The organism is Actinomycetospora atypica (assembly GCF_042653685.1).
In the GTDB taxonomy this organism is placed as follows: domain Bacteria; phylum Actinomycetota; class Actinomycetes; order Mycobacteriales; family Pseudonocardiaceae; genus Actinomycetospora; species Actinomycetospora atypica.
The window spans coordinates 113,160-169,436 of sequence record NZ_JBHSIV010000008.1 but is presented as its reverse complement, the minus strand read 5'-3'; the positions used below and the strand labels follow the sequence as shown (position 1 = coordinate 169,436).

At 75.1% G+C, this 56,277-nt stretch carries 53 protein-coding genes and 1 pseudogene (2 of these 54 running past the window's edge); 28 read left to right on the top strand and 26 right to left on the bottom strand.

From position 1 onward, the window contains the following. Window positions 1-116 carry the 5' portion of a DUF6131 family protein gene (locus ACFPBZ_RS10255; RefSeq protein WP_378035939.1) on the bottom strand. The gene continues 40 nt to the left of window position 1, outside the view, so 116 of the gene's 156 nt are visible here — the first part of the coding sequence; the start codon lies at window positions 114-116; its stop codon lies beyond the left edge, outside the window. A 137-nt stretch (window positions 117-253) separates the two neighbouring features. Between ACFPBZ_RS10255 and ACFPBZ_RS10250 the strand changes: the two genes are divergently transcribed. Beyond that, window positions 254-856 (top strand): NUDIX hydrolase, encoded by a 603-nt coding sequence (locus ACFPBZ_RS10250; RefSeq protein WP_378035938.1) that lies wholly within the window; start codon window positions 254-256, stop codon window positions 854-856. 77 nt (window positions 857-933) lie between these two features. Further along, complete coding sequence (icmF, locus tag ACFPBZ_RS10245; RefSeq protein WP_378035937.1) at window positions 934-4,170, top strand: fused isobutyryl-CoA mutase/GTPase IcmF; 3,237 nt, start codon at window positions 934-936, stop codon at window positions 4,168-4,170. Window positions 4,171-4,223: 53 nt separating this feature from the next. Here icmF and ACFPBZ_RS10240 read toward each other — a convergent pair whose 3' ends face one another. Beyond that, the gene (locus tag ACFPBZ_RS10240; RefSeq protein WP_378035936.1) at window positions 4,224-4,859 is read right to left on the bottom strand and encodes an FMN-dependent NADH-azoreductase; all 636 of its coding nucleotides are present in this window, start codon (window positions 4,857-4,859) and stop codon (window positions 4,224-4,226) included. 90 nt (window positions 4,860-4,949) lie between these two features. Between ACFPBZ_RS10240 and ACFPBZ_RS10235 the strand changes: the two genes are divergently transcribed. After that, window positions 4,950-5,441, top strand: a complete 492-nt coding sequence (locus tag ACFPBZ_RS10235; protein WP_378035935.1) for a MarR family winged helix-turn-helix transcriptional regulator — start codon at window positions 4,950-4,952, stop codon at window positions 5,439-5,441. On the opposite strand, the pseudogene ACFPBZ_RS10230 reads toward ACFPBZ_RS10235, so the two are convergent. Further along, window positions 5,438-6,389, bottom strand: a pseudogene (locus ACFPBZ_RS10230) (zinc-binding dehydrogenase). The gene ACFPBZ_RS10235 and the pseudogene ACFPBZ_RS10230 overlap by 4 nt on opposite strands. A 50-nt stretch (window positions 6,390-6,439) precedes the next feature. Here ACFPBZ_RS10230 and ACFPBZ_RS10225 point away from each other — a divergent pair. Together ACFPBZ_RS10225 and ACFPBZ_RS10220 are read left to right on the top strand one after the other, a co-directional pair. After that, a complete protein-coding gene (locus ACFPBZ_RS10225; RefSeq protein ID WP_378035934.1) occupies window positions 6,440-7,027 on the top strand; it encodes a TetR/AcrR family transcriptional regulator in 588 nt (195 codons plus the stop codon). Window positions 7,028-7,138: 111 nt separating this feature from the next. Next, window positions 7,139-8,068 carry a DUF389 domain-containing protein gene (locus ACFPBZ_RS10220; RefSeq protein ID WP_378035933.1) on the top strand — a complete coding sequence of 310 codons (930 nt, stop codon included), beginning with the start codon at window positions 7,139-7,141 and terminating at the stop codon, window positions 8,066-8,068. Between the two features lie 82 nt (window positions 8,069-8,150). On the opposite strand, the gene ACFPBZ_RS10215 is transcribed toward ACFPBZ_RS10220, so the two are convergent. Then, on the bottom strand, window positions 8,151-9,509 hold the full coding sequence (locus tag ACFPBZ_RS10215; protein ID WP_378035932.1) for a wax ester/triacylglycerol synthase domain-containing protein: 1,359 nt from the start codon (window positions 9,507-9,509) through the stop codon (window positions 8,151-8,153). A gap of 82 nt (window positions 9,510-9,591) precedes the next feature. Here ACFPBZ_RS10215 and ACFPBZ_RS10210 point away from each other — a divergent pair, with 82 nt between their 5' ends. Beyond that, on the top strand, window positions 9,592-10,389 hold the full coding sequence (locus tag ACFPBZ_RS10210; protein WP_378035931.1) for a helical backbone metal receptor: 798 nt from the start codon (window positions 9,592-9,594) through the stop codon (window positions 10,387-10,389). A 60-nt stretch (window positions 10,390-10,449) separates the two neighbouring features. Here the strand turns inward: ACFPBZ_RS10210 and ACFPBZ_RS10205 are convergent, their stop codons facing one another. Continuing rightward, the gene (locus ACFPBZ_RS10205) at window positions 10,450-11,211 is read right to left on the bottom strand and encodes an SDR family NAD(P)-dependent oxidoreductase (protein WP_378035930.1); all 762 of its coding nucleotides are present in this window, start codon (window positions 11,209-11,211) and stop codon (window positions 10,450-10,452) included. Window positions 11,212-11,235: 24 nt separating this feature from the next. Next, a complete protein-coding gene (glsA, locus tag ACFPBZ_RS10200; RefSeq protein WP_378035929.1) occupies window positions 11,236-12,345 on the bottom strand; it encodes a glutaminase A in 1,110 nt (369 codons plus the stop codon). A 47-nt stretch (window positions 12,346-12,392) separates the two neighbouring features. Here glsA and ACFPBZ_RS10195 point away from each other — a divergent pair, with 47 nt between their 5' ends. Together ACFPBZ_RS10195 and ACFPBZ_RS10190 are read left to right on the top strand one after the other, a co-directional pair. Then, a complete protein-coding gene (locus ACFPBZ_RS10195; RefSeq protein ID WP_378035928.1) occupies window positions 12,393-13,220 on the top strand; it encodes an LLM class F420-dependent oxidoreductase in 828 nt (275 codons plus the stop codon). A 5-nt stretch (window positions 13,221-13,225) separates the two neighbouring features. Beyond that, on the top strand, window positions 13,226-13,636 hold the full coding sequence (locus ACFPBZ_RS10190) for a TIGR03668 family PPOX class F420-dependent oxidoreductase (protein ID WP_378035927.1): 411 nt from the start codon (window positions 13,226-13,228) through the stop codon (window positions 13,634-13,636). Between the two features lie 183 nt (window positions 13,637-13,819). Here the strand turns inward: ACFPBZ_RS10190 and ACFPBZ_RS10185 are convergent, their stop codons facing one another. Then, window positions 13,820-15,037 carry an MFS transporter gene (locus ACFPBZ_RS10185; protein WP_378035926.1) on the bottom strand — a complete coding sequence of 406 codons (1,218 nt, stop codon included), beginning with the start codon at window positions 15,035-15,037 and terminating at the stop codon, window positions 13,820-13,822. 120 nt (window positions 15,038-15,157) lie between these two features. On the opposite strand from ACFPBZ_RS10185, the gene ACFPBZ_RS10180 reads away from it, so the two are divergent. After that, entirely contained in the window at window positions 15,158-16,063 is a 906-nt protein-coding gene (locus ACFPBZ_RS10180; protein ID WP_378035925.1) for a LysR family transcriptional regulator, read from the top strand. Here the strand turns inward: ACFPBZ_RS10180 and ACFPBZ_RS10175 are convergent. Together ACFPBZ_RS10175 and ACFPBZ_RS10170 are read right to left on the bottom strand one after the other, a co-directional pair. Continuing rightward, window positions 16,029-16,769 (bottom strand): type 1 glutamine amidotransferase, encoded by a 741-nt coding sequence (locus ACFPBZ_RS10175; RefSeq protein ID WP_378035924.1) that lies wholly within the window; start codon window positions 16,767-16,769, stop codon window positions 16,029-16,031. The two genes, ACFPBZ_RS10180 and ACFPBZ_RS10175, sit on opposite strands and share 35 nt — an antisense overlap. Further along, on the bottom strand, window positions 16,766-18,013 hold the full coding sequence (locus ACFPBZ_RS10170; RefSeq protein ID WP_378035923.1) for a MurT ligase domain-containing protein: 1,248 nt from the start codon (window positions 18,011-18,013) through the stop codon (window positions 16,766-16,768). Before ACFPBZ_RS10170 ends, ACFPBZ_RS10175 begins: the two co-directional genes overlap by 4 nt. Window positions 18,014-18,081: 68 nt before the next feature. On the opposite strand from ACFPBZ_RS10170, the gene ACFPBZ_RS10165 reads away from it, so the two are divergent. The 4 genes from ACFPBZ_RS10165 to ACFPBZ_RS10150 all read left to right on the top strand — a co-directional run bounded on the left by ACFPBZ_RS10165 (window position 18,082) and on the right by ACFPBZ_RS10150 (window position 22,452). Then, window positions 18,082-18,744: a response regulator transcription factor gene (locus tag ACFPBZ_RS10165; RefSeq protein WP_378035922.1), complete on the top strand. Its 663-nt coding sequence runs from the start codon at window positions 18,082-18,084 to the stop codon at window positions 18,742-18,744. Continuing rightward, window positions 18,745-20,001, top strand: coding sequence for an ATP-binding protein (locus ACFPBZ_RS10160; RefSeq protein WP_378035921.1), 1,257 nt, complete (start codon window positions 18,745-18,747; stop codon window positions 19,999-20,001). Between the two features lie 54 nt (window positions 20,002-20,055). After that, window positions 20,056-20,844 carry an SDR family NAD(P)-dependent oxidoreductase gene (locus tag ACFPBZ_RS10155; protein WP_378035920.1) on the top strand — a complete coding sequence of 263 codons (789 nt, stop codon included), beginning with the start codon at window positions 20,056-20,058 and terminating at the stop codon, window positions 20,842-20,844. Between the two features lie 558 nt (window positions 20,845-21,402). After that, on the top strand, window positions 21,403-22,452 hold the full coding sequence (locus ACFPBZ_RS10150; protein WP_378035919.1) for a phenylacetaldoxime dehydratase family protein: 1,050 nt from the start codon (window positions 21,403-21,405) through the stop codon (window positions 22,450-22,452). A gap of 4 nt (window positions 22,453-22,456) precedes the next feature. Here ACFPBZ_RS10150 and ACFPBZ_RS10145 read toward each other — a convergent pair whose 3' ends face one another. Next, window positions 22,457-23,266 (bottom strand): NAD(P)H-binding protein, encoded by an 810-nt coding sequence (locus tag ACFPBZ_RS10145; protein WP_378035918.1) that lies wholly within the window; start codon window positions 23,264-23,266, stop codon window positions 22,457-22,459. Beyond that, on the bottom strand, window positions 23,263-24,630 hold the full coding sequence (locus ACFPBZ_RS10140) for an MFS transporter (protein ID WP_378035917.1): 1,368 nt from the start codon (window positions 24,628-24,630) through the stop codon (window positions 23,263-23,265). The genes ACFPBZ_RS10145 and ACFPBZ_RS10140 overlap by 4 nt, the downstream gene beginning before the upstream one ends. Before the next feature lie 83 nt (window positions 24,631-24,713). Here ACFPBZ_RS10140 and ACFPBZ_RS10135 point away from each other — a divergent pair, with 83 nt between their 5' ends. Further along, entirely contained in the window at window positions 24,714-25,388 is a 675-nt protein-coding gene (locus ACFPBZ_RS10135; protein WP_378035916.1) for a TetR/AcrR family transcriptional regulator, read from the top strand. Between the two features lie 3 nt (window positions 25,389-25,391). Here ACFPBZ_RS10135 and ACFPBZ_RS10130 read toward each other — a convergent pair whose 3' ends face one another. The 4 genes from ACFPBZ_RS10130 to ACFPBZ_RS10115 all read right to left on the bottom strand — a co-directional run bounded on the left by ACFPBZ_RS10130 (window position 25,392) and on the right by ACFPBZ_RS10115 (window position 29,272). After that, window positions 25,392-26,393, bottom strand: coding sequence for an endonuclease/exonuclease/phosphatase family protein (locus ACFPBZ_RS10130; protein WP_378035915.1), 1,002 nt, complete (start codon window positions 26,391-26,393; stop codon window positions 25,392-25,394). Between the two features lie 24 nt (window positions 26,394-26,417). After that, complete coding sequence (locus ACFPBZ_RS10125; protein WP_378035914.1) at window positions 26,418-27,155, bottom strand: methyltransferase domain-containing protein; 738 nt, start codon at window positions 27,153-27,155, stop codon at window positions 26,418-26,420. 84 nt (window positions 27,156-27,239) lie between these two features. Then, on the bottom strand, window positions 27,240-28,406 hold the full coding sequence (locus ACFPBZ_RS10120; protein ID WP_378035913.1) for an alpha/beta hydrolase: 1,167 nt from the start codon (window positions 28,404-28,406) through the stop codon (window positions 27,240-27,242). A 77-nt stretch (window positions 28,407-28,483) separates the two neighbouring features. After that, window positions 28,484-29,272 (bottom strand): hypothetical protein, encoded by a 789-nt coding sequence (locus ACFPBZ_RS10115; protein ID WP_378035912.1) that lies wholly within the window; start codon window positions 29,270-29,272, stop codon window positions 28,484-28,486. Between the two features lie 61 nt (window positions 29,273-29,333). On the opposite strand from ACFPBZ_RS10115, the gene ACFPBZ_RS10110 reads away from it, so the two are divergent. After that, on the top strand, window positions 29,334-30,158 hold the full coding sequence (locus ACFPBZ_RS10110; RefSeq protein WP_378035911.1) for a VldE C-terminal domain-containing protein: 825 nt from the start codon (window positions 29,334-29,336) through the stop codon (window positions 30,156-30,158). 10 nt (window positions 30,159-30,168) lie between these two features. Continuing rightward, window positions 30,169-32,430 (top strand): molybdopterin-dependent oxidoreductase, encoded by a 2,262-nt coding sequence (locus tag ACFPBZ_RS10105; RefSeq protein WP_378035910.1) that lies wholly within the window; start codon window positions 30,169-30,171, stop codon window positions 32,428-32,430. Here ACFPBZ_RS10105 and ACFPBZ_RS10100 read toward each other — a convergent pair. From ACFPBZ_RS10100 to ACFPBZ_RS10085, 4 genes are read right to left on the bottom strand one after another with little or no spacing between them, the layout of a single operon-like run. Then, window positions 32,419-34,524, bottom strand: coding sequence for a TIGR04283 family arsenosugar biosynthesis glycosyltransferase (locus ACFPBZ_RS10100; RefSeq protein WP_378035909.1), 2,106 nt, complete (start codon window positions 34,522-34,524; stop codon window positions 32,419-32,421). The genes ACFPBZ_RS10105 and ACFPBZ_RS10100 overlap by 12 nt on opposite strands. Further along, the gene (locus ACFPBZ_RS10095) at window positions 34,521-36,203 is read right to left on the bottom strand and encodes a radical SAM protein (protein ID WP_378035908.1); all 1,683 of its coding nucleotides are present in this window, start codon (window positions 36,201-36,203) and stop codon (window positions 34,521-34,523) included. The genes ACFPBZ_RS10100 and ACFPBZ_RS10095 overlap by 4 nt, the downstream gene beginning before the upstream one ends. Continuing rightward, window positions 36,200-36,574, bottom strand: coding sequence for an AhpC/TSA family protein (locus tag ACFPBZ_RS10090; RefSeq protein ID WP_378035907.1), 375 nt, complete (start codon window positions 36,572-36,574; stop codon window positions 36,200-36,202). Before ACFPBZ_RS10090 ends, ACFPBZ_RS10095 begins: the two co-directional genes overlap by 4 nt. A 27-nt stretch (window positions 36,575-36,601) precedes the next feature. Then, entirely contained in the window at window positions 36,602-36,739 is a 138-nt protein-coding gene (locus tag ACFPBZ_RS10085) for a hypothetical protein (RefSeq protein ID WP_378035906.1), read from the bottom strand. A gap of 29 nt (window positions 36,740-36,768) precedes the next feature. Here ACFPBZ_RS10085 and ACFPBZ_RS10080 point away from each other — a divergent pair, with 29 nt between their 5' ends. Further along, complete coding sequence (locus tag ACFPBZ_RS10080; protein ID WP_378035905.1) at window positions 36,769-38,184, top strand: dihydrolipoyl dehydrogenase family protein; 1,416 nt, start codon at window positions 36,769-36,771, stop codon at window positions 38,182-38,184. A 4-nt stretch (window positions 38,185-38,188) separates the two neighbouring features. On the opposite strand, the gene ACFPBZ_RS10075 is transcribed toward ACFPBZ_RS10080, so the two are convergent. Together ACFPBZ_RS10075 and ACFPBZ_RS10070 are read right to left on the bottom strand one after the other, a co-directional pair. After that, window positions 38,189-39,334 (bottom strand): NAD(P)/FAD-dependent oxidoreductase, encoded by a 1,146-nt coding sequence (locus ACFPBZ_RS10075; protein ID WP_378035904.1) that lies wholly within the window; start codon window positions 39,332-39,334, stop codon window positions 38,189-38,191. Between the two features lie 34 nt (window positions 39,335-39,368). Next, window positions 39,369-41,036 carry an L-lactate permease gene (locus ACFPBZ_RS10070; protein WP_378035903.1) on the bottom strand — a complete coding sequence of 556 codons (1,668 nt, stop codon included), beginning with the start codon at window positions 41,034-41,036 and terminating at the stop codon, window positions 39,369-39,371. A 125-nt stretch (window positions 41,037-41,161) separates the two neighbouring features. On the opposite strand from ACFPBZ_RS10070, the gene ACFPBZ_RS10065 reads away from it, so the two are divergent. After that, entirely contained in the window at window positions 41,162-42,694 is a 1,533-nt protein-coding gene (locus ACFPBZ_RS10065; protein ID WP_378035902.1) for a peptide MFS transporter, read from the top strand. A 43-nt stretch (window positions 42,695-42,737) separates the two neighbouring features. Here ACFPBZ_RS10065 and ypfJ read toward each other — a convergent pair whose 3' ends face one another. The 3 genes from ypfJ to ACFPBZ_RS10050 all read right to left on the bottom strand — a co-directional run bounded on the left by ypfJ (window position 42,738) and on the right by ACFPBZ_RS10050 (window position 45,583). Then, a complete protein-coding gene (gene ypfJ / locus ACFPBZ_RS10060; protein ID WP_378035901.1) occupies window positions 42,738-43,748 on the bottom strand; it encodes a KPN_02809 family neutral zinc metallopeptidase in 1,011 nt (336 codons plus the stop codon). 68 nt (window positions 43,749-43,816) lie between these two features. Beyond that, window positions 43,817-43,954, bottom strand: a complete 138-nt coding sequence (locus tag ACFPBZ_RS10055) for a hypothetical protein (protein WP_378035900.1) — start codon at window positions 43,952-43,954, stop codon at window positions 43,817-43,819. A gap of 177 nt (window positions 43,955-44,131) precedes the next feature. Further along, window positions 44,132-45,583 (bottom strand): DUF4185 domain-containing protein, encoded by a 1,452-nt coding sequence (locus ACFPBZ_RS10050; protein WP_378035899.1) that lies wholly within the window; start codon window positions 45,581-45,583, stop codon window positions 44,132-44,134. Between the two features lie 147 nt (window positions 45,584-45,730). Here ACFPBZ_RS10050 and ACFPBZ_RS10045 point away from each other — a divergent pair, with 147 nt between their 5' ends. Together ACFPBZ_RS10045 and ACFPBZ_RS10040 are read left to right on the top strand one after the other, a co-directional pair. Beyond that, window positions 45,731-46,912, top strand: coding sequence for an acetyl-CoA hydrolase/transferase C-terminal domain-containing protein (locus tag ACFPBZ_RS10045; protein ID WP_378035898.1), 1,182 nt, complete (start codon window positions 45,731-45,733; stop codon window positions 46,910-46,912). Between the two features lie 66 nt (window positions 46,913-46,978). After that, window positions 46,979-47,314 (top strand): hypothetical protein, encoded by a 336-nt coding sequence (locus tag ACFPBZ_RS10040; RefSeq protein ID WP_378035897.1) that lies wholly within the window; start codon window positions 46,979-46,981, stop codon window positions 47,312-47,314. 60 nt (window positions 47,315-47,374) lie between these two features. On the opposite strand, the gene ACFPBZ_RS10035 is transcribed toward ACFPBZ_RS10040, so the two are convergent. Next, window positions 47,375-48,388: a manganese catalase family protein gene (locus tag ACFPBZ_RS10035; RefSeq protein ID WP_378035896.1), complete on the bottom strand. Its 1,014-nt coding sequence runs from the start codon at window positions 48,386-48,388 to the stop codon at window positions 47,375-47,377. Window positions 48,389-48,493: 105 nt separating this feature from the next. Next, window positions 48,494-48,799 carry a metal-sensitive transcriptional regulator gene (locus ACFPBZ_RS10030; RefSeq protein WP_378035895.1) on the bottom strand — a complete coding sequence of 102 codons (306 nt, stop codon included), beginning with the start codon at window positions 48,797-48,799 and terminating at the stop codon, window positions 48,494-48,496. Between the two features lie 62 nt (window positions 48,800-48,861). On the opposite strand from ACFPBZ_RS10030, the gene ACFPBZ_RS10025 reads away from it, so the two are divergent. The 8 genes in view from ACFPBZ_RS10025 to ACFPBZ_RS09990 are tightly spaced (at most 11 nt apart) and all read left to right on the top strand, a layout consistent with a single transcriptional unit that may run on beyond the window. Further along, a complete protein-coding gene (locus ACFPBZ_RS10025) occupies window positions 48,862-51,060 on the top strand; it encodes a heavy metal translocating P-type ATPase (protein ID WP_378035894.1) in 2,199 nt (732 codons plus the stop codon). Then, the gene (locus ACFPBZ_RS10020; RefSeq protein WP_378035893.1) at window positions 51,057-51,413 is read left to right on the top strand and encodes an NADH-quinone oxidoreductase subunit A; all 357 of its coding nucleotides are present in this window, start codon (window positions 51,057-51,059) and stop codon (window positions 51,411-51,413) included. The genes ACFPBZ_RS10025 and ACFPBZ_RS10020 overlap by 4 nt, the downstream gene beginning before the upstream one ends. Continuing rightward, complete coding sequence (locus ACFPBZ_RS10015) at window positions 51,404-52,396, top strand: hypothetical protein (RefSeq protein WP_378035892.1); 993 nt, start codon at window positions 51,404-51,406, stop codon at window positions 52,394-52,396. Before ACFPBZ_RS10020 ends, ACFPBZ_RS10015 begins: the two co-directional genes overlap by 10 nt. 7 nt (window positions 52,397-52,403) lie before the next feature. Then, window positions 52,404-53,273 (top strand): NADH-quinone oxidoreductase subunit H, encoded by an 870-nt coding sequence (locus tag ACFPBZ_RS10010; protein ID WP_378035891.1) that lies wholly within the window; start codon window positions 52,404-52,406, stop codon window positions 53,271-53,273. Then, a complete protein-coding gene (locus tag ACFPBZ_RS10005; RefSeq protein WP_378035890.1) occupies window positions 53,270-53,770 on the top strand; it encodes an NADH-quinone oxidoreductase subunit J in 501 nt (166 codons plus the stop codon). The genes ACFPBZ_RS10010 and ACFPBZ_RS10005 overlap by 4 nt, the downstream gene beginning before the upstream one ends. Then, on the top strand, window positions 53,767-54,078 hold the full coding sequence (locus ACFPBZ_RS10000) for an NADH-quinone oxidoreductase subunit NuoK (RefSeq protein WP_378035889.1): 312 nt from the start codon (window positions 53,767-53,769) through the stop codon (window positions 54,076-54,078). The genes ACFPBZ_RS10005 and ACFPBZ_RS10000 overlap by 4 nt, the downstream gene beginning before the upstream one ends. Further along, entirely contained in the window at window positions 54,075-55,934 is a 1,860-nt protein-coding gene (locus ACFPBZ_RS09995) for a proton-conducting transporter transmembrane domain-containing protein (RefSeq protein WP_378035888.1), read from the top strand. The genes ACFPBZ_RS10000 and ACFPBZ_RS09995 overlap by 4 nt, the downstream gene beginning before the upstream one ends. Before the next feature lie 11 nt (window positions 55,935-55,945). After that, window positions 55,946-56,277: the start of a complex I subunit 4 family protein gene (locus ACFPBZ_RS09990; RefSeq protein WP_378035993.1), read on the top strand. It continues 1,204 nt past the right edge of the window; the window shows 332 of its 1,536 coding nt (coding positions 1-332); its start codon is at window positions 55,946-55,948; its stop codon lies off the right edge, out of view.

Sequence of the window (56,277 nt, the reverse complement as noted above, 5' to 3'; positions counted from 1 at the left end):
GCGCCCAGGATCGTCAGGATCAGGCCGATGACGGCGAGAATGATCCCGATGTACGTGACGATCTGAATGCCCAGCAGTGAGCCGACGATGATCAGGATGACGCCGAGGACGATCATGACTCTCCCTGTGTAGACCCGGCCGGACGGCCGGGAACTGCCATGTACCCCTGCGTCACGTGGATCACACACACTGCACCGCAATCACCGGACCGGGTGACGGCTCCGGTCACGAACCGCTGCGAGATGAGACAGAAGTGACGGACGTGACTCCGGCCGACGCCTGGACCACCCATGACGTGACGACGGTGTGGAGCGCACCGATCGCCGTCACGACCGACGACGACGACGCCTCGGTGCGCGTCGACCTGCACGAGGTCACGGCCCCCGAGGGCGACCGGTTCGACTACCCGGTGATCCACCTGCCGAGCGTCGCGGTGGCGCTCGTCGTGAAGGACGAACAGGTCCTCATGCTGCGCACCTACCGCTACCCGGTGGGGCGCTACGGCTGGGAGCTCCCCGGCGGCGGGGTCGACGAGGGCGAGGACCCCGCCCTGGCGGCGGCCCGGGAGGCCGCCGAGGAGACCGGGTGGCGGCCGGTCGGCGAGAGCCGCGAGGTGATCACGTTCGAGCCCCTGCCCGGGGGCGTGGCGACCCGGGTGCACGTGCACCTGTGGACCGACGCCGAGGAGAGCGACGAGCCGCTCGACCGGCACGAGCCCGGCGTCGCGCGCTGGCTGCCGCTGGCCGACGTGCCGGCCCTCGCCGCGGCCGGCGAGCTGCTCGGGGCGGGGACGCTGGTCGCGGTCCTCATGTACCTGGCGGCCCGCGGGCAGACGGGAACTGCTCACAGGCCGTAGGAAATACTAGGACGTCCTACTATCGTGGGCCGGGTATCCCAGCCCGGGACTTACCGACGACCGAGGGCGATCCGAACATGGCCGACTCAGAGCTGCACGTGCCGACGAACCCGATCCGCGTGGTCACCGCGGCGAGCCTGTTCGACGGGCACGACGCCGCGATCAACATCATGCGGCGGATCCTGCAGCGCCAGGGCGCCGAGGTGATCCACCTCGGGCACGACCGCTCGGTCGACGACGTGGTCTCGGCCGCGGTCGAGGAGGACGCGCAGGCGGTCGCCATCAGCTCCTACCAGGGCGGGCACGTCGAGTACTTCTCCTACCTGGTCGACCTGCTGCGCGAGCGCGGCGCCGGGCACGTCCGCGTCTACGGCGGGGGCGGCGGCGTCATCGTCCAGCGCGAGATCGACCAGCTCCACGCGCACGGCGTGGCCCGGATCTTCTCGCCGCAGGACGGCCAGCAGCTCGGGCTGCCCGGCATGATCAACACGATCATCCGGGAGTGCGACGAGGACCTGTCCGCGCGGGCGCCGTCGTCGTGGGACGGCCTGTTCACCGGCGAGCGCGCCGTGGTGGCGCGGGCGGTGACGATGGCCGAGGCGGGGGCGCTGCCCGCCGACGTCCGCGAGCGGGTCGACGCCGCGAACGCCGAGCGCACCGTGCCGGTCCTCGGGATCACCGGCACCGGCGGCTCCGGCAAGTCCTCGCTCACCGACGAGCTGGTCCGCCGCGCCCGGATGGACCGCGAGGACAAGCTCAAGGTGGCCGTCCTCGCGGTCGACCCGACGCGTCGTCGTGGGGGCGGCGCCCTGCTCGGCGACCGCATCCGCATGAACTCCCTCGGCGGGCCGGTGGCCTTCCGGTCGATGGCCAACCGCGGGTCGGGCACCGCGCTGCCCGAGCGACTCGGGGACGTCCTCGCGGTGCTGCGCGCCTCGGGGGCCGACCTGGTGATCGTCGAGACCCCGGGCATCGGCCAGGGCGACGCGGGCATCGTCGAGTTCGCCGACGTCTCGCTGTACGTGATGACGCCCGAGTTCGGCGCCGCGTCGCAGCTCGAGAAGATCGACATGCTCGACTTCGCCGACGTCGTCGCGATCAACAAGTTCGAGCGCCGGGGCGGCGACGACGCCCGCCGCGACGTGGCCCGCCAGATCCTGCGCAACCGCGACGAGTGGGGCGCGAGCTGGGAGGACATGCCCGTCTACGGGACCTCCGCGGCCACCTTCCACGACGAGGGCGTCACCGCGCTCTACGGCAAGCTCGTCTCGCTGCTCGGCGACAAGGGCCTGCCCGAGGGCGCCGGACACCTCGAGATCCCCGACACGACGGTCTCCACGTTCGCCGGGTCGGCCATCCCCGCCGACCGCGAGCGCTACCTCGCCGACATCGCCGCCACCGTCCGCGGCTACCACGCGCAGACCGAGGAGATGGTGGCCGCGGCCGGCCGCCGGGCCGCGCTGCGCCAGGCCAGGGAGGTCCTCGGCGACCGCGACGCGGGCGAGCTGCCCGTGGTCCTCGAGGAGGCCGAGCGCGCGCTGCCGCTCGAGGCGGCCGAGCTGATCGACGGCTGGGCGCGGACGAAGGAGGACTACGCCGGCGACGAGCTCGTCGTGCGCGTCCGCGACAAGGAGCTGCGCACCCGGCTCACCCGGGAGACGCTCTCGGGCTCGAAGGTCAACCGGGTCGCGCTCCCGCCGTTCACCTCCGACGCCGAGGTGCTGCGGTTCCTGCGCCGCGAGAACCTGCCCGGGCACTTCCCCTTCACCGCGGGCGTCTTCGCGTTCAAGCGCGAGGGCGAGGACCCGGCCCGCATGTTCGCGGGCGAGGGCGACGCGTTCCGCACCAACCGCCGCTTCCACTACCTCTCCGAGGACTCCGACGCCAAGCGGCTCTCCACCGCCTTCGACTCGGTCACCCTCTACGGCCGCGACCCCGCCACTCCCCCGGACGTCTACGGCAAGGTCGGCACCTCCGGGGTGTCGATCGCGACGCTCGACGACATGAAGGTGCTCTACTCCGGGTTCGACCTCACCTCGCCGACCACGTCGGTGTCGATGACGATCAACGGCCCGGCGCCGACACTGCTGGCCTACTTCATGAACACCGCGATCGACCAGGTCGTCGACACCTTCGTCGAGCGCGAGGGCCGCGACCCCTCGGAGGAGGAGCGCGCCGACCTCGTCGCGCACGCCGTGTCCGAGGTCCGCGGCACGGTGCAGGCCGACATCCTCAAGGAGGACCAGGGCCAGAACACCTGCATCTTCTCCACCGAGTTCTCGCTGCGGATGATGGCCGACATCCAGGAGTGGTTCATCGCGCACAAGGTGCGCAACTTCTACTCGGTGTCGATCTCCGGTTACCACATCGCCGAGGCCGGGGCGAACCCCATCTCGCAGCTGGCGTTCACGCTGTCGAACGGCTTCACCTACGTCGAGTCCTACCTCGCGCGCGGGATGTCCATCGACGACTTCGCCCCGAACCTGTCGTTCTTCTTCTCCAACGGCATGGACGCCGAGTACTCGGTGATCGGCCGGGTCGCCCGCCGCATCTGGGCCGTCGCGATGCGCGAGCGCTACGGCGCCAACGAGCGCTCGCAGAAGCTCAAGTACCACGTGCAGACCTCGGGCCGGTCCCTGCACGCGCAGGAGATGCAGTTCAACGACATCCGCACCACGCTGCAGGCGCTCTGCGCGCTCTACGACAACGCGAACTCGCTGCACACCAACGCCTACGACGAGGCCGTCACCACGCCCTCGCAGGAGTCGGTGCGCCGGGCGCTGGCCATCCAGATGATCATCAACAAGGAATGGGGCCTGTCGCTCAACGAGAACCCGCTGCAGGGCTCGTTCGTCATCGACGAGCTCACCGACCTCGTCGAGGAGGCCGTGCTCGTCGAGTTCGACCGCATCGCCGAGCGCGGCGGCGTGCTGGGCGCCATGGAGACCGGCTACCAGCGCGGCAAGATCCAGGACGAGTCGATGCTCTACGAGGGCCGCAAGCACGACGGGACCCTGCCGATCATCGGCGTCAACACGTTCCTGCCGCCGCCGGACGCCGAGGGCGAGGGGCCCAAGGAGATCGCCCTCTCCCGCGCCAGCGAGGACGAGAAGACCTCGCAGCTCCGGCGGCTCGACGACTTCCAGGCCCGGCACGCCCAGGAGTCGACCGAGGCGATCCGGCGCCTGCAGGCGGCCGCCACGGCCGGCGAGAACGTGTTCGCCGAGCTGATGTCGGCCGCCCGCGTGTGCTCCCTCGGCCAGCTCACCGACGCGTTCTTCGAGGTGGGCGGGCAGTACCGGCGTTCCATGTGAGTACTCGTGAGCACTTTCCGGGGCTATGGCCCCGGAAAGTGCTCACGAGGCCGCTAGGCCACCAACGCGGCCCCCAGCTTCTCGGCCGCCTCGTGGGCCTCGGCGCGCTTCTGCGCGGCCAGCGGGCGCAGCGACTCCATGGCCGGCACCACCTCGGCGAGGGTCAGCTCGGCCTCGACCACGGTGACGTCGGCGCCCCACACGTCGCCGAGGATGCGCACGAGCCAGCCGGTGCCGTGGTCCCAGCCCTCGCGGGGCGTCCCCGGGCCGTAGCCGCCGCCGCGCGAGGCCACGACCACCACGGGGCGGCCGGCGAGCGGGCTGGTGCCCGGCGCGAACCGCGGGTCGGTGATGAGGATGTCGATCCAGCTCTTGAGCGACGCCGAGATCCCGAAGTTGTAGAGCGGCGAGCCGATGACGACCGCGGTGGCCCCGACGAGCTCGTCGGCGAGCTCGCCCGCGACGGCGACCGCCGCGCGCTGCTCCTCGGTCCGCTCGTCCTCGGGCGTCGCGCCGGCGGCGATCGCCGCGGCCCAGGTGCTCGCCGGGATCGGGTCGCGCCCCAGGTCCCGGCGGACGACGCCGGTCCCGTCGTGGGTGTCGGCGTAGGAGCGCTCGAGGCTGTCGAGGACCTCCCGACTCACCGAGCCCTGCGTGCGGATGCTGCTGTCGATGCGGAGCAGGCTCATGACGACCTCCGGTGTGCTGCTGTCGAGACGTTCTGCCCAACAGACTATCTGTCACACAGATTCCCCGCGCAACGGCCTATCCTTCGGGGTGTGAGTACGCCGCGGCAGGTGGAGGCCGACCTGGGCTGGGCCCTCGGCCGGGTCGCGCGGGCCCACCTCCGCACGGCCCAGACCGTGATGGGCGGCCTCCCCGGTGGCCCGCGCGGCTACCAGGTGCTCGCCGCGGTGGCCCGCGGGGAACCGAGCACGCAGCTCGCCCTGGCCCGCAAGCTCGGCGTCGACCGCACCGTCATGACCTACCTGCTCGACGAGATCCAGGCCGCCGGCCTCGTCGAGCGCCGCCCCGACCCGGCCGACCGCCGCGCGCGGCGGGTGGAACTGACCGACGCCGGCCGGGCGCGGCTCTGCGATCTCGAGCGACGCCTGGGCGACGCCGAGGCCCACCTGCTGGCCCCGCTCGAGCCCGCCGAGCAGGACACCCTGCGCGGCCTGCTCGCCCGCCTCGCGGCCGTCGACCCCGACCAGGCCTCCGCCTGCCAGGTCGCCCAGGACATCGCGGCCTGCGACGCGGACGCGCCCTAGGGCACGAGCACGATCCGGCCGAACACCTCCCCCGCGTCCATCCGCCGGTGCGCCTGCGCGGCGTCGTCGAGCGGGAGGACGTCGTGGACGACGGTCGCCAGCTCGCCGCGGGCGGCGGCGGCGAACTGCTCGGCCGTCGCGGCCCGGAGGTCCGCGCGCGGAACGGTGTCCGCACTGAAGGTGCCGACCGACAAGGAGCGACGGAAGCCCGCGAGGAGCGCCGTGCCGAAGTCGGCCGGCGGCATCCCGCCGACGATGCCGACGAGGACCATCCGGCCGTTCGGCGCGAGCCGGCCGACGAACGACGGCACGTCGGGCCCCGCGACGACGTCGACGACGACGTCGACCTCGGCCGGGCCGCCGTCGCCGGCGCGGTCGAGGACGTCGGTCGCCCCCAGCACGCGCAGGCGCTCACCGCGTTCCGGGGACGACGTCGTGACGGCGACCCGGGCCGCCCCGGCCCGCCGGGCCAGCTGCACGGCCGCGATCCCGATGCTGCCGGCCGCCCCGCGGACGAGGACGGACTCGCCGGCGGCGAGGTGGGCCTGCGCCAGGGCGAAGTGGGCGACCGGCCCCGAGCTGCCCAGGGTCACGGCGTCGACCCCGCCCAGCCCGTCCGGGAGCGCCACCACGTCGGCGACCTCCGCGACGGCCTGCTCGGCGTAGCCCCCGCCGGTGCCGCAGAAGGCCCAGACCCGCCGCCCCACCCACCCCGGGTCGACCCCGTCGCCGACCGCGCTCACGGGGCCGGCGACCTCGCTCCCGGGCACGAAGCCCGGCTCGAAGCCGTACCCGGAGGCCGTGCCGCGCCGGATGACGGCGTCGACGCCGCCGACCCCCGCCGCCTCGACGTCCACGACGAGCTGCCCCGCGCCGGGCACGGGGGCGGGCCGGTCCACCAGGACCAGGCCGTCGGCCGGCGAACTCCCTGATCTCGATCGTCTTCACGGCGCCGGACGCTAACGGACGGGGGCGTCCGGTTGGCTAAGGTGAGAGCCGTGGGCGACGAGATGACTCGGGTGCGCCGGTCGGACGCCGTGGAGAACCGGTCCCGGCTGCTCGCCTCGGCCCGGGCGCTGTTCGCCCGGGACGGCCTCGAGGTGCCGATGCGCGAGATCGCCCGGGACGCCCGCGTCGGGCCGGCCACGCTCTACCGCCACTTCCCCACCAAGCAGCATCTCGCCACCGAGGCGTTCACGGCCGAGATGCAGGCGTGCCGCGCCGTCGTGGACGACGGCCTCGCCGACCCGTCGCCCTGGCGGGGGTTGTGCCGGGTCATCGAGCAGCTGAGCGTGCTGCACGCCCGGAACCTCGGGTTCACCGAGGCCTTCCTGGCGACCTTCCCCGACGCCGTCGACCTCGCCACGGAACGCCGGGCCGCCCTGGACGCAGTCGCGGAGCTCGCCCGCCGGGCCCGGGCCGACGGCGACCTGCGCCACGACTTCTCCCCGCAGGACCTCGTCCTGACCCTGATGGCCACCCGCGGCCTCGACGCCCTGCCCGAGGCCGCCCGGGCGTCGGCGTCACGGCGCCTGGCCGCCCTGGTGATCGACGGCCTGCGCTCCCCCGGGCGCGCGTCCGCCTGACGCGTCCCGCGATGCACCGTTCCGTGAGTTCGGTGTGTGCCTTTCGTCCGGGTCGGGTATCGCGGGACGCCCCGGCCAGAGAGGTCGACGGCGTGACGGGAAGGGGGCGGGGTGCACCACACGGTCGAGGTCTCGTTGCCGAGTGAGGCGACGGACGGCACGCTCAACACGCTGGCGAAGCTGGAGGGCGTGCTCTCCCTCTCCGTCGAGCGCGGCGCGGGCGTCAAGCCCGAGGGCGACGTGATCACCGTCCACGCCCTGAACCGCGCCATCGACGACGTCCTGGCCACGGTCGCCGACGCCGAGCAGTACGGCCCGATCGCGGTCGCCACGGGCGGCGTGAACAGCCTCGTCGCCACCGGCGCCCAGGGCGCGATCGACGACGACGCCGACGAGTCGCCGTGGGAGGAGTTCGAGCGCACCCTGCGCCACCACGGCCGGCTCTCGATGAACTACCTGCTCCTCATGACGATCGGCGGCGCCATCGCCGTCGCCGGGCTGCTGTCCCCACCGGTCCCCCAGGCCCTCGCGCTCGCCGCGTCCGCGATCCTCACCCCGGCCTTCGAGCCGGTCGGCGAGCTCGCCGCGGCCCTCGTGCGGCGGAGCACCTACGCGATCCGGCGGGCGCTCGTGTCGGTCGCCGTCGGCTACACGCTCATGGCCTTCGGCGGCGGGCTCGCCTTCCTCGTGCTGCGCGCACTCGGGCTCGCGTCGCCGAAGACCATCGCGAGCAGCGAGGGCATGCACCTCATCGTCGACCCCACCGCCTCGGACTGGCTGGTCGCCGCCGGGGGCGCCGTCGCCGGCCTGCTGATCATCACCTCGTTCCGCGAGGCCGTCCTGGCCGGAGCGCTCATCGCGCTCGCCCTGGTCCCGGCCGCCGGCGTCGTCGGGATGGGCATCGTCTCCCTCGACGCCGGGCTCGCCCTGGAGGGGCTGCAGCGGCTCGGGGCGGACGCCGCGCTCGTCGTCGTGCTGGGCGGGCTGGTGATCATCTTCAAGGACCGCTTCTTCCACCGCGGTCGACGTCCGCTGGCCTGAGGGGTGCGCTGCGCGCCCGTGAGCACTAGTCCGTGCCCTGGCACGGAGTAGTGCTCACGGGGCACGGAGCGCCACCTCCACCTCAGCCCGGCGACCGCAACGCGTCCAGCTCGGCGTCGAGGCCCTCGGCGAACCGGTCGAGACCCTCCTCGCCGCCGATCAGCCCGAGGTCGGCGTCGATCCCGAGCCGCACCCGCCCCGCGTAGGACAGGATCGAGACCCCGAGCCCGAGACGGGCCGAGCACGGGACCCAGAACATCAGGTCGCGGACGTGCACCGCACCGATGGTCAGCTCCTCGAGCGGCCCCGGGACGTTCGAGATGATCAGCGACCCCGCCCGGGCGTAGCGCGCGACGAGCTTCTGCGTGTGGGCGCGGGTGCCGAGTCCGGCCGCCGCGATCCCGGTGAAGCTGGCCAGCGCCTGGTTGGTGCGCTTGATCGTGGCCATCGTGTGGTGCATCCGCTCGATGCGCCGCGTCGGATCCGGTTCGTCGGTGGGCAGGGGCGGCAGCACGAGGCCGAACTCGTTGCCCAGCTCGACGGAGACGGGGCGGTCGAGCGGGCGCAGGTTGGTCGGCATCACCGCCCGCAGCCTCGGCACGTCGTCGCCGAGATGGCGGCGCAGCGCCCCCGCGATCGCCGCGCAGAGCACGTCGTTGACGCTGCCGCCCGCGGCCTTGCCCGCATCCTTGACGACGTCGAGCGGGACCTCGCGGGTCCAGCGCGCACCCTTGCGGACACCGGGCCGGCCCTGCAGCGGCGACGGCTTCTCGCGCGGCGGGCTGGCCAGCAGGGCGGCCGAGTTCCGGATCGCGCGGCCGGTCGCGCCGAGCTCCGAGGCCCCCTCCGGCGTGCGCGACCGCCGCACCGTCGCCCAGAGGGACGACACGCGCTCGCGGACCTCGCGCCGGAAGAGGTGGACGTCGTGCGCCGCCCGGCCCGGCTGCGGTGGGTCGACGTAGGCGGCGGGGGTCCGGGGGTCGGAGACCGGGTCGGCCAACGCGTGGAAGAGGTGGTTGAGCGCGACGCCGTCGGCGAGTCCGTGGTGGATCGCGACGTGCACCGCAGTCCCGTCGTACCCCGTGATCGCCTCGATCCGCCACCACGGCCGGTCGGTCGGCAGCGGGGTCGACATGAGCTCGCCGATCCGACGGGCCAGGGCCTGGTCGTCCCCGGGCGCCGCCAGCGCCATCGTCGTGACGTGAACGGTGAGGTCGGGCGGCGCGTCCACGAACCGGGCCGGCCCGAGCGGACCGGTGGGCCAGGTGGGCCGCTGGCGGAACCCCGGGTAGACGTCGACCCAGCGCTCGCGGACCCGCGCCCGGAGGTCGTCGAGGTCGACGACGCCGTCGCAGAACAGCAGGCCGTGCACGACCATCCGATTGGTGTCCTGCTCGAGCTGCAGCCACGCGGTGTCGATCCCGGACGCCCAGCGGTCCATCGTGGTCCCTCCGAAGTGTGAGGTACGCACGGTACCGGGTGACCTGGGTCGCCCCGCGGGGGGACCCGGCAGACTGGTGACCATGAGCAGCGTTCCCGTCGACGACCAGGGCACCACCGTCGAGGTCCCCGAGAAGGTCCGCCGCGTCGTCAGCCTCGTCCCGTCGCTCACCGAGGCCATCGGGGTGACCGAGCCGGCCCTGCTCGTCGGCGTCACCGACTGGTGCACCCACCCCACCGACCTCGACGAGGTCGTCGCGAACCCCCCGCTGCGCATCCGCGGGACGAAGAACCCCGACGTCGAGGCGATCGTCGACCTCGCGCCCGACCTCGTCGTCGCGAACGAGGAGGAGAACAAGCCCGAGCACATCGCGGCCCTGCGCGCGGCCGGCATCCCGGTCTACGTCACCGACATCCGCTCGGTCGACGGCGCCTTCGCGAGCCTCGACGGGATGCTCGCGGCATGCGGACTGGAGCGCCCGGCCTGGCTGGAGGGCGCGGAGAAGGCGTGGGCCGGCATCGCGAAGGTCCCCGACGACGACCGCCGCACGGCCCTGGTGCCCATCTGGCGCAAGCCGTGGATGGCGGTCGGGTGCGACACGTTCACCGGCGCGGTGCTCGACCGGCTCGGGGTCGACAACGCCCTGGCCGACGGCGGGCCCGGGGCCGAGCGCTACCCGCGCTTCGACCTCGCGGACCTGCCCGACCACGACCTCGTCGTGCTCCCCGACGAGCCCTACCGCTTCACCGCCGACGACGGCCCGGAGGCGTTCGACGCGCCGTCGGTGCTCGTCAGTGGCCGGCTGCTCACCTGGTACGGGCCGAGCCTGCTCGAGGCGGCCCTGACGCTGCCAGGTGCCCTCCAGGCCGGTGAGCACTGATCCGTGCCTGGACACGGAACAAGGGGAGCACGCCGATAGGGCTCACAGGCCTCCGGCACCTCACGAGGTCAGCAGACCGCCCTCGACCGGCAGCGTGATGCCGGTGACGTAGGAGCCGGCGTCGGAGCAGAGGAACACGAGGGCGGCGGCGAGCTCCTCGGGGTCGCCGACGCGGCGGGCGAGGATGCGCGGGAGCTGCGCGTCGAGGTAGCCGTCGGCGTAGCTGTCGGTCATCTCGGAGGTGAAGAAGCCGGGTGCGAGGGCGTTGACGCGGATGCCCCGGCGGGGGGTCCACTGCTGGGCGAGGTCGCGGGTCAGGCCGATCAGCCCGGCCTTGGACGCGGAGTACGCGGCCTGCGGGAGGCCGGCGGTCGTCAGGCCGAGGACGCTCGAGATGTTGACGATGGAGCTCCCGGGCTCCATGACCTGCGCCGCGGCCTGGGCCATCCAGTAGCAGCCGTTGAGGTTGATGTCGATCACCTCGCGGAACTGCTCCGGGGTCTCCTTGAGCGCGGGGACCGCGGTGCCGACGCCGGCGTTGTTGACCAGGACGTCGACCTTCCCGAACTCGGTCATCGCCGCGTCGATCAGCGTGCGGCAGTCGTCCGGGGAGGCGACGTCGGTGCGGACGGCGAGCGCGCGCCGGCCGGCCTCCTCGACCGCGGCGCGCGTGTCGTCGAGCTTCTCGATGCGCCGGGCACCGAGCACGACGTCGGCCCCCGCCTCGGCGAGGGTCCGGGCGAACACGGCGCCGAGCCCGGAGGAGGCGCCGGTGACGACGGCGACGCGGTCGTCGAGACGGAAGCGATCGAGGATGCCCACGGCGGCACCGTAGACGAATCGCGCCTACGCCTCGATCGCGACGGGGACCTCCTCCTCCACCGGCTGCGGCTCGGGGTCGAGCGCGCCGGGCTCGGGCTCGGGCTCCGGCTCGGGCCAGACCCGCCCGCCGAGGCGGCCGAGCCGGGTCTCCTCGGGGTCGGCGAAGATGTGCAGGCCGAAGCGGTCGGAGAGCTCGCGGAACACGTTGATGCCGCGCACCGAGTTGCCGTGCATGTCGAGGCCGGGCGAGAACACCGAGAGACCGACCTGGTTGGGGATCGCGGCCATGATCCCGCCCGACACCCCGCTCTTGGCCGGGATCCCGACGTCGTTGGCCCACTGGCCGGCGGCGTCGTACATCCCGCAGGTGAACATCACGCCGATCACGTCGCGCACGTACGTCCGCGCCATGGCGCGCTCCCCCGTCCGCGGGTTCAGCCCGCCGTTCGCGAGCGTGGCGCCCATCTCGGAGAGCTCCGCGGTGGTGACGTGCACCGAGCACGCGGAGAGGTAGACCCGCAGGATGTCCTCGACCTCGCTGACGAGCATCCCCAGCGAGCGCATGTAGTAGCTGATGCCGAGGTTGCGGTCGGCGTCGGCGAGCATGGCCTCGAGGAGCTCCTGGTCGACGTCCAGGTCGGGGTTCCCGGCGTAGATCCGCATCCGCTCCAGCAGGCGGCCGACCTTCTCCTCGACGTCGGCCCCGCCGAGGATGTCGGCGGCCACGAGGGCGCCCGCGTTCACCATGGGGTTGTGCGGCCGGCGGTTGACCTGGTCGAACTCCAGGGCGTTGAAGGGGTCGCCGCTGGGCTCGACGCCGACGCGGGTCAGCGTCGCCTCGCGGCCGTTGTCCTCGAGGGCGAGCGCGTAGGTGAACACCTTCGAGATCGACTGGAGCGGGAAGCGGTGGTCGCAGTCACCGACCTCCCACTGGGTGCCGTCGACGTGCGTCCCGGCCAGGGCGAACAGGTCGCGCTGGGCGATCGCCTCGGGCGGGTAGTAGGTGACGACGTCGGAGTGGCCCAACCTCGCCTGCCGCTCCAGCAGCTGCTCGAGCTGCTCGCGCGCGCGTCGCTTCTCCTGCTCGGTGAGCGTCTCGTCCCAGGACACGATGCGCATGATGGCCTGCGGCATGGCGGGTCGTCACGGCGGGGAACCCCCCTTTTGTGGACCACGGCATCATGATGTTCCCGACCGACTACGCCATCGACCCGGCCACGCTGGCCAAAGAGGTGGAGGACCGCGGCTTCGACTCGCTGTGGTTCCCCGAGCACTCCCACATCCCGGTCGCCCGGCAGTCGCCCTACCCCGGCGGCGGCGACCTCCCCCGGATGTACGTCCACACCTACGACCCCTTCGTCGCCCTGACGGTCGCCGCCTGCGCGACGACGACGCTGAAGGTGGCCACGGGCATCTGCCTGGTCATCCAGCGCGACCCGATCCACACCGCCAAGGAGGTCGCCTCCCTCGACCGGCTCTCCGGCGGCCGCTTCCTCTTCGGCATCGGCGCCGGGTGGAACCGCGAGGAGATGGCCGACCACGGCACCAACCCGAAGACCCGCATGCGCCGCATGGGCGAGCAGGTCAAGGCCATGAAGGCGCTGTGGACGCAGGAGGAGGCCTCCTACGACGGCGAGTTCGTGCAGTTCGAGAACTCCTGGGCCTACCCGAAGCCGCTCACGCAGCCCCACCCGCCCGTGATCGTCGGCGGCATGGGCCCGGGCGTCGAGGACCGGGTGCTCGAGTTCGGCGACGAGTGGCTGCCCCAGCGCGTGGGCCCCGACAACATCGACGAGTTCGCCGCCCGCGCCGACGCCCTGCAGCAGCGGGCCGCCGACGCGGGGCGCGGCCGCATCCCGATGTCGCTGTTCGGGGCCGAGACCTCGCAGGAGGCCCTCGACGGCTACCGGCGCATCGGCCTCGACCGCGCCATCTACGGGGTCTCCAGCGGCGACCGGGACACCGTGCTGAAGGAGCTCGACGAGCTGGCCCCGCTGGTCTCGGGCTGAATCGCGTGCTTCCCGACGATGCGCGGCGCCGGTTCGCGGCGTCGCGCGTCGCCCGGCTGGCCACCGTGTCGGCGACCGGGGACCCGCACCTGGTCCCGGTCGTCTTCGCGGTGGCCGGCGACCGGGTGCTCGTGGCGATCGACCAGAAGCCCAAGAGCACCCGGGACCTGAAGCGGCTGCGCAACGTCGCCGACCACCCCGCCGTGTGCCTGCTGGCCGACGGGTACGACGAGGACTGGTCCGCCCTGTGGTGGGCCCGCGCCGACGGTTCGGCCGTGGTACGCCATGACGCCGCGGCCCTCGACGAGGCCCGGGCGGCCCTCGGGGCGCGCTACCCGCAGCACCTCGCCGACCCGCCCGAGGGGCCGGTCATCGAGGTGACGGTGACCCGCTGGTCGGGGTGGTCGGCGTCCTGACGAGCGCCGGGTCCTCGTGCGCACATCTCGGCACCGCCGGGGAACATGATCACGAGTTCTGCGGCGTGTCGCCTCGTCGCTTGGGCGTGTCGCCACTGAGATCGTGATCATGCTCGGGGCAGCCCGCACACACGCCAGAGGTCCCGGAGCGCGCGCAGCGCACCCCGGGGCCCCTGACGACGGTCAGGCCGGGACCGGCTCCGCGGGCACGTCGTCGCGGGTGCGCTCCCGCCGGGCCTGGACCTGCAGCCCGCCGCTGACCAGGAGCACCACGAGCCCGGCCACGGCGAGGATCGCGCCCACGAGCGACGGGGCGAGCAGGCCGAAGCCGGCCGCGATGACGATCCCGCCCAGCCAGGCGCCGAGGGAGTTGGCGACGTTGGAGGCGGACTGGATCGCGGCCGAGGCCATCGTCGGGGCGTCGCCGACGATGTCCATGATCCGGGTCTGGATGGCCGGTCCGAGGGCGAGCGAGAACATCCCGGCGCCGAACAGCGAGGCGACGGCGAGGGCCGGGGTGGAGATCGTCAGCGGGAAGGTCACGAGCACCACGGCGAGCGCGACCAGGCAGCCGCAGAGGGTCTTGAGCGGCGCCCGGTCGGAGAGGTGCCCGCCGAGCACGGAGCCGGCGGTCATGCCGAGCCCGACGACCGCGAGCAGCAGCGTCACCGTGGCCGGGGAGAAGCCGCCGACCTGGGTCAGCATCGGGGTGACGTAGGAGTAGCAGGCGAACATGGCGCCGAACCCGAACACCACGGCGCCGAGCGAGAGCAGCACCTGCGGGTGGCGCAGCGCCCCGACCTCGGAGCGCAGGGCGGCCTTGCCCCCACCGCTGGGGGCGGCGTCGGGGACGAACGCCCACACCGCGGCGATCGCGAGGAAGCCGATGACGCCGACCGCGGCGAAGGTGGCCCGCCAGCCCAGCGCCTGGCCGAGCAGGGTGCCGAGCGGGACCCCGGCGACGTTGGCGATCGTCAGGCCGAGGAACACCCGGGAGACGGCGGTGGCGCGCTTCTCGCGGCGGACCATCGAGGCGGCCGCGACCGAGGCGGCGCCGAAGAACGCGCCGTGGGGCAGGCCCGTCACGAACCGGATGAGCAGGAGCGAGCCCATCTCGGGGGCGAGCGCGGAGAGCAGGTTGCCCGCGGCGAAGGTGCCCATCAGCGCGATGAGGACCTGGCGGCGGGGAAAGGCGACGCCGGCGCCGGCGAGCAGCGGCGCCCCGACGACGACGCCGAGGGCGTAGGCGGAGATGAGGTGACCGGCCTGGGACACGGTGACACCGAGCCCGGCGGCGACCTCGGGCAGGAGACCCATGAGCACGAACTCGGTGGTCCCGATGCCGAAGGTGCCCACGGCGAGGGCGAAGAGCGCGAGCCCTGCGGAAGGACGACGGAACACGGGGAGAACTCCAACGGGATCGATCCAGCAACGACTCGATCCAGAGTTGGCCCGTCTTTGCCATAAGTCGAAGAAGCAGAGGATGTCAGTCCATAAGGTCAGCTTGTCTATCCTGGTGGGATGCCCACGCTCCGACAGTTCGAGGCTTTCCTCACCGTCGTCGACGAGGGCTCGTTCACACGGGCCGCCCAGCAGCGGCAGGTTTCGCAGCCCGGGTTGTCGCAGCAGATCGCGGCGCTCGAGTCGGAGCTCGGCGCCTCGCTCTTCCACCGGCTCCCCCGCACCGTCACGCTCACCCCCACCGGGCGGGCGCTGCTCCCCCACGCCCGCGCGGCCGTCGACGCCGCGGCCCGGGGCACCACGGCGGCCCGGGCGGTCGTCGGGACCGGGGCCGGGGAGCTACGGATCGGGACCGTCTACTCGACCGGGCTCGGCCTGCTCCCGGGGGTGCTCACGCAGTGGCGGACCGAGCACCCCGACGTCACGGTGCGCCTGTACGAGCACCGCACCACGGAGGGGCTGACCGCGGCGACCGCCGCCGGGCAGGCCGACGTGGCGGTGGGCCCCACCCCGCCGGGCTGGCGCGGGCGCGTGCGGGTGCTGGGGACCGAGGAGTTCGTCGTGCTGCTCCCGCCCACCGGCGGGCCCGACGCACGGAGCGGCGAGATCGCGCTCGAGCGGCTCGCCGAGGTCGCGTGGGTGCAGTACGCGGCCGACCACGGGCTGGCCGGGGAGCTCGACCGGGCCGCCCGCGACGCCGGGTTCCACCCGCGGGCCGCCGTGCGCACCGAGCAGACGGCGATGGCCCCGCTGCTGGTGGCGGCGGGCCTGGGACCGGCGCTGGTGCCGGCCGGGATCGTGCCGTCGTCGTTCGGCGGCCGGATCGCCCGCCCGGTGCCCGCGATCACCCGCGAGCTGGCGGCCACCACCGGCGCCGAGCCCGACGCGCTCACCTCGCGCTTCGTCGCCCTGGTCTCCCGGCGCGCGGTGCTCATGCCCCCGCACGTCGCCGCACGTCTGGGGTGACGGGGCCGAGGCGGGCCGCGGTCGTCGTCGGGATCCCGTCGGGCACCTGCAGCGGCGGCAGCTCCCCGACGGCCCGGGTGAGGAGGAGGTCGGCGAGCGCGGGGTTGCGGGCGAGGACGGGTCCGTGGAGGTAGGTCCCGACGATGCCGCCGCCCACCACGCCCTCGGCGCGGTCGGCGGTGCCGTTCCCCGCGCCGGCGCCGCGGACCCGGGCGAGCGGGGCGGCGCCCGGTCCGAGGGTGGTGACGCCGCCGTGGTTCTCGAACCCCGCCAGCGGGCCCGCGAGACCCGGCACGAGCGGGTCGGCCAGCACGTCGCCGATCCGGCGCGGTCCGCCGCCGGGCCGGGTCTCGACGTCGAGCACCCCGAGGCCCGCCACCCGGGAGCCGTCGGCGACGGTGAACCAGTGGCCGAGGACCTGCAGGCCCGCGCACACCGCGAGCGTCGGGGCGTCCCGGCCGAGGGCCCGGCGCAGGCCGATCGAGTCGCGCAGCCGGTCGGCGGCGAGGACCTGCGCGGCGTCCTCCCCGCCGCCCAGCACGTAGAGGTCGCCGTCCGCGGGCACCGCGTCGGCCCAGCCGACCGTGACCACGCGCGCCCCGATCCCCCGCCACCGCAGCCGGGCGGCGAGCACCGCGGCGTTGCCGGCGTCGCCGTAGGTGCCGAGCACCTCGGGCAGCAGCAGGACGACGTCGACGTCGCTCACGACAGACCCCGCGCGGCGTCGTGGAAGGCGGTGTAGTTCCCGACGAGGTCCACCGGCCCGACGACGTCGCGGGTCGCGGCCACGGCGTCGTCGGCCACCCGGTGGGCCACCCCGGCGTAGGCCAGGCGGACCGACACGTCGGCGGCCCGCTCCCCGGCGACGACGAGGGGGTGCCCGGCGAGGCGTTCGAAGGGGACGTCCCAGAGCCAGGAGACGTCCCGGCCGTCGGCCTCGCGGGAGTTGACCGCGACCACCACGGGCCGGGGCGGGCCGTCGGCGAGCAGGTCGAGCACCTGCGCCCAGCCGGCCGGGTTCTTCGCGAGCAGCAGCCGAGTGCTCCCGCCCGGGCGCGACACGGTCCGGTAGCGACCGCCGACCTGCTCGAGCCCCCGCAGCCGGGCCGCCGCGACCGCGGGCTCCACGCCGAGCTCGGCGCCCACCGCGAGGGCGAAGGTGGCGTTGAGCCGGTTGGCGTGCCCGGGGAGGGCGAGCTCGAGCGGGGTGGACGTGCCGTCGGGGCCGGTGACGGTCGGGCCGTCGTCGTGCAGCACCCAGTCGGCGGGCGGCCGGGTCAGCCCGCAGCCCCGGCACGTCCACCGCGCCCCGGCGTGGGCGACGGCGGCGTCGCAGCGCGGGCACACGCCGGCGTCCCCGGTCCAGCGGGCGGACCCGGCCCACCGGGCGGGGTCGGCCGAGACCCACAGCGGCCGGGCGGCACGCAGCCCGGCCCCGGCGCAGAGGACGTCGTCGGCGAACGCGACCACCGTCGCTCCCGGGTGGGCCGCCACCGCGTCGCCGACCCGCCGCGCCACGGTCCGCACCTCGCCGACGCGGTCGAGCTGGTCGCGGCTGAAGTTGAGCAGGACGACGACCCGCGGCGCCGTCGCGGCCGCCACCTCCGCGAGGTAGGACTCGTCGACCTCCATCACCGCGACCCGGGCCGCCGGGTGGTCGAGCAGCGCCGTGGTGATCCCGTCGGGCATGTTGGCGCCGAGGTGGTTGGTCGCCGCGCCGCCCCCGAGGACGCGGGCGATCATGGACGTCGTCGTGGTCTTGCCGTTGGTGCCGGTGACCAGGACGACCGTGCGGCCGGCCGCAAGGCGGTGCAGCACGCGGCGGTCGAGCAGGGTCGCGACCCGCCCGCCGAGGACCGAGCCGTGCCGTCCCGCGCGGCGGGCGACGGTGCCGACGACGCGCGCGAGACCGACCGCGATCCGCGCCCGCCACGGCAGTTCGGTGGTCACGGCGACGATGCTGCGCGGGGTCGGGTTAACGGTCGGCAAGACGGGCCGCAGACGTAGCCTCCTGCGCTGTGGCGCTGCTGTGGGTCGTCGAGGACGACGACACGATCCGGGGGGTGCTCGCCTCGCGGCTGGAGGCCGAGGGCCACCGGGTCCGCGCCTTCCCCGACGGGTCCTCGGTGCCGGTCCGTGCCGCCGACCCGCCCGACCTGGTCCTGCTCGACCTCGGCCTGCCCGACCTCGACGGCACCGAGGTGTGCCGGCGGCTGCGCCTCGAGCACCCCGACGCGGTCGTCGTGGTGGTCACGGCCCGGGCCGACGAGATGGACGTCGTGGAGGCCCTGGAGGCCGGCGCGGACGACTACCTGACCAAGCCGGTGCGCTTCACCGAGCTCGCCGCCCGCGTGGGCGCCCACCTGCGCCGCGCCGGGGCGGGCGGCGGCGACCGGATCGTGCTGGGCGGGCTCACCGTCGACCGCTCGGCCCGCCGGGTCAGCCGGGAGGGCCGCGAGGTGGCGCTGCGGGCCAAGGAGTTCGACCTGCTGGCGCGGCTGGCGGCCGAGCCCGGCGTCGTCGTCACGCGCGAGGCCCTGATGAGCGACGTGTGGGACGAGCACTGGTCGGGCTCGACGAAGACCCTCGACGTCCACATCGCGGCGCTGCGGCGCAAGCTCGGGCCGGGCCCGGCGATCGCGACGGTGCGCGGGCACGGGTACCGGCTCGAGCGGGGCTGAGTGCGCGCCCGCATCGTCCGGTTCGCGGTGGTCGTCTCGATGGTGGCGATCACCGTCTTCGGGCTGCCGCTGGCGGTGGGGGCCGCGCGGTACTACGTCGTCGACGAGCAGAGCGACCTCGAGGGCGACGCGCAGGCGGCGGCCGACGGGATCGCCCCGGTCCTCACGGCCGGCGACGTGCCCGCCGACGTGTCCCCGGTGTCGGCCGACAGCCCGGCCGCGGTCTACGGCCTCGACGGGCGGCGCGTCACCGGCGACGGGCCCGACCGCCTGGAGCCGGCCCTCGCGGGGGCGCTGACCGGGCGGGTGGTGCGCACCGGGAGCGGCGGGCAGTTCCTCGTCGCCGTCCCGGTGCTCGACGGCGACCGGCGGGTCGGGGTGCTGCGGGCCTCGCGCGAGCAGGCCGACGCGGTGGAGCGCACCGCCGTCACCTGGGCGGTGATGGTGCTGCTCGGCGTCGCGGCCGTCGCCGGGACCCGGCTCGTCGCGCGCCGCCTCGCGAGCCGGCTCTCCGCGCCCCTCGAGGTGCTCGCCACCGACGCGGCCCGCCTCGGCGACGGCGACTTCACCGTCTCCGCGCCGCCCGCGGGCGCCGTGCCGGAGATCGACGCGGTGCACCACTCCCTCGCCCGGACCGCGGGCCGCCTGCACGACCTGCTCGCCCGCGAGCGGGCGTTCTCCGCCGAGGCCTCCCACCAGCTGCGGACCCCGCTCGCCGGGCTGCGGCTGCGCCTCGAGGAGGCGGCCGCGAAGGCCCCGGGGTCGGCCGGGCTCGCGGACGCGCTGGAGGCCGCCGACCGCCTCGACCGCACCGTCACCGAGCTGCTCGCCCTCGCCCGGGAGCCGGTCGGCACGGCCCGGACCGAGCTCGACGTCGCCGACCTGGCCGCCCGCGTCGTCGCCGAGGTGCGGGCCGACGGGGTGCCCGGGGGCCGCACCCTGTCGGTCGTCGTGGAGGCGGAGGCGTCCGCCCTCGCCGCCGAGGCCGCCGTCCGCCAGATCCTCGCGGTGCTGCTGGAGAACGCGGTCGTCCACGGGACCGGCGCGGTGACCGTGACGGTGCGCGAGGTCGGGCCCGCGGTCGCGGTCGACGTGGCGGACGAGGGGACGGCGGCGGACGAGGCGATGCTCGGGGCCGGCCACGGGATCGGCCTCGTGCTCGCCCGCCGGCTCGCCGAGGCCCAGGGCGGGCGGCTGCGGGTGCGCTCGACCTCCCCGACGACGGTCACGCTGCTGCTGCCGTCCGCCCCGGACTGACCCCGACCGTTCCCGATCGGCGTGCTGCCCCCGTTTTCCGGGAAGGCACCGCCCATGGATCTGGGACTGGCAGGAGCACGGGCGATCGTCACCGGCGCCTCACGCGGGATCGGGCTGGCGTGCGCGCAGGCGCTCGCGGCCGAGGGCGCCCGGGTGGCGCTCGTGGCGCGCACGGCGGACGACCTGACGACGGCGGCCGCGACGATCGACGGGGAGACCCTCGAGCTGACGGCGGACACCACCGACGACGCCGCGGTCCGCGCCATGGTCGCCGCCGTGACCGACGCGTGGGGCGGGGTCGACGTGCTGGTCAACGCGGCGGCGCGCCCGGCGGGCGGGGCGTCGATCCCGTCGCTGGTGGACCTCACCGACGAGGCCGTGCAGGTCGAGTTCGACACCAAGGTCATGGGCTACCTGCGGTGCGCCCGGGCCGTGGCGCCCTCGATGATCGACCAGGGCTCGGGGCGGATCGTGAACATCAGCGGGCTGAACGCCCGGAAGACGGGGTCGATCGCGGGGACGATCCGCAACGTCGCGGTCGCGGCGCTCACCGCCAACCTCGCCGACGAGCTCGGCCCGCACGGCGTCAACGTCACGTGCGTCCACCCCGGCATCACCGACACCGAGCGGATCCCGGCGATGCTCGCCGACCAGGCCGCGAAGCGCGGCGTCAGCGAGGACGAGGTGCGGGCCGGCCTGGAGGCGACGACGAGCCTGCGCCGGATCATCACGGCGGCCGAGGTGGCCGACGTCGTGACGTTCCTGGCCTCGCCCCGGGCGGTGGCCGTCACCGGGGACTCCCTGGGCGCCGGCGGGGGCCAGCCGGGGGTCGTGCACTACTGAAACGACTCCGGGAACGCCACGACGGCGCCACCCCCTGCAGTTCGGGGTGACGCCGTCGTGGTCTTCGAAGGGGTTCTGGTTCGGGACCCGCACTTCTCGCGGCTCACCGCTCGTGGGGTTGCGCTCTCTCGGCGTCGCCGCGGCCGTGCCTCTCGGGCTACGGGCGGCCGGTGTCCGTCGAGCGGCACGAGCCGGTCGAGTACGGGCTGGTCCCTGCGGTCAAACGGTCACCTGCCTCCTCGTCGGAACTCGGGCCGCCGTCGTGGGATCGATCCACACGGACTCTCGGTACGTGGGCTCACACCGTGTGATCAAGACCACATCGACACCCCTGAACGTACTCAGCATCGGCCGTCTGTCAACGGCTCCGTTCGCCCGTCGTTCGGGCGCCGTTCACGCTCGGTCCCCGCACCCACGTGCGTGTCGGCCCTGGTCAAGGGCTTGCGTCGCCGCGCCCGGTCGACGTCCCGCCGTTCCCGACGACCGCCGGTGACCCCGGCGCGCGCCGGACCACCCGCAGGGCTGGTCCGGGGTCCGGGAGGAGGAGAGGATCGGCGCATGACCTGGAGCGTCGAGTACCCCCGCGTCCTGCCGGCGCGGCGCCCGCCCGGCCACGAACCGCGCGCCCCGCGCTGGACGCTCGTCCTCGACGCCCCCACCTCGCTGCTCACCGCGGACTACCTCGCGATCCAGCTGCCGGCCCGCGGCGGTCCCGACGAGGACCGCTTCCTCGAGCTGGCCCGGGCGAGCGCGGCGGGGCCGGGGTCGACCGAGCTCCTCGTCGCGACCGGGCCCGAGGGGACGGTCGAGCTCGTCCACCTCGCCTACTTCACCGACCCGACCGCGCACGAGCGCTGGCTGCACGACGCCCCGCTGCCCGGCTGGTTCTCCCGCCTCGACCCGGCCGACGTCGGCTTCGGCGCGTGGCACGAGGTGCTCCAGTGCCACCCCGACCGGTTCGAGACGATCTACTCCGACCCCCGTTGGGAGTTCGGGTTCGGCGGCTGCGCGGGGACCGCCCGGGAGCCCATGACGACCAACGGGTACTTCGGCGCCGCCCGCGACCGGTTCCCGGTGTCGGCCATCGACCCGCTCGAGCCGGTCGGGAAGCAGGTCCGGCGCGACGACGTCGCCTCGCGAGGGCGCCGGTTGCGGGTGGAGTCGGGCCACGACATGGCGGTGATCCGCTCGGGCCAGTTCTGGGAGCCCGCCGAGGGCGAGCAGCTGGTCGACTACGAGCACAACCTGCAGTCCAAGCTGCTCACCGGCATGGCCCACCTCCGCGACAACCCGGCCGACACGGGCACGCTGAGCCTGCGGATCCTCACCTCCCTCGACCCGGCCTCCCTCGCGCCGCGGCGCGAGACCTCCGTGCTGGGGCACTTCCACAGCCTCGGCGAGCTCGAGGAGTGGGCCGCGAGCCACCACACCCACCTCGCGATCTACGAGCACGCGATCGAGGCGAAGCGGCACTGGGGCGACGCCCGGTCGGTGGTCACGTGGCACGAGGTGGTGGTGCTGCCCCGCACCGCCCGCTCCGAGTACGTCAACTGCGTCCCGACGACCGGGCTGCTCCCCTGGGCGCCGACCCTGCTGACCGTGGAGTGACTCCTCAGAGGCGCTCCGCCACGTAGTCGCCGAACGTCCGCGCCGGGTGCCCGCTGCGGCGCCCGACCTCGTCGGTCACGGGGGCGGCCACGCCGTCGGTGGCGCGCCAGTACCGGAAGAGCGAGTCGACCATCGGCGCCGGCATGAACCGCGCCATCCGGTCGCGGACCTCGTCGGGATCGGCCGCCCGCGCCTCGACCGCCCGGCCGAGGTGCCGGGCGATCACCCCGACCTGGTCGGCCAGGGTCAGCGACTCCGGCCCCGTGAGGTGCGGGGACTCGTCGGCGGGGTCGGCGAGCAGGGCCGCCACCGCGACGTCGGCGATGTCGCGCTCGTCGATCGGCGCGGTGGCCGACCGCGGGTACGGCAGGTCGACGACGCCCGCCTCGAGACCGGCCGACCACTGGCGGACGTTCCCGCAGAACGCCCCGGGACGCAGGGCCGTCGTCGGGATCCCCGCCCCGCGCAGGGCGGCCTCCGCGTCGGCGTGGTGCGCGGCGATCCCGCCGGGCTCCGGCTCGGGCTCGAGGAGCACCGCCTCCGAGGAGAGCAGCACCGCGTGCCGCACCCCGGCGGCCGCGGCGGCCTCCGCGAAGGGGCGGAGGTCGTCCGGGACGTAGACGAACACCCGGTCGACGCCGTCGAGGGCGGGGCCGAAGGACGACGGGTCGGCGAGGTCGAGCAGGACCCGGTCGCCCTCGGGGAGCGTCTCCGGATCGCGACCGGCCGCCCGGGCGGGGACACCGGCCGCCCGCAGTCCGGCGAGGACGGACGAGCCGACGGCGCCGCGGGCGCCGGTGACGAGGACGGTCATGCGAGGGCCTCCTGGGGTGTGGTGGTGGAGTTCCCCGCCGGGAGGGCGAGGACGCAGAGGGCGGCGGGGACGGCGAGCACGGCGACGACGAGGGCGGCCGCGGCCAGGCCGGCCGACCCGGTCGTCGTGAGGTAGACGGTGCCGAGGACCGCCACGCCGACGGCGGTCCCGATCTGCTGGACCGCCTCGAGCGAGCCCGAGGCGCTGCCGACCTCGTCGGGCCGCAGGCCGGAGAGCACCGTGGAGAACAGGGGCCCGAACACCGCGCCGAGCCCCAGGCCGACGACGAGGGCCGGGCCCGCCAGGGCGGGCACGCCCCCCGCCGCGGCCGCGACCGCGGCCAGACCGAGCGCCCCGAGGGCCTCGACCCCGAGCCCGAGGAGCAGGACCGAGCGGCCGAGTCGCCGGGTCAGCACGGGCGTCGCGACGGCCGACACCGCGATCCCCAGGGCGACCGGCGCGGTCCCGAGTCCGGCGACCAGGGGCGACGCGCCGAGGTCGAGCTGCAGGTGCAGGCCGTAGACGAGCATCAGGCCGCCCATGCCGCTGGTGAACACGACGACGGTGCCGAGCCCGGCCACGTAGGTCCGGGAGCGCAGCAGGGACGGGACGACGATCGGGTGCGCGGCGCGCCGCTGGCGCCAGGCGAAGCCGACGAGGGCGACGGCCGCGCCGGCGAGCAGGGCGAACGACCACGCGGGCCATCCCGACTCCGGCCCCTGGATCAGCGGATGGACGAGGAGGCCGCAGCCGGCGGCCACCAGGGCCGCGCCGAGCCAGTCGAGACGGACCGCGGGGTCGGGGGCGTCCCGGGGCATCCAGCGCAGCGCCCCGGCGATGACGGCCAGCCCCACCGGCAGGTTGATCAGGAAGACGAACCGCCAGTCGAGGGAGGTCAGGACCCCGGCGACGACCGGCCCCGCGACCGCGGACAGCCCCATCACCGGCCCGAACGTGCCGAAGGCCGTCGGGCGCTCCTCGTCGTCGAACACCGCGGTCAGCACGCCCAGACCCTGCGGGATCATCAGCGCCCCGAACCCGCCCTGCGCGAGGCGCGCGGCGACGAGCAGCGTCGCGCCGGGGGCGAGGGCGCAGGCGGCGGAGGCCGCGGTGAAGCCGACGGCCCCGACGAGGAACAGCCGCCGGCGTCCGTAGCGGTCCCCGAGCCGCCCGCCGACGACGAGCAGGACGCCGAACGCCAGCGTGTACGACGCGGTGAGCCACTGCAGCAGGGCCGGGCCACCGCCCAGGTCGCGCTGCACCGACGGCGCGGCGACGGTCATCACGGTGGTGTCGACCAGGTCCATCACCTCGGCGGCGATCACGACCCCGAGCAACCACCAGCGCCACGGGGGACGGTCCACGGTGCACCTCCAAGATAACGAATGCTGTTCGTGACGAACACCGTACGTCGCGAACAGCATTCGTCAAGCGGTAGGCTCACCCGGTGCCCCCGACCACATCCCGCCGGTCCCGCCCGGCCAAGCCCGACCTGACGCTGGAGGGCATCGTCGGGACCACCCTGGCGCTGGTCGACGAGCACGGGATGGACAACGTGAGCCTGCGCCGGGTCGCCCAGGCGCTCGAGACCGGTCCCGCGTCGCTCTACGTCTACGTCGCCGACCGGGCCGAGCTCTTCGAGCTGGTGCACGACCGGGTGCTCGGGGAGGTCGAGCTGCCGGGCGAGGCCGACGGCGACTGGCGCGACCGCCTGATCCTGCTGCTCGAGCGCACCGTCGCGGTCCTCGGCCGCCACGGCGGGATCGCCTCGGTGGCGCTGGGGCGGGTCCCGACCGGCCCGAACGCGATGCGGTACGCCGAGGAGGTGCTGCGGCTGCTCCGCAGCGGCGGGGTGAGCGACGAGGGGTGCGCCTACGGGGTCGACCTGCTCTCCCTCGTCACCTCGGCCGCGGGCTACGAGGAGGCCGTGTACCGCTCGCCCGAGTGGCAGGGGCGCACCGAGGAGTCGGAGGTCGCGCGGATCACGGCGACCTACGGCTCCGTCGACCCCGCCCGCTTCCCGACGATCGCCGCGCTCGCCCCGGTGCTCACGCGCGGCGGCGGGGAGGAGCGGCTGCGCTGGGCGTTCGAGGTGCTCGTCGACGGGCTCGCCCGCCGCTGAGCCTCAGCGCCCCGGCACGACGATGCGGGCGAGGAGCGCGCGGTGGTCGGTGCCGGGGACGTCGAGCACCTCCGCGTCGGTCACCGTGGGTCCGCCGTTCACGAGCACGTGGTCGATCTGCACGCCGAACCAGCGCGGGAGGTTCGTCGGGAAGGTCGCCACGGTCCCGGCCCCGACCGACGGCAGCGCGTCGGTGCACCCGCCCGCCGCGGCGCGGAACGCGCGCTGGTCGGCGGTGGCGTTGAGGTCGCCCGCGACCAGCACCGCCGCGCCCCCGGGGGCCGCGCAGTGCGGGGCGACGAGGCGCTCGAGGTCGGCGCGCCAGAGCGGGACCTGCCCCGGGACGGGCGCCGCGGTGTGCACCGCGACGAGCCGCGTCCCGTCGGGCAGGGTCGCTTCCAGCGACCCGAAGAGGGCCCCCCTCGTGGGCGTGACCCGCAAGTCCACGGTGCTCAGCAGGGTCGTCGAGCCCCCGTCCTCGGTGGCCGGGGCGCTGTACCCGCGGTAGCCGGGGAGCAGGGGCAGCAGCCGGGCGCGGTAGGCGTCGCCCGCCTCGGGCAGCACGACGAGGTCGGCGCGCCGCTCCCGCACGAGCGCGGCGACCGCGGCGACGTCGGCCCCGCCGTGGTCGACGTTGAGGCTCAGCACCGCGAGCTCCGGGCTCCCGGGCGGGGTGGGGGGCGGGTCGTCTGCGAGCAGCCGGCTCCCGACGATGCCGGCGGTGGTCAGCCCGACGACGGCCGCTCCCATCATCGCCGCGAAGCCCACGGCGAACAGCCGGGGCCGGCGCTCGTCGAGCGGCGGGCCCTTCCGGCGCACGAGGACCCCGGCGAACCGGCCGACGAACGCCGACGCCATCACCACCACGAGCAGCGGCGGTGTCAGGGCCGCGAGCTGGGTGAACGGGGTGGCGCGGTCGAGCCCGACGTAGCCGGGCAGCAGGACCGCGAGGGCGACGACCACCCCGACGACGAGGCCCGCGACGATCGGGAGGGCACGGCGCACCGGGAGATCATGGCCGACCGATGGTCACACCCCGCAGACCAGCACCCCCGTGACCGAGCCCGGGTAGGCGCCCGGCGCCTCCAGCTCGGCGAGCCACTGCGCGGTCCGCTCCGGGTCGAGGCGGCCGTCGGCCACCGCGTCGTCCACCGGGGCGCGGACCGCCGCGGCCCACACCGGCGGCGGGATCGGCAGCGCCACGGGCACCTGCTCGACCACCCGGAGGCCCACCGAGGTCAGCAGCAGACCCAGCGACCGGCCCATCCGGTCGCAGGAGACGGTCCCGCACACCACGGCGAGCACCTCGTCGGCGATCTTCGCGTCGCCGCCGAGCACCATGGCCGCGTAGTCGAGCTCGAACAGCGCGACCCGCCCGCCCGGGCGCAGCACCCGCGCCATCTCGGCGACCGCCGCCGGGACGTCGTCGACGTACATGAGCACCCGCTCGGCGAGCACGGCGTCGACCGAGTCGTCGTCGCGCGGCAGCGCCTCGGCCGACCCGGCGAGCCACTCGACCCCGGGGTGGTCGCCGGCCTGGTCGATCATCGCCTGCCGGTCCAGCCCGACGACGGGTCCCGGGACGCCCGTGGCGGCCCGCTCGGCCGCGATGGCGGCGGCGTGGGTGCCGAGCCCGCAGCCGACGTCGAGCACCGTCTCCCCCGCCGCGGGCGCGAGGTGCCCGCGCATCCGGGCCCGGTAGGCGGCGATCGGCCCCATCGCGTCGGCGGCCCGCAGGAACTCGACGGCGGGGCGTGGGGAGGGCACGCGCCCGACGTCGTGGAACACACGGTGGATGTCTTCTCGACGCTCCGTCACGTCGACCATGCAACGCGACGGCCCCGTCCCTCGTCAGCGCCCGGACGGGTCAACGTCGGATCTTGTGTGCTCCCGGGCGAAGGCCAGCACCGCCGGGCGGGCGACCTGCGCACCCGGGGAGCCGTAGGGGTGGTCGAAGACGTGGTCGGCGTAGGGCACCTGGAGGAGCCGCCCCGGCACCCCGGCCGCGCGGAGCTGCGCGTCGAAGGCGCGGACGAGGTCGGCCCGGATGAAGTTGTCGGCGGCGCCGAGCACGAGCAGCGTGGGCGGGAGCCGGGGGTCGACGAGGTCGCCCGGCGAGGCGGCCCGGGTGAGCCCCTGGTGCTGCGCGGTCGGGCCCCCGAACACCGCGTCCTGCAGCCCGGGGGCCACCTGCCGCATGTCGACCACCGGGTAGAAGGCCACCGTGGCGACGGGCGGGCCGGTCGTCGCGCCCCCGGGCAGCGAGGCGCCGGCCGTCCCGGACAGGGCCGCCGCGGTGGAGAGCGCGAGGGTCGCCCCGGCCGACTGTCCCCCGAGGACCACCGCGCCCGGGTCGAGCCCGCGGGCGGTGCCGGGGCCCCGCACCCAGGCGATCGCGCGGGCCACGTCGTGCCGCTGGGCCTCCCCCAGCGTCGAGCCCGGGAGGGCCGGGTCGGCGGGGAGCCGGTACTGCACGGCGGCCACCGCGAGCCCGTGGTCGGCGTACCAGCGGTTCGCCCGGGCCCGGTCCGCGGTCGTCCCCCGCACCCAGCTCCCGCCGAAGACCCACACCATCACGGGGTGCGGCCCGGGTCCGGGCGGCAGGTAGAGGTCGAGGTGGAGCCCGGGCTGGTACTCGACCGTCTCGTCGGGCGACGCCCCGGACTGGTCGAGGGCGGTGAGCGTGAGGCCCCAGTCGACGGTCACGCCCTCGGCGCGGGCGGTGGCGCGCTGGGCGCCGAGGACGGTGAGGGTCCCGACGACCGCCAGGACGGCCACCACCGTGACGACGACGCCGGTCCGGATGGCCCCGAGCGCCAGCAGCCCGGCCCCCGCGACGACGCCGACCACCGCGCCCAGCGCCGCGTGCAGGGGGTACTGCCCGGAGACGAACGACCCGAGGAACCCCACCACGGGCGTCCGCGGCACGAAGGACCCCAGCACCACGACGACGAGCGCCCCCGCCAGCAGGCACCCGACGACCCCGAGGACCACGCGGCCGATCGTCAGGAGGGTCACTCGCTGATCTTCGCGCGTCGCGGTTGCGGGGGCGCCCCCAGCCGGAGTGAGGTCGTCGGCCGCTCGCGCCCGGCGCGTCAGCCGAACGCGGCCGCCAGGCGCTCGCGGGACCGGAGCACCCGCCGGACCACGGCCGCGACGACGACCACCGCGGCCAGCACCGCCGCGATCACGACGAGCACGGGCCGGCCCGCGACGACGATGCCGCCGAGCGCCCACACCACCGACGCCGCGTAGGCGACCGGGGCCGGGCCCGCCGTCGCGACGGCCGCGGCGATCAGGCCGGTGACCAGCACCATCACGATCCCGAGGATCACCGCGACCGCCCCGGTGGACGGCAGCCCCGCCCACGCGCCGGTGGCGGCGGTGCCGACGACGGTCGCGACGCTGACCCAGCCGGTGTAGAAGGCGATCGGGGCGTGCAGGGTCCACCGGTCGGCGACGGTCGCGGGGAACGTCGCCAGCCGGGCCATCACCACGGCGAGCGAGACCAGCAGGACGATGATCGCCACCTCGGCCCAGCCGACGAGCAGCGAGGAGAACAGGACGATCCACGTCGCGTTGGCCACGGCGGCGAGCACGAGCCACCAGCCGGTCGCCCGGTGCTCGGGGCGGGCCCACTGCGAGGGCAGGGCCTGGCGGACCGCGAGCACCAGCACCCAGGTGTAGATCACGCCCCAGATGGCGAAGGCACCGCCCGCCGGGACGATCGGGGTCTCGTTGGCCGCCGAGACCTCCCCTATCGGCCGACCGAACGCTCCCGATCCACCGATCGAGCCGATGACGAACTGGACGACGGCGGTCAGCAGCACCGCCCCGGCCCGCACCCGATCGAGGGTGGTGGCTCGGGAAATCATCTTGGTCACCAAGAGGATATGCCCGGCACGTAGCCGGACGAAACGACCTCGGTGATTGACTGGTGCCGTGATGCCCCGACGACGACCGCCGTGGCTCGTCCCGGCCGCCCTGGCCGCCGTGGTCCTGGTCGCGCTGGTCGTCCTCGTCGTCGTCATCGCGAACGGAGGCTCCGTGACCCGCGCGACCTGCACCGTCACCGCTCCGGCGAACTCGCCCGGCCTGCGGCCGACCTGGAGCGGCTCGCCCGAGCAGATGGACAACGCGGCGACGATCGCCGCGGTCGGGCGGGCCATGGGCGCCCCCGACCGCGCGATCACCATCGCCCTGGCCACCGCGATCCAGGAGTCGACGCTCGCGAACCTGCGCGGCGGCGACCGCGACTCGGTGGGCCTGTTCCAGCAGCGCCCGAGCCAGGGCTGGGGCTCGCCGGCCGAGCTGCTCGACACCGTCACCTCGTCCACCAAGTTCTACGACGCGCTGCTCGCCACCCCCGGCTGGGCCGGCATGGACGTCACCGAGGCCGCCCAGCGGGTGCAGCGCAGCGGCTTCCCGGAGGCCTACGCCGACCACGAGCCCGAGGCCCGCACCATGGCCGTCGTCTTCCTCGGCCAGAACCCCGGTGGCCTGACCTGCACCGGCCTCGACCTCTCCGAGCCCCCGGCCGACACCGTCGCGGGCCTCGCCCGCGCCGAGCTCGGCGACGCCCGGCTGTCCGGGGAGCAGACCCAGGAGAACGGCTGGGCGATCGCGTCGTGGCTCGTCGCGCACTCCACGCGCCTCACCGTCGACCGCGTGACCTACGACGGGCGGACCTGGACCGCGGAGTCGGGCACCTGGGAGCAGACGGGGGCGGCCGACGGCACATTGTCGTTGCACCGCGTCGGCGACCCGTGATGATCGGAGCATGACCCGCACCGCGTCGCACTGGGGCGTCTACGACGTCGACCCCGACGGATCGGTGCGGGCGCCCGCCTCCGACCCGCACCCGCCGGGCCTCGTCGCGGGCCTGCCGGAGCTGGCGGGCTCGCGGCTGCGGATCGACCGGCCGCATGTGCGCGAGGGCTGGCTCCGGCGGCGCGATCCGAGCACCCGCGGGGCCGACCCGTTCGTCCCCGTCGACTGGGCTACCGCCCTCGGGCTGGTCGCGGACGAGCTCACCCGGGTGCGGGCCGAGCACGGCGACGAGGCCGTCTACGGCGGCTGCTACGGCTGGGCGAGCGCGGGCCGGTTGCACCACGCCCCGAGCGTGCTCAAGCGGTTCCTCGGGATGAACGGGGGCTACGTCGACAAGGTCGGCAACCACAGCTTCGGGGCCGCGCTGGCCGTGCTCCCCCACGTCCTGGGCCGCGGCGACGTCATCGCGCTGACCCCGACCTGGCCCGAGGTCGTCGAGCACACCGAGCTGGTGGTGATGTTCGGCGGCGCGCACCTCAAGAACACCGCGGTCGACTCGGGCGGGGCGCTCGACCACACGAACGCCGACTGGTTCGACGAGGCCCGCGCGGCCGGCATCCGGTTCGTCACCGTCGGCCCGGCGCGCGACGACGTCCCCGCCGCCGTCGACCCCGAGTGGTTCCCGCTGCGCCCGGGCACCGACACCGCGCTGATGCTCGGGCTCGCCCACACCCTGCACGACGACGGCGCGGTCGACCGGGCCTTCCTGGCCCGGTACTGCGACGGGTACGACGAGTTCGAGCGCTACCTGCTCGGCGACGCCGACGGCATCGTCCGGAACGCCGACTGGGCCGCCGGGATCACCGGCGCCGACGCCGGCCGCATCCGCGACCTGGCCCGGCGGATGGCGGCGAGCCGGACCCTGGTGACCACGAGCTGGTCGGTGCAGCGCGCGCAGCACGGCGAGCAGCCGGTGTGGATGACGGTGGCGCTCGCGGCGATGCTCGGCGGGATCGGGCTGCCGGGCCGCGGCTTCGGGATCGGGTTCGGCAGCGTCCGCGGCAACACCCTCCCCCGCACCGAGGAGATCCCCCGCCCGACGATGCCGCTGGGCGCCAACCCGGTCGACGTCGCCGTGCCGGTGGGCCGCTTCACCGACATGCTGCTCCACCCCGGCGAGGAGTTGGAGTACGCGGGCGGGCGGCTGACGCTGCCCGACGTGAAGCTCGTCTACTCCGCGGGCGGCAACCCGTTCCACCACAACGCGAACCTCAACCGCCTGATGGCCGGGTGGCGGCGCCTCGAGACGGTCGTGGTGCACGAGCAGTTCTGGAACCCGCCCGCCCACTTCGCCGACGTCGTGCTGCCCGCCACCACCACGATGGAGCGCAACGACGTCCTCGCCCACGAGTTCGCGCCGGCCTGGGTGGCGATGACGCAGGTCCGCGCGCCGCACGCGCAGTCCCGCCACGACCTCGACGTGTTCGCCGAGCTGGCCGACCGCCTCGGGTTCGGCGAGCAGTACCACGAGGGCCGCGACGAGATGGGCTGGCTGCGCCACCTCTACGACGTCGCCGCGGGACGGGCCCGCCGCCGGGGGCACGACCCGGTCGACTTCGACGAGTTCTGGGCCACCGGGCGGTGCGACTTCGACCTCCGCCCCGCCCCGGCGCTGCTCGCCGATTTCCGGGGCGACCCCGACGCGCACCCCCTGCACACGCCCTCGGGCCGCATCCAGATCAGCTCCCCGACGATCGCCGGGTTCGGCTACGACGACTGCCCGGGTCACCCCGCGTGGCTCGAGCCGGCCGAGCGGCTGGGCGACGGCGGCCCCTACGGCCTGCACCTCGTCTCGAACCAACCGGCGGCGCGCCTGCACAGCCAGCTCGACCCCTCGTCGGGAAGCCTCGCGACGAAGGTGGCCGGGCACGAGCCGCTGCGCATCCCCCGGGCCGACGCGCAGGAGCGCGGCATCGCCGACGGCGAGGTGGTGCGGGTGTTCAACGACCGCGGTGCCTTCTACGCGGGCGCCGTCCTCACCGACGACCTCGCCCCGCAGGTGTGCCAGATCGCGACCGGCGCCTGGTACGACCCGCTGGAGCCCGGGACGCCCGGCACCCCCGACAAGCACGGCAACCCGAACGTCGTCACCGCCGACACCGGGTCGTCGCGCCTGGGCCAGGCGCCGGTCGCGCAGACGGTGCTCGTCGAGGTGGAGCCCGCGCCCGACGCCCCGCCGGTGACCGCGCACCGGGTCCCGTCAGTTCGCTGACCTCCGGGGTGGCACGCGGGGCATCATCAGCTTGAGCTGGGCGTTCTCGTGCGGATCGAGCAGGGCGTGCTGGACGCATGCGGGGACGAGCGTGCCGTTCTCGGGGTGGGCCATCGCGTAGTGGCACGCGGCGAGCCGCTCCTGCGTGCCGCGCACGCGGGTGTCGTCGGACCACTCCCCGCGCTGTGTCGCCTCCCAGGCGGGGGCGACGTCGGCCGCGTCCATGAAGGCGTGCACGACGAAGGTCCGCGGCCCGACACGCCCGCCGAGCGCCTCCCGCGCGAGGTGCACCGCTCCTCCCGCGCGGCCCACGAACCGGCGCGCCCAGACCAGGGCGGTGCCGACCGTCCGCGGGCGCGGTGCGAGCCGGCGCACCACGCGCCCGGCGACGACCCAGCCCGGCTGCCCGGTGAAGGAGACGGGCCCAAAGGCGGCGAACATCTCGTCGCGGGCGGCGAGGTCGCGGGGGTCGTCGGCGTCGAACACCGCGACCCACCGCTCCCCCACGCGCAGCCCGTAGGCGGTGCGGTTGCAGCGGGTGTCGCCGTTCTGGAGCACCGAGTGGTCGAGCCGGGCGCCGACGCCCCGCTCGAGCTCCGCCCAGACGTCGTCGACGGTCTGCTCGCGGTAGTCCTCCTTCCAGCGGCGGTCGTCCCCGAGGAAGGCGGCCGGCTGGAAGGACAGCATCCCGAAGCCCATCGCCCAGGTGCCGCGCACCACCTCGGCGACCTGGGCGAGGTTCGCGGGCGAGACGGTCATGGAGTGCGCGACGAACGAGCGCACCCCGGTCTCGCGCCGCAGCCGGTCGGTCATCGCGAGGAAGCGGGCCCGGGCGGGGTGCAGGGACGCCTCGTCGGTGGGCCGGGCGTGCCCGCGCCGCCCGACCATGAGCGAGTCGACGTGCACGGAGAACGACAGCCGCCGGGTGCGCCGGCGGCCGTCGGGGCCGACGGCGAGGCGGTGCAGGTGGTCGGGGTCGACGTCGCCGTGGGTCATGCTCATCGGCTCGCGCCCGTGGCGGCGCATGACCTCCAGCGCCGCGGCGTGGTCGTCGGGGTCGAGCAGGGTGACCTCGCCGCCGATGAGCTGGGCGTGCGCGCTCGGCCCCCGCACCTCGCGCAGCAGTGCCATCTGGGACTCGACCTCGGCGAGGGTGTGCTCCCCGTCGACCCGCACCCGGTTGGCGTCCCGGGAGTGGTAGCAGGGCGTGCAGGCCAGGTTGCAGCGCGGGAAGACCCCGTGGGTGCCCTCGCAGCCGACCCCGTGGCGCCCCAGGATCTGGCCGGGCGTGCGCGCGATCGCGGGCAGCTCCGACCACCGGCGGGCCAGCGCGGCCGCGAAGCCGGGGTCGACGGGGCGGGTCCGGTCGAGCGCCGTCCGCCACCGGCTGCGCTCGGCTCGTGCCCCCTCCCCGTCGCTCCGCTCGCCCTCGTAGCGGCGGCGCAGCTCCTCGGGCGGCACCCCGCGGAGGTACGCGAGCTTGAGCAGCTGCATCCGGACGATCATCGCGACGGTGCCGTGCTCGTCGAACCGGCGCGACGACGCCGTGCTCGGCGGGTCGAGCAGCACCGTGCGGTGCCCGGCGCGGCGCAGCCGCCGGGAGAGCTCGAGGTCCTCCATGAGCGGGATCGCCGGGACCCCGCCGAGGGCGTCGAGGACCGGGCGGCGGACGAACATCGCCTGGTCGCCGAAGATCCACCCGGCGCGGGCCCGGACGTTGCTCGTCCACGCGAGCCAGCGCAGCGTCGGGGTGTCGCGGTCGAACCGCAGCCGGAAGCCGCCGCCGACGACCGCGGGGTCGGCGAGGGCGGCCCGCAGGGCCGCCGGGGCCCGCGGGTCGAGGCGGGTGTCGGCGTGGACGAACCACAGCACGTCCCCGGTGGCGGCCGCGACGCCGGCCGCGAGCTGCGGCCCACGACCGCCGCCGGCCCGGACCACCCGGGCCCGGGCCGCGGCGAGCTCGGGGGTGCCGTCGGTGCTGCCGCCGTCGACGACGACGAGCTCGGCGTCGGGCACGAGGGCGGCGAGGTGATCGAGGAGCCCGGTGATCGTCGCGGCCTCGTCGAGGACCGGCACGATCACGGAGACGCTCATACCGCGCACTGGTAGATCACGGGCATGGACCCGTCGGCTCGTCGATGGGTGAGGAACCGTTCGACGACGCGGCGCTTCGCCTCCGCCATCGACACCTCCGGTCCCCCGAGGTGCATGTCGGGCGACGTGGGGAGGTCGGCGCCCGCGGGGTGCCAGTGCCAGCCGTCGGCGGTGACGGTCAGCTCGGGCACCGTGTCGTCCTCGCCGACCACGAGGCCCTCGTCGGAGTGGCCGCGGGCGATCAGCGGGCGCACCGCCACGCGGTCGCCGGGCACGCCGTGCTCGGCGAGCAGGGTCCGCAGCGCCTCGCCCGACCCGGCGTTGTCGGGGGTCTCGGTCATCCCCACGCGCACCGGGAGGCCGAGCGACACCGCGAGGTCGAGCCCCGCCATCGCCCGCTCCCAGGAGCCGGCGCCGCGGTACCGGTCGTGGGCGCCGGCGTCGGGCCCGTCGAGCGAGGTCTGCAGCGTGAGCCGCTCGACGCCCGCGAGCCGTTCCAGCTCCCGGCGGCGCGTCCCGCGGTAGAGCATCGCGTTGGTCAGGCACACCACGTCGAGGTGCTCGGTGGCGGCGAGCAGCATGTCGGCGAGGTCGGGCTCGAGGAACGGCTCGCCGCCGGTCACGTAGAGCTCGGTGAAGCCCTCCCGGACCGCCTCGTCGACGAGCGCCGTGAACCGCTCCGGTCCCAGCCGCCGGGGCACCGCGCGCGGCGAGGAGGCCACCGAGCAGTAGGAGCAGGCCAGGTTGCAGTGGAAGTTGGTGTAGACCCAGAGCCGGGCCGGGAAGAGCGCGGAGCCGAACAGCGGCATCACGGGGCGGTCGTCGTCGGGGACGGCGGGCGCCTCGCCCCACGACGGGCCGGCGTCGAAGGCCGGGATCGCGGACTTGTAGAGCTGGAACCGGCCGCGCGAGCGCTCCTCCGGCGGGACGATCTCCAGGCAGGTCTCCCACCAGCCGGTCTCGACCGTCGCCGCGAACGCCTCGGGCAGCCCGGCCGCCCGGATCGAGGCGGCCTGCGCGGCGTGGTCGTAGGGCAGGGCGACCAGCTCGGCGCGGGCCGCGCCGTCGTCGCAGTGCAGCAGCGCGTACCAGACGTGCGTCCCACCGTCGTTCGCCGGACGCCCGATCACCCCGACGTTGACCACGAGGGTCTCGCCGCCGTCGGACCGCGTCACCCGCCGCGTCCAGGGCAGCCCGGAGTGGGTGCAGCAGACGACGTCGGCGCCCGAGGCGTCGACCCGCATCCGGTGGCCGTCGTCGTCGAGGGACTCCCACCAGAAGTCGTTGACCGCGAGGGTCGAGCCGTGCACCAGGTGCAGGTCGACCCCCTCCACGGTCTCCCGGTGCTCGGTGGGCAGGGTCCGCATGAACGCCGCGAAGGCCGGCGAGGTGTTCCGGAACGTGTAGTCGTAGGCGATCTGGGCGAACGCGTTGTCGGCGTCGTCGGTGTACCCGCAGCCGCAGTCGGTCTGCCCCGACCCGATCGCCACCTCGTAGTTGCCGGCGAGGCACTCCACCCCGTCGAGGAGGGGGAACACCGCCTCGGGCTCGGCGCCGTAGGCCCCGAAGTCGCCGAGGCAGACCAGCCGGTCGGCGCCGCGCGCGCGGGCGTCGTCGAGGAAGGCGCGCAGCGCGTAGGGGTTGGAGTACACCCCGCCGCAGAGGGCGATCGTCGTCATCGGTACTCCTCGGTGGTCCGGGCGAGCTCGTCGGCGTCGATGCGGTCGTCCGGGCTACGGGGACTCCACCGGATCACGGCGACCCCGTCCCGGACGAGGGCGTCGCCCCCGAGCTGGCGGGTGTCCTCCGTGGGGGCCTGCCCCCGGTACCCGCGCCGGATCGCGCGGGCGTAGATCCCCAGCGTGCCCGGCGACCAGACCCGCCACCAGGGGGCGCGGCCGAGTCCCAGCCCGCGGTAGAGGCGACGGTCCGTGTCGGCGAGGAAGCGGCCCTCCCACCCGAGGTACGCCACCAGCGGCGCGAGTGCCTCCGGCGGGCTGAACCCCACGGCGACGGCCTCGACCCCGCGCCCGGCGAGGGCCTCCTGCACCCGGACCAGGTGCTGCTGGCAGGGCAGTCAAGCGCGGTGCCGGATCGCGGTGAGCACCGTGACGCCCGCCGTTCCCAGCCCCCCGAGGTCCACCGGTTCGCCCGTGACGGCATCGGGCAGGACGATGCCGTGGAGGTCGACCGGTCGGTCGTCACGTCGGGGCACGGTGCGATCGTGCCCCCTGGGGAGGACATGTGCAGCGGATCGACCTGCTCGTCGTGGGAGCCGGCAGTGCCGGGCTGGTGGCCGCGCGCACCGCGGCCGGGCTCGGGGCCCGGGTGACGCTCGTCGAGCGGGGCCGCCCCGGCGGCGACTGCCTCTGGACCGGGTGCGTGCCCTCGAAGGCCTTCCTCGCGGCCGCGGCGGCCGCGCACGCCGCCCGGTCCTCGGAGCGCTTCGGGGTGCACGCCGACGTCCGGGTCGACCTCGACGCCGTCCTCGCCCACGTCCGGCGCGCCCAGGACCGGATCGCGCCGGTCGACTCCGTCGAGGCCCTGCGCGCCGACGGCGTCGACGTCCGCACCGGGACCGCCCGGTTCACCGGGCCCGGGCGGGCGGAGGTCGACGGCGTCGCGCTGCGCTTCCGGCGGGCCGTGCTCGCGACCGGCGCCGACCCGGTCGTCCCCGACCTCCCCGGGCTCGCGGGCGCCCTGACCAGCGACACGGTCTGGGGCCACGCCGGGCCGCTGCGCTCGCTCGTCGTGCTGGGTGCGGGGCCGGTCGGCTGCGAGCTGGCCCAGGGGTTCGCCCGGCTCGGGACGGCGGTGACGCTCGTCGAGGCGAACGACCGGGTGCTGCCCGGCGAGGACCCCGACGCGTCGGCGCGGCTCGGGGCGGCGCTGCGCCGCGACGGGGTCGACCTGCGCCTGGGGACCCCGGTCACCGCCGTGGACGGGGGCGACGTGGTGCTGGACGACGGGACGCGCCTGCCCGCCGACCGGGTCCTCGTGGCGCTCGGGCGACGCCCGGCGGTGGCGGGCCTGGGCCTCGACGCGCTCGGGGTCGCCCTCGACGACACCGGGCACGTCGCGGTCGACGACCGGCTGCGCACCTCCGCACCGGGGGTGTTCGCCGCGGGCGACGTCGTCGGGGCGGTGCCGCCGGGCGGCGCCGCGCCCTTCACCCACGTCGCGGGGGTGCACGGCAGCGTCGCGGCCACCAACGCCCTGCTCGCTCCGCTGCGCCGGGTCCACCACGCCGCGTACCCCCGGGTGACCTACACCGAGCCGGAGGTGGCCCACGTCGGGCTCACCGCCGCCGAGGCCGGCCCGGGCGCGCGGGAGCGGGTGCTGGAGCACGCGCACGTCGACCGGGCCGTGGCGGAGGACGCGACCGAGGGGGTCACCCGCGTGGTCCTCGACGCCCGCGGCCGGGTGCTCGGGGCGACGATCGTGGCGCCGCGGGCGGCCGAGATGCTCACCGAGCTGACCGCGCTCGTCGCCCGCCGCGGCCGGCTGCGCGACCTCGCGGGCGTCGTGCACCCCTACCCGGGCTGGGGCGACGGGGTGTGGAACGCGGCGCTGGCCGAGCTCGGCGACTCGCTCAGCACCCCGATGACCCGGCTCCTGGCGCGGACGGTGGTGCGGGCCCGTCGGCTCGGCCGGCCGTGAGCGCTCACGCGGGGACGAGGGACCCGACGACCTCGTCGACCTGGGAGTAGCCGACCCGCAGGAGGAAGGCGCTGCTGCGCCCGTAGGACTTCATCCCGAGGACGAACAGGTCGGGCTCGGGGCTGCGCAGCGTGTCGATCCCGGCGGCGGGCTGGGCGAGGCAGTCGGCCGGGCCGTCGCCGGCGGCCGCGAGCAGGGACGCGGCGAGGTTCATCGGCGCGCCCGTCGCCCAGCACTCGTGCACCTGCACCTGGCGGGTGAGCCCGGGATCGCCCTGGTAGCCGGTGAGGGCGAGGACCCGGTCGGCCCGGACGCGCTCGGTCCCGCCCTGCCGGTCGCGCAGGGTCGCGACGAGCCCGGCGCCGTCGGGCTCGAGCCGGTCGACGACCGCGCCGCGCACGACGCCCGGGTGCTCCCGTGCGTGCGTGACGAGCGCCTGGCGCGAGGGCAGCGGATCGTCGGGAACCGCCCCCCAGTCGGGGTCGGGGTCGCGGACCACCCAAGTCACCCGCGCGCCCGGGACCTCCGCGAGGTCGCGGGCGGCGGTCTGCGCCGACTTGCCGGCGCCGACGAGCAGCGTCGTGCCGTCCCAGCCGCCGGCCGCGACGTCGGGCAGGGTGCGCACGATCCGCTCGTCGCAGGCCGCCTCCCCCGCGGCGGGCAGGCCGCCGTCGCCGAGCGGGTTGCCCCGCCCGTAGCTGCCGGTGGCGTCGACGACGACGTCGGCGTACTCGCTCCACTCGTGCCCGGCCGCGTCGGTGAGCAGGATCCGGAAGGGGGTGTCGGCCCGGGCCGGGTCACCGATGGCCTCGTGGCGCAACCGGCCCGCGCGGGCCACGCCGAGCACCCGCGTACCGGTGCGCAGCACGTCGGGGCCGAGCGCCTCCGCGACCGGGTCGAGGACCCGGTCGGCGAACTCGTGGCCCGTGGGGCACTCGTCCTCCGAGTCGGGCAGCCCTGGCACCGCGGCCCGCATCCGGTCGGACACGTCCATCGACCAGGGGGTGAACAGCCGGACGTGCCCCCAGGCCCGGACCCCGGCGCCCGCCCGCGGCGCGGCCTCGAGGACCCGGACCTCGGCGCCCGCCGCGACCCCCGCGAGCGCCGTGTCGAGCCCCACCGGTCCTGCCCCGAGCACGGCGATCCGCATGGACCCCATCCTGACGACGGGCGCGCCGCCCCGCTCAGCCCGGGAGCATCCAGCCCAGCACCGGGGTCGACTGCAGGTACACCAGCACCGCCATCCCGAGGAGGAAGACCAGGCTCCAGGGCAGGACCTTGCGGAAGATCTCGCCCTCGCGGCCCGCCATCCCCACCGCCGACGCGGCGATCGCGAGGTTCTGCGGGGAGATCATCTTGCCGAGCACGCCGCCGGAGGTGTTGGCCGAGGCGAGCAGGACCGGGTCGAGCCCGGACCGTTCCGCCGCGGCCACCTGCAGGGCCCCGAAGAGCGAGTTCGACGAGGTGTCGGAGCCGGTCACCGCGACCCCGAGCCAGCCGAGCACCGGCGAGAGCACCGCGAAGAGGCCGCCGGTGGCCGCGAGCCACTGCCCGATGGTGATCGTCTGGCCCGACAGGTTCATCACGTACGCCAGGGCGAGCACGGCCATCACCGTGACGATGGCGCCGCGCAGCTCGGAGAGCGTCTGCCCGTAGGAGGAGACGGCGACCCGGGGCGCGACCCGCAGCGCGAGCATCGTCAGCAGGCCGGCGATGAGCAGGATCGTCCCGGCCGAGGCGAGCCAGTTGAACGTGAAGCTCGTGGACGACACCTGGCTGCCGGTCGGGGTGCGCACGTCGAGCCCGGGCCAGCGGAACTTCGTGGTGGTGGCATCGATCGCGGACTTGATCGGCGGGATCTGCTGGACCGAGAAGAGCACGATGATGATCACGTAGGGCAGGTAGGCCAGCACCGTGTCGCGGCGGGAGTCGTCCGCCGCGGTCTGCCGTCCGGAGGCATCCGGCACCGCGGCCTCGTCGGGACCGTCCCCGACACCGCCTCCGCCACCACCGGCCCCGACGGTGACCGGCCGCGCGGTCGTCGTGCGGCGGGCCTTGACGACCGCGACCACCGCCCCCGCGCAGACCAGGGCCGCGACGATGTCGGTGAGGGGCACGGAGAGGAAGTTCGAGGTGAGGAACTGGGCGATGGCGAAGGAGAGGCCGCCGACGAGCGCGACGAGCCAGGTCTCGCGCAGCCCGCGCATCCCGTCGACGATGAAGACGAGCACGAACGGGACGAAGACCGCGAGGACCGGCGTCTGGCGCCCGACGACGGCGCCGAGGACGTCCTCGGGCAGGCCCGTGACCTGGGAGAGCGTGGTGATCGGTACCGCGATGGCGCCGAACGCGACCGGGGCGGTGTTGGCGACGAGGGCCACCACCGCGGCCTTGAGCGGCGCGAAGTTCAGCGCCATGAGCATGACCGTGCAGATGGCCACAGGGGCACCGAAGCCGGCCAGCGCCTCGAGCAGCGCCCCGAAGGAGAAGGCGATGAGGACGGCCTGGATGCGCTGGTCGTCGGAGACCGAGCTGAACGAGCGGCGCAGGACGTCGAAGTGCCCGGTGCGCACCGTCATCCGGTAGATCCACAGGGCGTTGATGACGATCCAGAGGATCGGGAAGAAGCCGAACACCGCGCCCTCGGTGCCCGCGAGGAGGGCCTGGCCCACCGGCATCGCGTAGACCGCGATCGCGACGACGAGCGCGACCGCGAGCGCGATCAGCGACGCGAGCCAGGCCCGGACCCGGAGGCCGCCCAGCAGGACGAACAGGACGAGCAGGGGCAGGGCCGCGATCGCCGAGCTGATCGCGAGGGAGCCGAGGACCGGCGCGTACTGCTGCACGTACATGGCGGCTCCTTGGGCGTGGTGTGACCGACGTCTTACCCCGATCGGGGCGCGAACACGACATCGGAGCGCACCGAATTTCCTCGCGTACTGGTGCGGACCTCTCAGCTTTGTCACAGTATTCGTCCGTGACCATCACTCCCGGTTCCCCCGACGACGACCGCCCGGCGGACGATCCCGCCCCCGGTTCCGTCGCCGCCCCGCCCGATCCCGGCCAGGACTTCTCCGCGGACCGCCGCTTCTTCGGCCATCCCCTCGCCCTGGCGAACCTGTTCTCCGTCGAGCTCTGGGAACGGTTCTCCTTCTACGGGATGCAGGCCGTCATGGCCTACTACCTCTACTACTCGCTCGCCGAGGGCGGACTGGGCCTGCCCGAGGAGGCGGCCACCAGCATCATCGGCGCCTACGGCGGCACCGTGTACCTCGCGTGCGTCGCCGGCGCCTGGATCTGCGACCGGGTCCTCGGGGCCGAACGGACGCTGTTCTTCTCGGCCTGCACCGTGATGCTCGGCCACCTGGCCCTGGCCCTCGTCCCGGGCCTCGCCGGCGTCGTCGTCGGCCTGGTGCTCGTCGCCCTCGGCTCGGGCGGGGTGAAGACCTCCGCGACCACCGTGGTCGGGTCGCTCTACCGCCGGGACGACCCGCGCGCCGACGCCGGCTTCTCGATCTTCTACATGGGCGTGAACATCGGCGCGCTCGTCGGGCCGCTGATCACCGGGTTCGCCCAGACGTCGATCGGCTTCCACTGGGCCTTCGGGCTCGCCGCGATCGGCATGGCGCTGGGCCTCGGCATCTACGTGACCGGCCGCAAGAACCTGCCCGCGTCGGCCGCCGTCGTCCCGAACCCGCTGCCCGCCGGCGCCTGGGCCCGCCCCGTGCTCGGCGTGGCCGTCGCGGTCGTCGTGATCGTGGTGCTCTTCGTCCTCGGCGTGCTCACCGCGGAGAACCTCTCGACCGCGGTGGCGATCATCGTCGCGGTGATCTCGGTCGGCCTGTTCGCCCTGCTGCTCACCAGCCCGCGGGTCACCGCGGTGGAGCGGAGCCGGGTGCGCTCGTTCATCCCGATGTGGCTCGCGAGCGTCGTGTTCTGGTCGCTGTTCCAGCAGCAGTTCACGGTGGTCACGCTCTACAGCGACGTGCGCCTCGACCGGTCCCTCGGCGGCTGGGAGATGCCGATCGCCTGGGTGAACTCCCTCGAGCCGTTCTTCGTGATCGTGCTCGCCCCGCTGTTCGCGGTCCTGTGGACCAAGCTCGGCGAGCGCGGGCCGTCGACGCCGGTGAAGTTCGCGATCGGCGCGGGCGGCATGGGTGTCGCGTTCCTGCTCTTCCTGCCCTGGGCCGGCGGCACGGGCAACACGACCCCGGTGCTCGCGATCGTGCTGATCATGCTGGTGTTCGCCCTCGCGGAGATGAACCTCTCGCCGGTCGGGCTCTCGCTCTCCACCCGCATCGGGCCCGACCTCTTCCGCTCGCAGGCGGTCGCCCTGTTCTACCTGTCGATCTCGCTGGGCTCCGCGCTCGCCGGCACGATGGCGGGCTACTACGACCCGTCGACCGAGGGCACGTACTTCTCGGTCATCGGCATCGCGGCCCTCGTGCTCGGCGGGGTCCTGCTCGCCCTGGCCCCGTGGGTGCGGCGGGCCATGCAGGGGGTGCGCTAACGCGCAGGTGAGCACTAATCCGTGCCGGGACACGGATGAGTGCTCACAGGGGCGCAGCCCCCATCGTGGTGCAGCGGGTCGGGTCGCCGGTGGTGTAGCCGGTGGTCAGCCAGCGCTTGCGCTGCTCGGACGAGCCGTGGGTGAACGAGTCGGGGTCGACCGTCCCTCCCCCCAGCCTGCCCTGGATGTAGTCGTCGCCGATGCGCTGCGCGGCGTCGACGGCGCCGTCGAGGTCGGCCTTCGTGATCTCGGTGATCAGCGGGGGCCGGCCGTTCGTCGGCTGGGTCGCGTGGTTCATCCACACGCCGGCGTAGCAGTCGGCCTGCAGCTCGAGGCGCACGGAGTCCGACGTCGCGCCCTGGCGGGTGCGCACCTGCGCCTCGGTGCCGAGCAGCGACTGCACGTGGTGGCCGTACTCGTGGGCCAGCACGTAGGCGTTGGTCAGCCCGCCGCCCTGCGCCCCGAACTGCGTCTTCAGCTGCTCGTAGAAGCTGAGGTCGATGTAGACGAGGTTGTCGCCCGGGCAGTAGAAGGGGCCGGCGCTGGAGTCGGCGCTCCCGCACGCGGTGCGCACCCCGCCCGTGAAGAACGTCGTGTCCACGACCTCGTACCGGGGGGCCGCGCCCCGGACCCCGGTCGCCGCGCGGGCGTAGCCGCCGCCGCTCCAGTACCCCTGGATCGAGTTGATGTCGGCGACGATCGCGCAGTCGAGCTTGGAGTTCGCGTCGGCCCCGGTGCGGCACTCGCTCGCCAGGTCGGACGTCCCGACCTGCGACCGCCCGCCCGGCTCACCGAACCCGCCCTGGACCCCGGCCGTCGTGCCCGTGCCGCCGCCGAGGTACTGCGAGGCGACGAACCCGATCACGGCGACGACGATGACCGCCCAGCTCGCCTTGCCGCTCCGGCCCCGGAACAGCAGGCCGATGATCAGCGCGACCAGGCCGCCGCCGCCCCCGCCGAGCCCCCCGCTGCCGAAGCCGCCGCCCCCGGACGAGCCACCTCGGTCGTCGGTGACCTGGGAGGTGTCGAGCTGGGCGTCGTCGTCGTAGCGCATCGGCGGGAGCCTTCCGTCGGGTCGGCGACGATCCTCGCGCAATCCGGCGCGTGACGGGCGGCCCGGGGTCAGGACCGGTAGCGCTTGCGCCCGTTCCAGGTGTTGCGCATGTCGGCCCTCGCCCGCCGGATCTCGGCGGTCGCGCGGCCGACGAAGAACCCCCCGACCGCCCCCACGCCGACGAACACCATCCACGACTCGATCACGTGCGTTCCCCCGTCCACACCGTCGTTCCCCGCATCGAGAGGTAGCACGGCGGGACGGTCGGCCGAGCGAAGTTGGGTCGGGAGGCCCTGGAGGTTGGGCCGGAGCGCCGGGTCAGGTGCGTCCGAGTGGCCCAGTGATCCGCGCGCACCCCCGCCTGGAGCAGGGAATCCGCGCTGTCACGGCGCGGGCGCGGCCGGTGACGACGAGGTCGGGGTCGGGACCGGGGACCTCGTGTCGATCGTCGTGATCGTCGTCGGGTCGGGGACCGGCGGGGCCGTGGCCGGCGGCGGACCGGCCGGCGTCGTCGTCGTCGGGACCACGGCGGCCGTGGGGAACGAGCCGGAGGGGGCCGGGACGGTCGTCGTCGGGGCGGCCCGGCTCGCGGCGGCGAGCGGGACCGGGGGCGCCGTCAGCGACGGCTCCCGCGCGGGAAGCGACCGCGGGAGCTCCACCGCGGCGGGTGCCGCGCCGGCCGGGGCCGCGGCGAGTCGGGTCTTCATCAACGCCACGCGGTAGGTCGTGAACTGCGACATCGTGAACCAGAGGTCGGGGCCGTCGTTCCAGCGCGGGGTCAGGTAGGGCGCGTAGGCCTGCGGGAAGTCCTTCGTGGTGGTGACGACCTGGGCGGGGCTCCAGGGGCCGGTGGGCGCGGGCGCGGTGCGCAGCACGATCTCGCCGGTGTCGTCGACCAGGTACATCATGATCCACTGGCGGTAGAACGAGTTCCAGCGGACCGACAGCTCGCCGACCGGGCCCCTGATCACCGGGACCGCGCTCGCCTCGCCCGCCGCCCAGTCGGTGCCGTTCCAGTAGGTGTAGGCCGCCGTGTCGGCGACCCGGTCGGCGGCGACCCGGGCGAGCGAGAGGTCGCCGTAGCGGCCCCCCGGGATGCCGTAGACGTAGACGTCCGCGCCCCGGGTGACCCCGGCCGGGACGGGGGCGTCGGGATCGTCGGGACCCCCCGGCCGCACGTAGGCGACCTGGCCGAACTTCGAGTCCGCGGGCCGGCGGGCGGCGGGCTGGTCGACCCAGGTGGTGCCGCCGTCGAGGGAGGTGACCATGCCCGAGCCGGTGAGCTGCCAGTGCCCGGGCCGGTCGAACGAGCGCACGGACATGTACTGCAGGTTCATCGTCGTGTTCCGCGCGCCGGTCGCGATCCCGTAGGTGGGGATCACGCTCTCCTGCACGCCCTTGCGCTTCTGCGAGGGGATGAGCTCCTTCGCGTGCCCGGGCCGGTCGGCGACCATCCCGACGAAGCCGAGGCCCTTCGCCGGGGAGGCCGGCGGGTCGATGGAGGCGATCGAGTTCGACCGCCAGTCGGCGTGGGGCACCGCGCGGAAGTCGGGCGCCGCGGCCGGGGCGCCGTAGGTGTCGCCGAAGGCCATGGCCATCCGCGGGCCGACCATGAACATGTGGCCGAGGTCGGCGCCCTCCACCCCGTAGCGGGCGCCCGTGTCGTTGACCGATCCCGCGCCGGTGAGGTCGGCGACCTTCGCCGTGGCCGCGCGGTCGATGGCCCAGGACGTCGCGTCGGTCGGCTCCGCGAGGGCCGCTGTCCCCACCGAGAGGGCGACGGCGGCGACGACGGCCACGCTCAGCGCGGCACGGACACGCCTCTTCGGCTGCATGGGGCGGCACGCTAGGAACGGCGGGCGCCCTCCCGGCCCCACGCCACGCGCCGTCACCCACAGGTGTCCCGGGAACCACCCGTGGGTTGTCGGAGCGCTCGGGCATGATCACCGTGTGCCGGTCCGCCCCGCTGGAGGTCCCCGATCGTGACCATCGACGCCGCCGCCCTCGCCCAGCTCGTGCGGCCCGGCGCCCGCGTCGCGATCGCCGACGGCTGCGGCGCCCCCCGGGCCGCCTACGCCGCCCTCTCCGAGCTCGCCCGCACCCGGGGCGACCTGCGGCTCGTCCTCGGCTGGATGCCGGCGCCGCTCGAGGGTCTCGACCTCGCGGCCTTCGCCGACGCCCGCACCGTCATGCCGGGCTGGGGCCTGCGGACCGCGGTGGCCGACGGCCTCGTGCGGTCGGTCCCGGCCCGGCTCTCGGCGACGCCGTCGCTGCTGGCCGGCCCGCTGCGCCCTGACCTGCTCGTCGTGGCCGCCGCCCCCGGGCCGTACGGCTTGCAGCTGGGCAGCGAGGTGTCGTGGGTCCGGGCCGTGATCGACGCCGGCGTGCCGATCGCGGCGGTGGTCGACGCCGCGCTCCCCCGCGCCGCGGCCGGACCGGTGCTGCCGGAGGGCCAGACCTACGAGATCGGGCACGACGATGCGGGGCCCGCCGAGATCCCCGTTCCCGACGAGCCCAGTGCCGAGCACCGCGAGATCGGCCGGTCGGTCGCGGCGCTGCTCCCGAACGACGCGCGCCTGCAGTGGGCACCCGGACAGCTCGGCCAGGCCGTGGTCCGCGCGGTGCTCGACCGCGGGCGGCCCGTCCACGCCGACTCCGGCCTGCTCGGCGACCCGGTGGTCGACCTCGACGAGGCCGGGCTGCTCGCCTCCACGCCGGTGGCCACCTACCTCGTCGGGACCCGACGCCTCTACGACTGGGCCGACGCCCAGGGCCGCGCCGGGCGCCCGGTGCTGCACGGCGTCGAGCACACGCACGACCCGAACCGCCTGGCCGCCGAGCCCCCGCTGGTGGCGGTGAACACCGCGGTGGAGATCGACCTCGACGGCCAGGTCAACGTCGAGGGCTCGGCCCGCGCGATCGTCGGGGGCATCGGCGGCCACCCCGACTACTCGGCGGCGGCCACCCGATCGCGCCGGGGACTCTCGGTGATCGCCCTCGCCAGCACCCACCGGGGCCGCCCGACGCTGGTGGACCGGCTGTCGCGCCCGGTCACCACCGCGAGCCACGACGTCGACGTGGTGGTGACCGAGCACGGGGTGGCCCACCTGCGGGGGCTCGACCGCGCCGAGCGCCGCGTCGCGCTGCGGACCCTCTGGGAGTGACGAGCAGGTGAAGAGCAGGTCGCGGCCGACGGCGCCCCGGGTGAACGCCGGGTAGCGTCGACGCCCATGGCCGACCGCGTGCTGACCGTCGTACCCGCCGATGCCCAGGCGGCGCCCGCGCTCCCCCCGGAGGAGAGCGGAGCCCCGGAGCTCGCGCCCGACCTGCTGGCCGCGCTCGACCGGGGCGACGACGCCGCGGTCCGCGCCTGGATCGCCGCGCACCTCCCCGAGCCCGAGAGCCTGATGCTCTACGGGCTCTTCGTCGGCGCCGGCGTCCTCGGGCTCATCGAGTGGCCCGCCGTCGCGCTGTCGGTGATCGGCCAGCTCGTGGTCGACCGCCGCTTCGGCGGGGTCGAGAACGTGGCCGCCGCCCTGCGGGCGCGGATCGACGCCCTGGCCTAGCGGCCCGTGCGTGCGTGTCCGTGCCTGGGCACGGACACGCACGCACACGCCGGAGGCGACCTACGGGGTGATCGCGTCCTTGATCTTGCCGAGGACGCCCTTGCCGTCACCGCTGCCGTTGCCGTTCGCGGGGCCCCAGATCGGCTGACCGGCCTCGGCGATCTCCATCTCCGCGGTCGCCTGGACGAGCGCCAGCAGCTCCGGGTCGAGCCCGGGGCCGAACTCCTCGGGGCGCTCCACCGCGATCCCCGGGAACGGCACGCCCTCGGGCGCCTGCTCGGTCGACAGGGTCGTGCCGTCGTTCGAGGGCGACGCGCCCTGGAACACCTTGCCGGCCTCGTTGAGCTGGTCGAGGGAGAACGTGTACTGCTTCGACTGCAGGCCCTGCTCGACGAGCTTCGCCACCTCGGGGAAGCGCTCCGCGTTCGTCTTCGGGATCGGGAGCAGCTTGTTCCACTTGACCCCGAGCGCCTCGAGGGCCTTCGCGTAGGCGTTCTCGTGCGCCTGGTCGCGGACGATGAGGTACGACAGCGTCGAGCGCGCGGTCTTGTTGTCGGTCATCTCGTACAGGCGGCACTTCTGCAGCCGGCCGGTCGACTCGAGCATGAGGTTGTAGAGCAGGTTCAGCGGCAGGTTGCCCGAGTCGTAGACGTACTTGCCCGTCCACGGGTCGCCCTGGGCGTCGACCGGCAGCGCACCCTGCGCCCCCACCAGGTAGTGGTGGATGTTGCTGTGGTCGAGGGCCAGGTCCAGCGGGGTCGCCCCGCCCGCGCCGGGCTGGTCGATCGGGTCGGTCTTCTTGCCCTGGTAGCGGGGCGAGCCGTCGACGAGCTGCGCGATCGTCGAGGCGATGAGCTCGACGTGGCCGATCTCCTCGGTCCCCACGCCGTAGAGCAGGTCGCGGAACGGCTTCGCGGTCGGGCCGCGGAAGTTGAAGCTCTGGAACAGGTACTGGAACATCGTGCGCATCTCGCCGAACTGACCGCCGAGGACCTCCTGCAGCGCGTTCGCGGCGGCGGGGTCGGGCTCGTCGGGGGTGATCTCGTTGAGCATGCGTTGCACGTGGAAGAACATGGGCCGTCCTTGCGTCGGAGACGTTCGAGAGGCCCGCTGTCTGGACCCGTCGCGGAGGCGACGGCGACGGGATGGGGGATCGACCCGAGGGTCAAACGGCCTTCGTCAGGACCGGACGAGGCGCGCGATCGCCGCGGAGGCCTCGGCCACCTTCTCCTTGGCCTGCTCGTCGCCCGCCTTCGCCGCGTCGACCACGCAGGAGCCCATGTGCTCCTCGAGCAGGGCGAGCGCGAGGGTCTGCAGGGCGCCGGTCACGGCGCTGACCTGCGTGAGGACGTCGATGCAGTACTTGTCCTCCTCGACCATGCGGGCGATCCCCCGCACCTGCCCCTCCACCCGCTTGAGCCGGCGCAGGTGGGCGTCCTTGTGGTCGGCGTAGCCGTGCTGGTGCTCCGTCACGCCCGCCAGCATACCGGGGTGGGGTATGCCTCCCGACGACGACGCGGGTACCCCTCGGGGGTATGTTCGTCGGCATGACGACGGCCGACACGCGCCCGAGCACCCAGCTCGCGATCACGGGCATGACGTGTGCGTCGTGCGCGATGCGGATCGAGAAGAAGCTCAACCGGCTCGAGGGCGTCAGCGCCACCGTCAACTACGCCACGGGGAACGCCCGGGTCACCCACAGCCCCGACGTCGGGGTCGAGACGCTCGTCGCCACCGTCGAGAAGCTCGGCTACGGCGCCCGTCCCCCGGAGCCGGAGCCGGAGCCCGCCGGGGACGACGACACCGAGACCGACGAGCTGCGCCACCGCCTCCTCACGAGCGCCGTCCTGACGATCCCCGTGGTCGTCCTCGCGATGGTGCCCGCCTGGCAGTTCGTCGACTGGCAGTGGATCTCGCTCGTGCTCGCCGCGCCCGTCGTGGTGTGGGGCGGATGGCGCTTCCACCGGGCGGCGGCGGTCAACCTGCGCCACGGCACCGCGACGATGGACACGCTGATCTCGCTGGGCACGCTCGCGGCCCTGGCGTGGTCGGTGTGGGCGCTGGTGGTCGGCGACGCCGGGATGCCGGGGATGACCCACGAGTTCTCCTTCACCTCCGCGCCCGGCGACGCGATCTACCTCGAGACCGCCGCCGCGGTGACGACCTTCGTGCTGGCCGGGCGCTTCTTCGAGTCGCGGGCCAAGCGGCGGGCGGGCGCGGCGCTGCGCGCGCTGCTCGACCTCGGGGCGAAGGACGTCGCCCTGCTCGACGACGGCGTGGAGCGCCGGATCCCGGCCGCGGACCTCGTCGTCGGGGACGAGTTCGTGGTGCGCCCGGGCGAGCGGATCGCGACCGACGGCGTCGTCGTCTCCGGGCTCGGGGCGGTCGACGCGAGCACCGTGACCGGCGAGGCGGTGCCGGTGGAGGTGGCGCCCGGGTCGGCCGTGGTCGGGGCGACGGTGGCCGTGGGGTCGCGCCTGGTGGTGCGCGCCACGAGCGTCGGCGCCGACACCCAGCTCGCCCGCATCGCGCGGCGGGTGCAGGACGCCCAGAACGGCAAGGCGCAGGTGCAGCGGCTCGCCGACCGGGTGTCGGGGGTGTTCGTGCCGGTGGTCGTCGTGATCGCGCTGGCCACCCTCGTCGGCTGGATCGTCGCGACCGGCGACCTCGACGCCGCGTTCACCGCCGCCGTCGCGGTGCTCATCATCGCGTGCCCCTGCGCCCTCGGGCTGGCGACGCCGACGGCGCTGATGGTCGGCACCGGGCGGGGCGCGCAGCTGGGGATCCTGCTGCGGGGACCGGAGGTGTTGGAGTCGACCCGGCGCGTCGACACCGTGGTGCTCGACAAGACCGGCACCCTGACCACCGGGGAGATGCGGCTGGTCGGCGACGCCGACGCGACCGCGTTGCGGTTCGCCGCCGCCGTCGAGGACGGCTCCACGCACCCGATCGCCCGGGCGGTCGCGGAGGCGGGACGACGCCGCGTCGGGGAGCTGCCGGCGGCGGACGACGCGCGCACGATCGACGGACTGGGGGTGAGCGGGACGGTGGACGGCCACGAGGTCCTCGTCGGCCGCCCGCAGCTGCTCGCCGAGCACGGGATGCCGCTGTCGGACGACCTCGCCGCCGAGCTCGCGCGCGTGCAGGCGGGTGGGGCCACGGCCGTCGTCGTCGGGTGGGACGGCGCGGCCCGGGCGGTGCTCGGCGTGGCCGACACCGTGCGGGAGACCAGCGCCGAGGCCGTGCGGGAGATGACGGCGCTGGGCGTGCGGCCCGTGCTGCTCACCGGCGATCACGAGACCGCCGCCCGCGCGGTGGCCGCCGCGGTGGGGATCGACGAGGTCCACGCCGGGGTGCTGCCCGAGGAGAAGGCCGACGCGATCGTCGCGCTGCAGGCCGCCGGGCACACCGTGGCCATGGTGGGCGACGGCGTGAACGACGCCGCCGCCCTCGCCCGGGCCGACCTGGGGCTCGCGATGGGCGCGGGCACCGACGTCGCCATCGAGGCCGGCGACGTGACGCTGGTGCGCGACGACCTCCGCGCCGTCCCGACCGCGCTGCGTCTCGCGCGCCGGACGCTCGCGACGATCCGCGGCAACCTCTTCTGGGCCTTCGCCTACAACGTCGCGGCGATCCCGCTCGCGGCGCTCGGCCTGCTCAACCCCATGATCGCGGGGGCGGCGATGGCGTTCTCCAGCGTCTTCGTCGTCGGGAACAGCCTGCGCCTGCGGCGGTTCCGCGCGTGACCGACCAGCCGCTCCTCGCGCTGGCCCTCGTCGCCGGGGCGTCCCTCGTGGGGGTCGGCCTCGTCGTCGCGGTGTCCTGGCTGGTGCGGGTGGTGCGCCGGCCGCTGTTGGTCGCCCCCCACGCGGGCGGGATGCCGGTGGTGGAGCACGCTGTGTCCCGCTGGCACGTCCGCTGGCCGACGCTCGCGCTGGTCTTCCTCGCCTTCGACATGGAGATGATCTTCATGTTCCCGTGGACGCTCGTGGTGGCCCGGTCGGGGCCCGCGGCGGCCGTTGAGATGTTCGTGTTCCTCGGGGTCCTGCTCGCGGGGGTCGCCTACGCCTGGCGGGAGGGCGCGTTCCGGTGGTCCTGAGGCGGCTCGCGGCGCGGCGTCCCCACGTCCTGACGATCGCGCCCGCGCCCCTGTCCGACGAGGTCCTGCGGCTGCGGCTCGCCGTCGAGGCCGAGCTGTCCCGACGACGCTGGCCGGTGGCCGACTCCCCCGCCGACGCCGACGTCGTGCTCCTCGCGGGGACGCCCGGCCCGCGGCTGGCGGCGGTGGTCGAGGCGGTGTGGGCGACGGTCCCGGCGCCGCGGGTGCGGGTGGCGGTCGAGAGCGTGGCCGGGATCGGGCCGGCGCTCGACGACGCGCAGGAGCGGCTGCGGGGCGGCCGTCGTACCTGGTCCGATTCTGACGATGAACGTCAGCATGGCCGCAGTGCGGACACCGCGATGGCCGGGCTCGCCGACGACGACCGCGACGGCCTGCTCCTCGACGCCGTCCACGTCGCCCTCGGCCCGGTCCTCCCCCACTGGCCCTCCGGCCTCGTCGTGCACGCGACCCTCGCGGGCGACCTCGTCACCGACGCGCACGCCGAGGTCCTCGACGCCCCCGCCACGGTGGGTGCCGGCAGCCGCGGGCGATCCCCGCTCGGTCCCGACCGCACCCGCCTCGACGTCCTCACCCGCCTGCTCGCCCTCGCCGGCGCCGACCACCTCGCCGAGGGCGCCCGCGACCTGCGCGACCGCGACCCCGCCCCCGGCGAGCTCACCGCCTTCGGCCGCCGGATCGCCCGGCACCGGCCGCTGCGCTGGGCCACCCGCGGCATCCCGCTGGTCGGCGACCCGGTCGGCGAGCGCACCGTCACCGACCGCGTCGTCGCCCTCGGCCGGGCGCTGGGCACCAGCCTCGCCCCGCCGCCGCGCCCGACCGCCGACAAGGCCGCCCGCACCCTGATCGGCCTCGAGCTCGGCGCCGCCCGCCTCGCCCTGGCCGCCATGGACCCCGACACCGGTCTCGGAGCGGGTCCCGTCGCGGCGTTCGCGCCCCAGGGGGTGGGTCATCACCACCACTGAGCTCGCGTTGCTGCCGCCCGCGCTCGTCGTGGTCGCCGCCCTGGCCGCGGCCCTCGCCGGCCGGCAGCCCGTCGTCGAGACCGCCCGCCTGGTCACGAAACAGCGCCGCCGCACCCCGGCCGACGACCCGCTGCTCGCCCGGATCGGGCTCGCCGTCCTGCCGGTCGCGGCGGTCCTCGCCCTCGCGGTGGTGCCCCTCGGCGACCGCGCGCCGGTCGACCTCGACGTCGGCCTCGTCTGGTTCAACGCGATGGAGGTGCTGGCCTGGTTCGCGGTGTGGGTGGCCGGCTGGGGCCCCAACGCCGTCACGAGCCTCGCCGGCGGCTACCGCATGCTCGCCCTCGGGCTGTCCTACGAGCTGCCGCACATGCTCGCGATCATCACTCCCGCGATCGCCGCCGGGTCGCTCTCCCCGACGACGATCGCCGCCGCCCAGCACGACCTCTGGTTCGCGGTGTGGATGCCGGCCGCCTTCGTCCTCTACCTGCTCTCGGTCGCGGCGATGGCCTTCTGGGGCCCGTTCGCCGCGCCGCTGGGCCGCGACCTCGCCGGGGGTGCCGCTGCGGAGCACGCGGGGCTCGACCGGCTGCTGCTCAGGGCCGGGCGCTGGATGCTGCTCGTGGCCGCGGCGGCGATGGCCGTGCCGCTGTTCCTCGGCGGCGGCGCGCCCCCGCCGATCACCGGTCCCGACCCGTTCCCCGACCTCCCCGCCCTCTGGTTCGCGGCCAAGCTCGCCGTCGTCCTGGGCCTGCTGCTGGCACTGCGGCGGGCGGTCCCGCTGCTGCGGATGGAGCGGGTGGCCACCCTCGCGTGGGTCGTCGGCATCCCGCTCGCGGTGGCGCAGGCCCTCGTCGTGACGGTGGTGGTACTGCTGTGACCGTGCTGGTCCTGCTCGGCGCCCTCGGCCTCGTCGCGGTGGTGTGCGGCCTGGGCGTGTTCACCGCGGACTCGATGGCCCGCGCGACGTTCCTGCTGCTCGCCTCGTTCGTGGCCGTCGCGGTGTGCCTGCTCGTGGTCGGCCAGACCTACCTGGGCGTCGTCGTGATCCTCATGATGACCGTCGAGATGATGATCATGGCGGTCTTCATGGTCATGCTGATGATGAACCCGGGCGGCCTCGAGCCCATGTCGATGGTCCACAACCGCGGCGGCGCCTGGGCGATCGCCCTCTCGGTCTTCGCCGTACTCGCGGCCGGGGCGTGGCTCGTCCCCTTCCCGACGACGGAGCCATCCGCCGCCGGGGACCCGACGGTCGCCCTCGGCGACGCCCTCATGGGTCCGCAGATGCTCACGATGACGGTGCTCGCCCTGGCGCTGCTCGCGGCGATCGTCGGGACCGTCGCCGTGTCGGTCTCGCGGGGTGAGCAGCGGTGACCGAGCTCGTGCTGCGCGTGGTGCTGACCGTCGCCGCCGCCCTCGTGGCCACCGGGCTCTACGGCGCGCTGTCCCAGCAGTCGGTCGTGATGATCATGATGGGCCTGGAGCTGGTGGTGAACGGGCTCGTCCTGGCCGCGGGCGCGTTCTGGTGGGCGCAGGGCCGGCCCGTCGGCGCGAGCGTGCTGGTGGTCGTGCTCGTGGTGGTGATGGCCGTCGAAATGGCGATGGGCTTCGCCGTGGCGCTCGCGCTCTACCGGGCCCGGCAGGTCGACCTCACCGACGACGCCGCGGAGCTGGCCGGATGACCCTGCTGCTCGCGCTCCTGCTCGTCGTCCCGACCCTCACCGGGCTCGTCCTCGTCACGGCCGCCCCCCGCGCCACCGGCGCGACCGTCGTCGCCGCGGGCGCGGTGGCGGCCACCGTGACCGCGGTGGTCGCGATCCAGCTCGCGGTGGGCGCGCCCGCGGCGACCCTGCGGATCCCCCTGGTCCCGGCCCCGGTCGACCTCGCCCTCGTCTACGCCGTCGACGGTCTCGGGGCCGCGCTCGTCGTCACGGTCGCCGTGGTCGGGGCGCTCGTCCTGCTCGCCGCCGCCGGCGAGCCCCGCCTGCGGCGCGGACGCTTCGTCGGCACGGTGCTGGTCTTCCTCGGCGCGATGCTCGCCACCGTCACGGCCGCGACCCTGCCCGCCCTGATCGCCCCGTGGGAGGTGATGGGGGCCGCGAGCTGGGCGCTGATCGCCTTCGACCGCCGCGACCCCGCCGTCGCCCCGGCCGCGACCCGCGCCTTCCTGACGACGCGCGTGGCCGACGTGGGCCTCTACGTCGCCGCCGGGGCGGCGCTGGCCGCGGGCGTCCCGGGACTCGCCCTGGCCGGCCTCGCCGGGGCGGCGCCCGGATGGAGCACCCTGGTCGCGGCGGGGCTCGTGGTGGCGGCGCTCGGCAAGTCGGCCCAGCTGCCGTTCTCGGTGTGGCTCTCCGGCGCGATGGTGGGGCCGAGCCCGGTGTCGGCGCTGCTGCACTCGGCGACGATGGTCGCGGCCGGGGCGGTGCTGCTGATCCGCGCGGCCCCGCTGCTCGCGGTCACCGGCGCCGCATCGGTGGTGGCGCTCGTCGGGGCCCTCACCGCGGTGGTCCTCGGGCTCGTCGCGGCCTGCTCGCGCGACCTCAAGCAGCTGCTCGCGGCGTCGACGTGCTCGCAGGTCGGGATCATGGTCCTCGGCGCCGGGGTCGGGGCCGTCTCCGGCGCGGCGGGCCTGCTCGTGGCGCACGCCGCGGTCAAGGCGCTGCTCTTCCTCGTGGCCGGCGGCTGGCTCGCCGTCCTGCGGACCCGGTCGCTGCCCGCCCTGCGCGGCGCGGCCCGGCGGCACCCGGTCCTCGGGGTCACGTTCACCGTCGGCGCGGCCGCGCTCGCCGGGGTGCCGCCGCTGTCGCTGTGGTGGACCAAGGACGCGGTGCTCGCCGGGGTACCGCTCGGGGACGGCGTGCTCACGGTCGCGGGCCTGTTCGCCACCGCGCTCTCCGCGGTCTCCGCCACCCGGGCCGCCTGGTTCGTCTGGCGCCCGGTCCGCTCGCCGTCGATCCGCCGCGAGCACCGCCGGCGGGTGCCGGTCGTCCTCGGCGCGGCCCTCGTCGCGCTCGCCGTGCCCGCCGCGGCGCTCGGGGCGGTCCTCGTCGCGGTCGGGCTGGTGCCCCGGGCCGACGCCGGCGAGCTCGTGACCACGGGCATCGTCGTGGTGCTCGCCGCGGTCGCGACGTGGGTGCTGCACTCCCGGCCGCCCCGGCTGCGCGCCGCGGTCTGGGGCCGGGCCGCCGGGGCCGCCCGCGGCTGGTTCGGGCTGGAGACCGCCACGCGCGGCGTCGTCGGGACCGCCGTCAACCGGCTGGCCCGCCAGCTCGACCGGGCCGACGCGGGCCTCGGCCGCGCCGTCCCCCGCGCCGCGGGCACCGCCCCGGCCCTGGTCGTCGCGCTCGTGCGCCTCGGGGAGCGGCCGATCGCGTCCGCGGTGACCGCCCTCGCCGCCGGGGTCCGCCGGCTCGGGACCCTCGCGCGCCGCCCGCAGACCGGGCAGGCGCACCAGTACTACGCCCAGTCGATGATCGCGGTCGGCACCCTGGCCGCGGTCGCGGCGGTCGTCGTGATGGCAGGAGTCCGGCCGTGATCCCCACCCTGATGTGGCTGTCCCCGCTGGTGGTGGGCCTGCTGCTCGTGCCCGTCACCCGCCGCGAGGTGCTGCTCGGGGCGTGGACGGCACTCACCCTGCTCGAGGTGGTGCTCGCGGTCCTCGCCTGGCGCGGCACCGGCACCCCCGGCTACGCCCACGAGCTCGCGGTGCCCTGGATCCCGGCGTTCGGGGTGGGCTACCACGTGGGCGTCGACGGCCTCTCCGCGCCGCTCGTCGCCATGACGGCGGTCGTGTTCCTCGCCGTGGCGCTGTACTCGCTGCGCCGCGACCCCGCCGGGGACTCCGACGACGACGTCCGCCGGCTGCGCGGCTACGTGCT

Coding starts and splice junctions, on each gene's coding strand:
- icmF (WP_378035937.1), top strand. CDS start 934: ATGGCCGACTCAGAGCTGCACGTGCCGACGAACCCGATCCGCGTGGTC.
- ACFPBZ_RS10240 (WP_378035936.1), bottom strand. CDS start 4,859: ATGAGCCTGCTCCGCATCGACAGCAGCATCCGCACGCAGGGCTCGGTG.
- ACFPBZ_RS10215 (WP_378035932.1), bottom strand. CDS start 9,509: ATGGACCGCTGGGCGTCCGGGATCGACACCGCGTGGCTGCAGCTCGAG.
- ACFPBZ_RS10210 (WP_378035931.1), top strand. CDS start 9,592: ATGAGCAGCGTTCCCGTCGACGACCAGGGCACCACCGTCGAGGTCCCC.
- glsA (WP_378035929.1), bottom strand. CDS start 12,345: ATGCCGCAGGCCATCATGCGCATCGTGTCCTGGGACGAGACGCTCACC.
- ACFPBZ_RS10195 (WP_378035928.1), top strand. CDS start 12,393: ATGATGTTCCCGACCGACTACGCCATCGACCCGGCCACGCTGGCCAAA.
- ACFPBZ_RS10180 (WP_378035925.1), top strand. CDS start 15,158: ATGCCCACGCTCCGACAGTTCGAGGCTTTCCTCACCGTCGTCGACGAG.
- ACFPBZ_RS10155 (WP_378035920.1), top strand. CDS start 20,056: ATGGATCTGGGACTGGCAGGAGCACGGGCGATCGTCACCGGCGCCTCA.
- ACFPBZ_RS10150 (WP_378035919.1), top strand. CDS start 21,403: ATGACCTGGAGCGTCGAGTACCCCCGCGTCCTGCCGGCGCGGCGCCCG.
- ACFPBZ_RS10145 (WP_378035918.1), bottom strand. CDS start 23,266: ATGACCGTCCTCGTCACCGGCGCCCGCGGCGCCGTCGGCTCGTCCGTC.
- ACFPBZ_RS10110 (WP_378035911.1), top strand. CDS start 29,334: ATGCCCCGACGACGACCGCCGTGGCTCGTCCCGGCCGCCCTGGCCGCC.
- ACFPBZ_RS10105 (WP_378035910.1), top strand. CDS start 30,169: ATGACCCGCACCGCGTCGCACTGGGGCGTCTACGACGTCGACCCCGAC.
- ACFPBZ_RS10100 (WP_378035909.1), bottom strand. CDS start 34,524: ATGAGCGTCTCCGTGATCGTGCCGGTCCTCGACGAGGCCGCGACGATC.
- ACFPBZ_RS10095 (WP_378035908.1), bottom strand. CDS start 36,203: ATGACGACGATCGCCCTCTGCGGCGGGGTGTACTCCAACCCCTACGCG.
- ACFPBZ_RS10075 (WP_378035904.1), bottom strand. CDS start 39,334: ATGCGGATCGCCGTGCTCGGGGCAGGACCGGTGGGGCTCGACACGGCG.
- ACFPBZ_RS10070 (WP_378035903.1), bottom strand. CDS start 41,036: ATGTACGTGCAGCAGTACGCGCCGGTCCTCGGCTCCCTCGCGATCAGC.
- ypfJ (WP_378035901.1), bottom strand. CDS start 43,748: ATGCGCTACGACGACGACGCCCAGCTCGACACCTCCCAGGTCACCGAC.
- ACFPBZ_RS10050 (WP_378035899.1), bottom strand. CDS start 45,583: ATGCAGCCGAAGAGGCGTGTCCGTGCCGCGCTGAGCGTGGCCGTCGTC.
- ACFPBZ_RS10040 (WP_378035897.1), top strand. CDS start 46,979: ATGGCCGACCGCGTGCTGACCGTCGTACCCGCCGATGCCCAGGCGGCG.
- ACFPBZ_RS10035 (WP_378035896.1), bottom strand. CDS start 48,388: ATGTTCTTCCACGTGCAACGCATGCTCAACGAGATCACCCCCGACGAG.
- ACFPBZ_RS10030 (WP_378035895.1), bottom strand. CDS start 48,799: ATGCTGGCGGGCGTGACGGAGCACCAGCACGGCTACGCCGACCACAAG.
- ACFPBZ_RS10025 (WP_378035894.1), top strand. CDS start 48,862: ATGACGACGGCCGACACGCGCCCGAGCACCCAGCTCGCGATCACGGGC.
- ACFPBZ_RS09995 (WP_378035888.1), top strand. CDS start 54,075: ATGACCCTGCTGCTCGCGCTCCTGCTCGTCGTCCCGACCCTCACCGGG.